Origin of the sequence: Burkholderia sp. SRS-25 (assembly GCF_004343765.1) — a bacterium.
GTDB classification, from domain to species: domain Bacteria; phylum Pseudomonadota; class Gammaproteobacteria; order Burkholderiales; family Burkholderiaceae; genus Burkholderia; species Burkholderia contaminans.
In genome coordinates, this window is sequence record NZ_PTXM01000005.1 from 337247 (window position 1) to 393471 (window position 56225).

Genomic DNA, 56225 nt, shown 5'->3' on the forward strand with positions numbered 1-56225 from the left:
CGTCCGTACGTCGAATACCAAGGCAAACGCGCTGCGCAAATGCCAGGCGGCGCCAACGGGCAGGTTGCCCGCGGCGCCGCGCCGGTGCAGGACACGCGGTCTCAAAGGCGCGCGATCGATACTTCGGTCGATTTCACGAGCGCGACGACTTCCGCGCCCACCTTCAGTTCGAGTTCGTCAACCGAACGGGTCGTGATCACCGACGTGACGATGCCGAACGGCGTCTCGACGTCGACCTCGGAGACCACCGATCCGCGAATGATCTCCTTGACCTTGCCCTTGAACTGGTTACGTACGTTGATTGCTGTGATGCTCATCAGGTTGATCGCTCCGAAGAAAAAGATCTCAGAACGGGCGGCCGCTGCCGCCCGGATTTAAACGGCCCAGCGGATCTGCCCGACCGGTCGAACGTTGTCTGCCTCATGCGGTGCGCCGTGGTCGGCCGCACCGGGCCCGCCGGCGAGTACGCGTTTCAGCACGCGATCCTCGAGCGCCGCAAACGCGGCCGACGCGCGGGCGCGCGGCCGGTCGAGCGGCACCGGCTGATCCAGCGCCACCCGCCCCTGCTCGATGAGCAGGATGCGGTCGCCGAGCGCGACGGCCTCCTGCACGTCGTGCGTGACGAGGAGCGCGGTGAATCGATGCTCGCGCCACAACCGCTCGATCAGCGCGTGCATCTCGATGCGGGTCAGCGCGTCGAGCGCGCCGAGCGGCTCGTCGAGCAACAGCAGTTGGGGCCGGTGCACGAGCGCACGGGCCAGTGCGACACGCTGCCGCTGGCCGCCCGACAGTTGCGCGGGCCAGTCGTTCGCGCGTTCCAGCAGGCCGACTTCATCGAGAACCGCGCGTGCCTGGTCGCGCGCGCCGCGCCCGAGGCCCAGCATCACGTTCTGCAGCACGGTTTTCCACGGCAGCAGGCGCGCATCCTGGTACATGATTCGCGTATCGAGTTCGCCGCCGCCCTCGCCGCGCGTCTCGAGCGTGCCGTTGCTCGGCTGCTCGAGTCCCGCAACGAGACGCAGCAGCGTCGATTTCCCGCAACCGCTGCGGCCGACGATCGCGACGAAACTGCCGCGCGCGATGCCGAGCTCGACGTCGTCGAGCACCGTGCGTGCCCCGAAGCGCTTGCTGACGCCCGACAGTGTCACGGCATCGTCGGGAGCCGGGCTGCCCGGCCGTCGCCGCGCGAGCGGAACGACGGATGCGCTGACGTCACGTTCGAGAACCGCTGCGTCCCGCGCGTCGCCGTCCGCGACACGCGCCTGCGCCAGTTCGGCCTCGAGGTCTGCGCCGGCGAGCGGGCCGTAGGCGGCCGCCGAAGTCGTCGCATTCATGCCTTTGCTCCTGATTGATAAGCGGGGTGCCAGCGCAGCGTCACGCGCTCGAGCCATTTCGCCAGCACGTCGGCCAGCTTGCCGAGCACCGCGTACAGCAGGATGCCGACCACCACCACGTCGGTCTGCAGGAATTCACGCGCGTTCATCGTCATGTAGCCGATACCCGACTGCGCGGAGATCGTTTCCGCGACGATCAGCATCACCCACATCAGCCCGAGCGCAAAGCGCACACCGACGAGAATCGACGGCAACGCACCGGGCAGGATCACGTCGCGGTACAGCGCGAAGCCGCGTACGCCGTAGCTCTTCGCCATCTCGATCAGGTTCGCGTCGACCGAGCGGATCCCGTGATACGTGTTGATGTAGACCGGGAAGAACACCCCGAGCGCAACGAGGAACAACTTCGCCTTCTCGTCGATACCGAACCACAGGATCACGAGCGGAATCGTCGCGAGCGCCGGGATGTTGCGGATCATCTGGATCGTCGAATCGAGCGCGACCTCGGCCGCCTTCGACAAGCCGGTCGCGAGCCCCAGCGCGAGGCCGACGCCGCCACCGATCGCGAAACCGAACAGCGCGCGCCAGGTGCTGACCTTAACGTTCGCCCACATTTCACCCGACGTCACGAGCGACCAGGCCGCGCGCACGACCGCCACGGGCTCGGGCAGCACGCGGGTCGACAGCCAGCCGATCCGCGCGCCGACTTCCCATGCCGCCAGCAGCGCGAGCGGCACGAGCCATGGCGCGACGCCGCGCCATGCGCGGGCGGCCAGGGCAGCGCCCGTCGCGGACGTTTTCGTTGTCATCGCAGGCCTCCTGTCGCTCAGCTCTGGGCCGCTTTCGGCAGATAACTGTTGCCGACGATCTCGCCGAACGGGCCCGACAGCGGGCCGGTGGCCTTCGCCGCTCCGTTGCCCTTGATCAGCGGGAATACGAGTTCCGCGAAACGGTACGACTCCTCCAGGTGCGGATAGCCGGACAGGATGAAGGTCTCGATGCCGAGATCCGCGTATTCGCGCATGCGCTCGGCGACCTGCTCCGGATTGCCGACGAGTGCGGTGCCCGCGCCGCCGCGCACCAGGCCGACGCCGGCCCACAGGTTCGGGTACACCTCGAGCGCCTCGCGGCCCCCACGCTTGCCGCCGTGCAGCGCGGCCATCCGGCGCTGGCCCTCGGAATCCATGTTCGCGAACGCCTTCTGCGCGCGGGCGATGGTTTCGTCGTCGAGGCGGCTGATCAGGCGCTCGGCGTCGCGCCATGCTTCGTCCTCGGTCTCGCGCACGATCACGTGCAGACGAATGCCGAACTTGATCTTGCGGCCACGCGCTTCGGCACGTGCGCGAATATCGGCGATCTTCTTCGCGACGGCCTCGGGCGGCTCGCCCCAGGTCAGGTAGGTGTCGATGTGGTCGGCCGCGATCTCGTGCGCAGCCGGCGACGAGCCGCCGAACCACAGCGGCGGATGCGGACGCTGCACGGGCGGATACAGTGCCTTGCCGCCCTTCGACTGCAGATGCTTGCCGATGTAGTCGAACCCGCCGTTGTCGTGCGACGCGGACAGCAGCCCGCGCCAGATGTTCAGGAAGTCGTCGGTGATTTCGTAACGCGTGTCGTGATCCGCGAACAGGCCGTCGCCTTCGAGCTCGGCGGCATCGCCGCCCGTCACGACGTTGATCAGCAGGCGGCCGCCCGACAGGCGGTCGAACGTCGCGGCCATCCGCGCCGACAGCCCCGGCGATGCGATGCCGGGACGGATCGCGACCAGGAATTTCAGGCGCTGCGTCGCCGGGATGAGGCTCGATGCAACGACCCACGCATCCTCGCAGGAACGACCGGTCGGCAGCAGCACGCCCTCGTAGCCGAGCGTGTCGGCGGCCACAGCGACCTGTTTGAAGTAGTCGTAATCCGCGGCGCGCGCACCTTCGGCCGTACCGAGATAGCGGCTGTCGCCGTGCGTGGGGATAAACCAGAACACATTCATCTGCTGCTCCTGCTTGACTGTCCTTGCCGGAATTTGGAAAAAACATCGCCCTGCTCGCGTCGCGGATGCGCGGCGCATGCATGGTGTGCGTTCGAATCGGGATGGTTCGCCGGTCAGGCCGTGCAGCGGGCGAGGACGCGATTGCACGGCTGTTTCTGGGAAATCAGTCTAGGGATCGGTGCAGGGCTTTGGAACGATTTTTTTTAGCTTAGGTTTTCCGCTTTCGTGATTAGCACGACGCTGGAGCGAATATCGCGGCGGGCGGGCCCTATAATGGCGCACCTATCCGAATAACTCCGCGCGCGCGGCCCCGGCCGTGCGCGCCTGCGGTGCACTCATCGATGCAGAAAGTCATCCTGCCATTCCTGTCCGGCTTCCTGGCCGCCCTGTTCTTCCGCGAAGCCACGCTCGCACTCCTTCATACGGCCGACCTGATCGCCGCAACCGGCTTCTCCACGCAGCCGTTCGCGCCGCTCGGCATTCCTGAATTTGTCGCGAATGCGCTGATCAGCGCGTGCTGCGCGATCCCGATGGCGTGGTTGCTGCGCGTGTCGCCGGAGCGCGAGGCCTCGTGGATCGGCGCGCTGGTATTTGGCGGCATCGTGCTGACGGCCGCCCGCGTGTTCGCGATCGATCCGCTGCGCGGCATCTGGCCGTCGGGCAACATGATGCCCGTGCTCGCGGCCGGCTTCGCGGCAAACGCGGTATGGGGCTTCGGCGCACTCGTGTTCATGCGCGCGTTCATGTCGGACGACGCAGGCGACGAATAACGCGTAGACAAGCGCTACGCCCTTCGACCACCAACCGGTCGACACCCATGAAAAAGGCCGCCTGCACGTGCAGGCGGCCTTTTCGTTTCCAGCGCGCGCTTCGGCCAGTCCGACTGACGTCAGTCCTGCAGCTTCCGCAGCGGATGCGTGTCCGGCGTCCACGGGCTGTCGAACATCGCGAGCACGTCCGCGCGGTCGATATCGGCGGACGACTTGAAGCGCCACGCCGGCTGGTGGTCCTTGTCGACAATCAGCGCGCGCACGCCTTCGATCACGTCGCCGCGCGCGAACGTCGAGCGCGTGAGATCGAGATCGCGCCGCAGGCAATCGGCCATCGTTGCGCCACGCGCACGTTCGACGACTTCCAGCGATACGGCCATCGACAGCGGCGACAGCTGTTCGCGCATCGCATGGGTCGCCTTCTCGACCCATCCGTCGACGGCCGCGCAATCCGGCTCGGCGTCGAGCGACGCGAGGATCGCGCCGATGTCCGGCTGCGCGAAATGCCGGTCGATCCCTGCACGCGCGTCGGCCAGCGCCGACATGCCAGGCGTCGGCACGACCTTGTGTGCGGCCGCCGCATCGGCCACGCACGCGACCGCCTGCTCGCCGCTGTCGATGCGCGCGGTGCGCAGCGTATCGAGCAGCGCCGGCAGTGCGGCATCGGGCAGATAGACGTCCGCGAGCTGCGCATACAACGCACCGGCCGCATCGAGCGTCGCGCCGGTCACGGCGAGATAGCGGCCGATCGCGCCGGGCGTGCGCGCGAGGAACCAGCTCATCCCGACGTCCGGGAACAGGCCGATACGCGTTTCCGGCATCGCCATCTTCGTCGAGTCGGTCACGACACGCAGGCCGCCCGTATGCCGCGCCGCCTGCGAAATCCCCATGCCGCCCCCCATCACGACACCGTGCATCAGCGCGATATAGGGCTTCGGATACGTGAAGATCGTGTGGTTGAGCGTGTATTCCTCGACGAAGAACGTGTCGACCGCAGCGCGGTCGCCGCGCTGCCACGCTTCGTGGAAGAAACGCACATCGCCGCCCGCGCAGAATGCACGCGGATGCGGGCTGTGCACGACGATCGCGACGACTTCGGGATCATCGCGCCACGCGTCGAGCGCCTGCTGCATCAGCCGGATCATGCCGACCGACAGCGCGTTCAGCGCCTTCGGCCGGTTCAGTTCGAGAAAGCCGATGCGGTTCGCGACAGTCGCGCGCACGTCGGGTTGAGTGGATTCGGCGGAAACGGCCGCGGAAGTGGATTCGGTCATGAGGGTCATCCGGCAAATGGCAGTCGCACGCTCAGTGCGCCTGCATCTTCGAGAACAGGTTCAACACCACGACGCCGGCGATGATCAGGCCGAGGCCGATCACGGCCGGCAGGTCCGGCACCTGGCGATAGAGCAGCATCGCAACGAGCGTGATCAGCACGATGCCGGCGCCCGACCAGACTGCATAGATGATGCCGACGGGCATCGTGCGCAACGTGATCGACAGGCAGTAGAACGCGATGCCGTAGCCGGCGACGACCAGCAACGACGGCCAGAGGCGCGTGAAACCGTCCGCCGCGCGCAGCGCCGACGTGCCGATCACTTCCGCGACGATCGCGATCGCGAGCCATGCGTAACCGGGCAGTTGCATCGCTCAGCTCCTGGCGAGGGCCAGCACGGCGTAGTCGTGGCCGAGCTCGGCACACAGCGCCTCGACGACGAATTCGTGGTCCGCGCGTTGCGGCAGCCCCGACGCAGTGATCGAGCCGATCACGCCGGCACCGGCTACGGTCAGCGGAAACGAGCCGCCATGCGGCGAATATTCGGCGATCGGCAGCCCGTGCTTGTCGGCGAGCGTCGCGCCGGCCTGCTGCATGCGCAGGCCGATGGCGTACGAGCTGCGGCGGAAATGCGCGACGACGTTGCGCTTGCGGCGTACCCAGTCGGCATTGTCGGGCGTGGCGCCAGCGAGCGCCGCATAGAACAGCGGCTGGCCGAACGTGACGATGTCGATCGCGATCGCATGGCCGCGCGACGTCGCGAGCGCGTGCATCCGGTTCCCGAGCGCCCACGCGCGGGCCGGGTCGAAATGGGGAAATACAAGCGCCTGTTCCTGCGCGCCGATCGATTGCAGATCGTGAGCGATGTCCATGAATCCGTCGATACAGTAATGAGAGCCGCAACAGCGCCGAAGCGATCCCGCACGGCCCCGCTGCCGAAGATACGAAACAAACCGCTCGATTCTAGCGCACGCACCTGCCGTACCGGCCCCACAAGCAGCGACAAGAAATTGTCAGAAAACGCTTGCACGCATTCGGGTTACTCCTTATAATTCATTTCTTCGACGGACGCGGGGTGGAGCAGTCTGGCAGCTCGTCGGGCTCATAACCCGAAGGTCGTAGGTTCAAATCCTACCCCCGCAACCAACGTCCAGAATGATGCAAAAAGCCCGGCCCAGCGCCGGGCTTTTTGTTTTTCCGCCGCACGCCGTGTCCCGCTTCGCGCGACACGCGGCCTGCACGCGCAGGCGTTCAAGAATGCCGCGCCCCGGTGATACACTCGCATCACCTCGTCCCTTCCACTCGACATGAAATTCTGCTCCGTCTGCGGTCACGAAGTCATCGCGCGCATCCCTCAGGGCGACAACCGCGAGCGCTTCGTCTGCGATCACTGCGGCACGATCCACTACCAGAATCCGCGCAACGTCGTCGGCACGGTCCCGGTCTGGGGCGATCAGATCCTGCTGTGCCGCCGCGCGATCGAACCGCGCTACGGGTTCTGGACGCTGCCCGCCGGCTTCATGGAAATGGGCGAGACGACGGCCGAAGCCGCCGCACGCGAAACGCTCGAGGAAGCCGGCGCGCGCGTCGAAGTGCAGAACCTGTTCACGCTGCTCAACGTGCCGCACGTGCATCAGGTCCACCTGTTCTACCTCGCGCGGCTCACCGATCCGGCGTTCGAGGCCGGCGAGGAAAGCCTCGAAGTGAAGCTGTTCGACGAAGCCGACATCCCGTGGGACGAAATCGCGTTCCCGACCGTCAGCCAGACCCTGCGATTCTTCTTCGCCGATCGCGCCACGGGCGACTACGGCGTGCACACCGGCGACATCTTCCGCTCGCTGCGCAACGGCTGAGCCCCCCCGCCCCATGGTCCCCTGGCTCGGCCCGGACGATCCGTTTCCGCCCATCGAACGAGCGCTCGGTCCCGCGACCGGCGCGCCGGGGCTGCTCGCCGCCAGTGCCGACCTGTTGCCCTCGCGCCTCATCGACGCGTACCTGCGCGGCATCTTCCCGTGGTATTCGGACGGCCAGCCCGTGCTGTGGTGGAGCCCCGACCCGCGCATGATCCTCGTGCCGGCGGAATTCAAGGTATCGCCTTCGCTGCGCAAGACGCTGAAGCGCGTGCTGCGCGAGCCCGAATGGGAAGTGCGCGTCGACCACGACTTTCCGGGTGTGATGCGCGCGTGCGCGCAGGCGCCGCGGCGCGGGCAGCGCGGCACGTGGATCACGGCCGAAATCATCGACGCGTACACGTCGCTCTACCGCTCCGGCAACGCGCATAGCATCGAGACGTGGCACGACGGGCGGCGCGTCGGCGGCCTGTACGGCGTGTCGTTCGGGCGGATGTTTTTCGGCGAATCGATGTATGCGGACGCGACCGATGCGTCGAAAATCGCGCTGGCCACGCTCGTCGCGCACCTTCGCGAGCAGGGGCTGGAAATGATAGACTGCCAGCAGAATACGTCGCATCTAGCGTCGCTCGGCGGCCGCGAGATCGCACGCAAGGCCTTTGTCGCTCACGTGCGCAGCGCGGTAGCCGAACCGCCGATTCCGTGGCAGTTCAACAAGCGCGTGCTCGCCGCGCTGACGGGCCGCGCCGGAACGGCGGCCCCCTCCGGAATCGAGCGCTAGCGCGGCACTCCCTCCCTGCAACGAGAGCTGCCCATGACTCACCCGACTGAGCTGCCGCTTTCACCGCTTTCGGCGCTGCAATTCTATGCAACGGCGCCCTATCCGTGCAGCTATCTGGACGGCCGCGTCGCGCGTTCGCAAGTCGCGACGCCGAGCCACCTGATCAACTCCGATATCTACACCGAGCTCGTGAAGGCCGGCTTCCGGCGCTCGGGCGTCTTCACGTATCGCCCGTACTGCGACGGCTGCCGCGCCTGCGTGCCGGTGCGCGTCCCCGTCGACGCATTCGCGCCGTCGCGCACGCAGCGCCGGATGTGGAAGCGGCACCGCTCGCTCATCGCGACGGTTTCGCCACTGCACTACGACGAAGAGCACTACGCGCTCTACATGCGCTACCAGTCGGCACGCCACGCGGGCGGCGGCATGGATCGCGACAGCCGCGACCAGTACGAGCAATTCCTGCTGCAGAGCCGGATCAACTCGCGCCTCGTCGAATTCCGCGACCTCGACGCCCCGGGCGGCGAGCCCGGGAAGCTGCGCATGGTCAGCATGATCGACATCCTCGGCGACGGGCTGTCGTCCGTCTACACGTTCTTCGAGCCCGACGACCAGCACACGAGCTACGGCACCTACAACATCCTGTGGCAGATCGAGCAGGCGAAAAGTCTCGGCCTGCCCTACGTATACCTCGGCTACTGGATCCGCGAGAGCCCGAAGATGGCCTACAAGGCGAACTTCCACCCGCTCGAAGGGCTGATCGACGGCCGCTGGAAGATACTCGATCCGGAACGGGTCGACCTGCCGCCCGTCGACGCGGCGCTGGCCCGCGCGCCGTTGCCGGGCGGGCATTCCGGGTCGGTCTGACGGCGCGGGCGCGCGGCGACGAAGCGAAGCGCGCCCCTGCCGCGCAACTCCCGGTAAAATAGCGGGTTGTCATTCATTCCGGCTGTCCGCCCTATTCCCGTGTTCAGTTCCCTCTATCCGCTGGCCCGCGCATCCCTGTTCAAGATGGATGCGGAAGACGCTCACCACCTCACGCTGCGCGCGCTCGGCGCGGCCGGCCGCACGGGCCTTGCCTGTGCGCTGTCGGCCCGCGTGCCCGATGCGCCGCGCACCGTGATGGGGCTCACGTTCCGCAATCCGGTCGGCCTCGCGGCCGGCCTCGACAAGGACGGCGCGGCCATCGACGGCCTTGCGGCGCTCGGCTTCGGCTTCATCGAGGTCGGTACGGTCACGCCGCGCCCGCAGCCCGGCAACCCGCGCCCACGGATGTTCCGCCTGCCGCAGGCCGAAGCACTGATCAACCGGATGGGCTTCAACAACCACGGCGTCGACCAGTTCGTGAAGAACGTCCAGGCTGCCCGCTATCGCGGCATCCTTGGCCTGAACATCGGCAAGAACGCCGATACGCCGATCGAGCGCGCCGCCGAGGATTACCTGTACTGCCTCGAACGCGTGTACCCGTTCGCGAGCTACGTGACGATCAACATCTCGTCGCCGAACACGAAGAACCTGCGCCAGCTGCAGGGTGCGGGCGAGCTCGACGCGCTGCTCGCCGCGCTGAAGGACAAGCAGCAGCGCCTCGCCGACCTGCACGGCAAGCTCGTGCCGCTGGCGCTGAAAATCGCACCCGATCTCGACGACGAACAGGTCAAGGAAATCGGCGACACGCTGCTGCGCCACAAGATCGAGGCGGTCATTGCCACCAACACGACGCTGTCGCGCGCGGCCGTCCAGGGCCTGCCGCATGCTGAAGAAGCCGGCGGCCTCTCCGGCCGCCCCGTGTTCGATGCGTCGAACGAAGTGATCCGCAAGCTGCACGCCGAAGTCGGCAGCGAAGTGCCGATCATCGGCGTCGGCGGCATTTTCTCGGGCGAGGATGCCCGAGCGAAGCTCGCGGCCGGCGCGGCGCTGGTGCAGCTCTATACGGGGTTCATCTACCGCGGTCCCGCGCTCGTCGCGGAATGCGTGAAGGCCGTCGCCCGCGACCGCACCGCGTAATATAGGCATAAACAAACGGTATTTAGTGGTCGATTGCGTTTTTGCTATCATCGACCCCGTTATCAGAATCAACGACCCGGACAGGGCAAGGAAACACACGATGAAGATTGCGCTGCTGAAGAAGCTGCTGGTTGCCGGCCTGGTCGGCACGTCGTTCGCCGCCGCCACCGCGCATGCGGCCGACCTCCTCGACCAGGTGAAACAACGCGGCACGCTGCGAGTCGGCCTCGAAGGTACGTTCCCGCCGTTCAACTCGAAGAACCCGCAAGGCGACCTCGTCGGCTTCGACGTCGACATCGCGAAGGCCGTGGCCGCGAAGCTCGGCGTGAAGGCCGAATTCGTGACGACCGAATGGAGCGGCATCATCGCGGGCCTGCAGGCCGGCAAGTTCGACGTGATCGCCAACCAGGTCGGCATCACCGACAAGCGCAAGGAAACGCTCGACTTCTCGCCAGCGTACACGTACTCGTCCGCGCAACTGATCCAGCGCAAGGATGACACGCGTGACTTCAAGTCGCTTGAAGACCTGAAAGGCAAGAAGCTCGGCGTCGCGCTCGGCACGAACTACATGGACATGGCGAAGTCGGTACCGGGCATCGACGTGAAGACGTACCCGGGCGCGCCCGAGTACCTGCGCGATCTCGCGGCCGGCCGTCTCGACGCGGCGCTCAACGACCGCCTGATGCTCGCGTACCTGACGAAGAACTCGCAACTGCCGCTGCGCCCGGGCGCGAACGTCGGTTCGGCGAACCCGTCGGGCATCCCGTTCAAGAAGGGCAACCCGAAGTTCCAGAAGGCGATCGACGACGCGATGGTGCAACTCGAGGCAGACGGCACCTTCACGAAGATCTCGGACAAGTGGTTCGGCATCGACGTGACGAAGCCGATCAAGTAAGCACGCCTGCATTTCCCGCCTGACGGCGGGCCGGAAAGGGCGGCATCCGCAACGATGCCGCCCTTTGTTTTATCGGTCCGGTTTATGATTGCGCTTTCGCGCACGCATTCGCTTCGTATTCCATGTCGACAACGTCCCTGCTCGTCCAATCGCTGCCGGTGCTCGCCCAGGGTGCCGTACTGACCGTCAAGTTCGCCGTGCTGTCGATGGTGTTCGGCCTGCTTGGCGCCGTCGTGCTCGCGATGATGGGCATCCGGCAAAGCGAAGCGCTCGACGGCTTCGAACGCATCTGGGTCAACGCGCTCGCGTGGCTGGCACGTGCGTACGTGAGCCTGATGCGCGGCACGCCGCTGCTCGTGCAGATCTTCGTCATCTACTACGGGCTGCCGAGCCTCGGCATCTCGCTCGACCCGACGCCCGCCGGCGTCATCGCGCTGTCCGCGAACGTCGCGGCTTACATGTCGGAAAGCATGCGCGGCGCGATCAATGGGATCGCGCGTGGCCAATGGCTCGCCGCGTACAGCCTCGGGCTGTCGTGGGGGCAGACGCTGCGCTACGTGATTGGCCCGCAGGCGCTGCGCATCGCGGTGCCCAGCCTGTCGAACAGCCTGATCAGCCTGATCAAGGACACGTCGCTCGTGTCCGTGATCACCGTGACCGAACTGCTGCGCAGCGCGCAGGAAGTGATCGCGGCAACCTATCAGCCGCTGCCGCTCTATCTGGCCGCCGCCGCCGTGTACTGGATCCTGTGCCAGGTCCTCGAATGGGTGCAGCGCTGGTACGAAAAACGCTTGTCGCTGCCGTCGCGGCACTAAGCGCACACCGTCCGCCGGGCACGCTCGCGCGTGCCCGGCTCCCGCCGTCCCGCTTACTCGCCCGAATAACGCACGCCGAGCGTCGCTCGCGCGGCATCGGTCATCGCGATCATCTGCCGCGAATGGTCGTGCGTCATGATCGGGCTTTCGGTCTCGCCCGCGCGCAGCAGCTCGCAGAAATGCGCGGTCTCGTAGTTCAGCCCGCCGCCGTCGACCGGTGCGTCGAGTTCGACGGTGCGCCCATCCGCATAACGGATCGTCGCGCGCGCCGGGTTCCACCACTTCTCGTGAATCGTCACGTGGCCGCCGGGCGCGGCGATCAACGCGTCGCCGCGGCCCATCACGTCGAGCCCGCAAAAAATCTGCGCGATCCCGCCGTTCGCGTGCACGCTGTTCAGGCTCGCGAACAGGTCGACGCCCGTTGCCCCGACGCGGCCGAGCGTCTGCACGTCGAGCGCCGCGCCGAGCCAGTCGACCGCGAGAAACGCCTCGTAGATCCCGATATCGAGCAGTGCGCCGCCCGCGCGATCGAGGCGATAGACGGAATGGTCGTCCGGTACCGACGACGACGCGCACCCTGCCCGCACGAGCCGGATCTCGCCGATCGGATCGTCATGCAGATGCGCGCGCAACTGACGATACAGCGGGAAGAACGGCGGCTTCATCGCCTCCATGAAAAGCCGCCCGGCGTCGCGTGCCGCACGCAGCACGGTGTCGAGCTGCGCCGTGTTCAGCGTCGCAGGCTTTTCGCACAGCACGGCCTTGCCGGCAGCAAGCGCGGCCAGCGTGTACTGCGCGTGACTGTCATGGAGCGTCGCGATGTAGATCGCGTCGATATCGCTCGCGAGGAGTGCGTCGAGGCTTGCGGCAGGCGTACCGCCGTACGCTTCGCAAAAGTCTGTCGCGGCATCGGCGCGGCGAGCCCAGGCACCGGCGAGCGTGGCGCCCGGCACATGCGCGAGGCTTTGCGCGAAACGGCGCGCGATGCTGCCTGCGCCAATGATGCCGAAGCGCACCGTGCGTTGGTCGTTGTCGTTCATCCTGATCGTCCGTGTCGGTCGTATGACGGTAGCCGGCACGCTGCCGGCCGGCCGTCATGATAAACGGCCCGGCGGCACACGGATGAGCGACTCGCGCAGCGTCAGGCGCGCATGGGCACGTCGACGGAGAAATCGCGCGAGATCTCGTCGGCGCTGAAATCGATCAGCGCGAGCGAAGCGGCTTCGGCTTCGCGCGGATCGCGACGCTCGATCGCGTCGACCACACGTGCATGCGCCTTCACGACGATGTCGTGTGCACCTTCCTTCTGCACGACACGCGGATTCACGAGACGCACCGCACCGCGCACGATCGCCGCCATCTGCTGAAAGAACTGGTTGCCGCTCGCCTGCACGATCCGCGTGTGCAGCAACTCGTCCGCCGTGTCGTAGCCGGGGTCGCCCGGCTGCAGCACCTTGAACGCATCGAACGCTTCGCGGATGCCTGCAATGTCGGCGGCCGTCGCACGCACCGCCGCCTGCGCGGTCGCGCGCGGCTCGATCAGCATCCGGAATTCAATGACGTCGCGCATGAACTGCGGATCGGGTTTCGCCCGGAATCGCCAGCTCACCACGTCTTCGTCGATCATCCGCCAGTCGCGCATCGGCCGCACGCGCGTGCCGACTTTCGGACGCACGTCGAGCATGTCGCGTGCAAGCAACATCGATAGCGCTTCCCGCATCACGGTGCGACTCACATCGAACTCTTTCGACAGCACGTCCTGCGGCGGCAAGATGCCGCCGTACTTGTCCTCGACGATACCCGAGACAAGCCCATCCATCACTTTGGCGACCAGTGACCGGTCTTTGCCCTGCTCCATGACACCTCCCCGTGCGTCGATTTGCGAACACCTGCTCCGCAGTTCCGCCGGCCCTGGTTACGACTGTTCTTATGATCTATAAGTTGATGAGTTCGAGGATATTTCGCTATCTGGTAAACACCTGACAGGGTTATCCCTCTTTTTGACGGGGTGATTTATACGGCTAAAAATAAGGCCCGGGAAGCGCATTGCGCCTACCGGGCCCCGATTTCCACAAGATTTAAACATTCAGTCCATTACGACGTGCGGCATTTCATTACGGACTGCTTGTCTTATCTTTCAATTAGCCGAATATACGATCGTTTCAACGCCGTTTTCCGTGCCGAGCAAGCACAGATTCGCACCGCGCTCGGCGAACAGGCCAACCGTCACGACGCCCGGCCATGCGTTCACCTGCGCTTCGAAACCGCGCGGATCGGCGATCTGCAGGCCCTTCACGTCGATGATCTCGTTGCCGTTGTCCGTGATGTACGGTGCGCCTTCCTTCGTTACGCGCAGCACCGGCACGCCGCCGAGCGCGGTCACGCGCCGGCCGATCGCCGTGCGCGCCATCGGCACGACTTCGATCGGCAGCGGGAACGCGCCGAGCACCGGCACGCGCTTGCTGGCGTCCGCGATGCAGACGAACGTATCGGCCACCGACGCGACGATCTTCTCGCGCGTCAGCGCGCCGCCGCCGCCCTTGATCATCGCGCCGCTCGCGTCGATCTCGTCGGCGCCGTCGACGTACACCTGCAGCGAGTCGACCTCGTTCAGGTCGAACACCTTGATGCCGTGCGACTTCAGGCGTTCGGTCGTGGCGACGGAGCTCGACACGGCGCCGCGATAGCGCGCCTTGACGACGGCGAGCGCGTCGATGAAGCAGTTGGCGGTCGAGCCGGTGCCGACGCCGATCACGGCGCCTTCCGGCACGTTCTGGATCACGTAATCAGCGGCGGCCTGGCCGACGAGGCGTTTGAGTTCGTCTTGAGTCATGGAGTGGTAATGCTGCGGGATTGCGGAAAACCGCCAGTTTACCGGACTCGGATGACGGTCCGCTCTTTTCGGCGTGCCGGGGCATGGCGGATTCAGGGCGCGCCCGCTGCGGACGCGTTGTCCGCCGGTTGCGTGCCGGGGAAGTACTTGTCGAGCAATGCCTGCGCAATCGCGTCGGTTTCGGCGTCCGGGTTGCCCGCATAGTCGGACGGCCTGAAATGCATCTGGAACGCCGCGAACACGCGTCGCGTGCGTGCGTCGAGCACGCCATCGGTAGCCACGTCATAGCCGTAGCGCGCGAGCTTGAGCTGCAGTTCGCGCACGTCGACCGGCGCATGCGGATCACGACCGCCGAGCCGCACGGTCACGGTCGCCTCGTCCGGCCACGCACCGACGCCGGCCTCGGCCAGCGCATGCCACGGAAACAGCGGGCCCGGATCGATCTTGCGTTGCGGCGCGATGTCGCTGTGCCCGACCACGCGCGTCGGCGGAATCCCGTAGCGCGCGACGATGTCCTTCGACAGCCGGGTCAGCGCCGCGACCTGTTCGGGCGGATAGGGTTGCCAGGTGCGGTTTTGCGGATCGAGCGGCCCGCGGTTCACGTTCTCGATGCCGATCGACACAGCATTCAGCTCGGTCGTGCCCTGCCACTCGCTGACGCCCGCGTGCCATGCGCGATTCGATTCCGGAACGAGCTGGTAGACGACCGGCATCCCGCGCTCGATGCGCGGCTGCGGCGGGATGACGTAATGCACGCTGACCGAATCGCCCGTCAGCGTGCGCAGCGATTTCGCCTCGTCGCTTTCGGTGTAATGCATCACGAGAAAGCGGATCCGCGCATCGGCGCCGCGCGCGTGCAGGCTCGTGTCGGCGTAGTAGGTACCGCGTTCGACGAGCGACGGCGACGTACAGGCAGCCACCAGGCACAGCGCGGCGCAGGATGCACCAATGCGTAACAGGGTCATCGATCGCGAGCTCCGGAGAGCCGCGTGCCGCATCGGATCGCGGCACGCGTCGTTCGGGTCATTCAAGGCCCGCGCAGGGCGCGCGGGACGGGCTGTGTCAGCCCTTCACGCGCCGCTGGCGCACGGCTTCGTACAAGCACACGCCGCTTGCGACCGACACGTTCAGGCTTTCCACGCTGCCGGCCATCGGAATGCTCATCACTTCGTCGCAGGTGTCGCGCGTCAGCCGGCGCATGCCTTCGCCTTCCGCGCCCATCACGAGTGCGACGGGGCCGTCGAGCTTCGTTTCGTAGAGCGTCGCCGATGCCTCGTCCGACGTGCCGATGATCCACACGCCGGCGTCCTTCAGCTCGCGCAGCGCGCGGGCGAGGTTCGTCACCGTGATGTACGGCACCGTATCCGCCGCGCCGCTCGCCACCTTGGCCGCGGTGGCGTTCAGGCCGACCGCACGGTCGCGCGGCGCGATCACTGCATGCGCGCCGGCCGAATCGGCGACACGCAGGCACGCACCGAGGTTGTGCGGATCGGTGACACCATCGAGCACCAGCAGCAGCGCGGGGCCCTGGATGCCGTCGAGCAGCTCGGACAGGTTCTGCGCGAGCGGGATGTCCTCGACACGCGCCACGACGCCCTGGTGACGCTCGGTATGCGCGAGGCCCCACAGGCGCGTTTCATCGGCCGCGATCAGCCGCACGCCCGCTTCCTTCGCGGTGTGCAGGAAGTCCTGCATGCGGCGGTCGCGGCGCGTCTGGTCGTACAGCACCTCCGCAACCGTCGATGCATCGTGCCGCAAACGTGCGGTCACCGCATGAAAACCGTAAAGAACCTTCAGACGTGACATGACTGGAACAACCTTCGATCAAACGTGCGGTCGCGCGACACGCGCAGCCGCGATCCATGGAAAAGGAAAGCGCCGCGTTGCCGGCGGATGACCGGTCACGCGGCGTCTCTCGATACTGCAGGGCGGGCGCTGGCGCCACCCCGAACGCTCAATACTTCTTGCGGGCGCGTGTCTTCTTCGCGGTCGGCTTCGCCGCCGCACCGCCACCGCTGCCACCCTTCTTGCGCGCGGCACGCACTTCCTTCACCGCGACGCTCGGCGCACTCGCGGCCTTCTTGCGGCGCGGTGCCGGCTCCTCCACCTGCGGCAGCGCGCGTACACGCGGGCCGTTGCCGCGGTCGACACCGCCGCCGGCGGAAGCCGGCGCGGGCGACGGACGCGGCGCCTTCACCGGCGTATCGCGCACGAGGCGGAAGTCGATCTTGCGTGCATCGAGATCGACGCGGCTCACCTGCACGCGCACTCGATCCGACAGGCGATAGCGGATGCCCGTGCGTTCACCGCGCAGCTCGTTCTTGATCTCGTCGTACTGGAAGTAGTCCGAGCCGAGTTCCGTGACGTGCACGAGCCCTTCGATGAAGAGCGTGTCGAGCTGCACGAAGATGCCGAACGACGTGACGCCGTTCACCATCCCGCCGTACTCCTCGCCGAGCTTGTCGCGCATGAAGTAGCACTTGAGCCAGGCCTCGACGTCACGCGATGCTTCATCAGCGCGGCGCTCGTTCGCCGAGCAGTGCAGGCCGAGTTCTTCCCAGATCGCCGTGTTCGAGCGCGAGCGGCCGCGCGATTCGTCGTCGGCCTGCTGCATCGCGCGGGCGCGCGGCGACAGCGCGGTGTTCAGCTCGAAGCCTTCCGGCGCCTTCGGCACGTATTTCTTGCCCGACAGGATCGCGTAGATCGCGCGGTGCGTGAGCAAGTCCGGATAACGGCGGATCGGGCTCGTGAAGTGCGCGTATGCCTCGTAGGCGAGGCCGAAGTGACCAATGTTGTCCGGGCTGTAGACGGCCTGCTGCATCGAGCGCAGCAGCATCGGCTGCAGCATCTGCGCATCGGGCCGGTCGCGGATCTGCGCCATCAGCGCCGCGTAGTCGCTCGCATGCGGCTTGTCGCCGCCGCCGAGCGACAGGCCCATGCCGCGCAGGAACGCACGCAGGTTCTCGAGCTTCTCCGGCGTCGGCCCCGCGTGCACGCGGTACAGGCCCGGATGCTTGTTGCGCTTCAGGAAGTCGGCCGCGCAGACGTTCGCGGCCAGCATGCATTCCTCGATCAGCTTGTGCGCATCGTTGCGCTGGCGCGGCACGATCTGCTCGATCTTGCCCTGCGAGTTGCAGACGATGTAGGTCTCGGTCGTGTCGAAGTCGATCGCGCCACGCTTCTGCCGTGCGGCGAACAGCGACTTGTAGACGCCGTACAGATCCTGCAGGTGCGGCAGCAGGTCCGCGCGGCGCGCAGCCTCCGGCCCCTTCGTGTTCGACAATACGGCGGCGACTTCGGTGTACGTCAGGCGCGCTGCCGAATGGATGACCGCCGGATAGAACTGGTACGCCTTGATCTCGCCGCGCGCGGTAATCACCATGTCGCACGCGAGCACACAGCGGTCGACCTGCGGATTCAACGAGCAGAGGCCGTTCGACAGTTTCTCCGGCAGCATCGGAATCACGCGGCGCGGGAAGTAGACCGACGTGCTGCGCTCGAGCGCGTCGGCATCGAGCCCGCTGCCCGGCTGTACGTAGTGCGACACGTCGGCGATCGCGACGATCAGGCGGTAGCCGTCGCCGCGGCCGACCTTGACCGGCTCGCAGTAGACGGCGTCGTCGAAGTCGCGGGCGTCCTCGCCGTCGATCGTCACGAGCGGCACGTCGCGCAGGTCGACGCGGAAACGCAGGTCGGTCGGCCGCACCTTGTCTGGCAGCGCGGCGGCTTCGTCGAGCGCCGGCTGGCTGAACTCGTGCGGCACGCCGTACTTGCGCACCGCGATTTCGATTTCCATGCCCGGATCGTCGATGTCGCCGAGCACCTCGACGACACGGCCGAGCGGCTGCGAATGGCGACTCGGGAAATCGGTCAGCTCGACGACGACGACCTGCCCGACCTTCGCCTTCTTCACGTTCTGCGTGATCAGGATGTCGTGGCCGATGCGCTTGTCTTCCGGTGCGACGATCAGCGCGCCGTTCTCGTTGAGCAGGCGGCCGATCACGCGCTTGTTCGCGCGCTCGGTGACTTCGACGACATGCCCTTCCGGACGGCCGCGACGATCGTAGCCGACGATCCGCGCGAGCACGCGATCGTTGTGCATCACCTTCTGCATTTCGCCGTTCGGCAAAAACAGGTCGTCCTGCCCGTCGTCGCGGATCACGAACCCGTAGCCGTCGCGATGCCCCTGCACGCGCCCGGCGACGAAGTTCGACGGATGGGTCAACTGGTAATGGCCGCGCTTGTCGAGGCGGATCTGGCCGTCGCGTTCCATCGCGGCGACACGCCGGAAGAACCCCTCGCGCTCCTGACGCTTGATCGACAGTGCTTCTGCGATGTCGTTGGCGGCCAGCGGCGCGTCGCTCGTACGCAGCACGCCGAGAATTTCTTCACGGCTCGGAATGGGGTACGGATATTTGCTCAAGGGTTTGTCGATGGTTGTTCTCGTTGCGTTGATTGATGGTGCACGGCATCAACATAGAGGTGTCCTTCAGACAGTTCTATATTGACGGCGGCGGGTCATTCTATCACCCGCCTGTGTCACCAAAAGACCGGAATGCCGCCAGCAGGCGCGGCGGAGCCCGGTTTGCGATGCATCGCAAAAAAGTGTTGACACGAATAATTGGGGCGCTATAATTTCGCTTCTTTGCAGCAAGCAGCTACTGCAAAACGTGCCCAGGTGGCGGAATTGGTAGACGCACTAGGTTCAGGTCCTAGCGGTGGCAACATCGTGGAGGTTCGAGTCCTCTCCTGGGCACCATCTGTTTTATAAAAAGGTCGGCTTCTAGCCGGCCTTTTTTCATTTCCGGCGCCAGCAAACGGCGCCCGGCTTGCTTGCCGATGAACTTGCGCAGCAGTCGGGACAGCTCATCAAACTCGGCCTTCGAGAATTTCCGCAAGCGGGCGTTGAGCACAATCTCCGGAATCTGCGTGGCAACCGCCTGCCCCGCTTCGGTCAGCGTGAGGTTCACTACCCGCCGATCGCTCACGCTGCGCGACCGCTCGACGAGCCCCTTGTCCTCCATGCGCACATCAAATGCAAGCGGAAGACATCGATCGGCCGCCCTCGCCCTCTCTTATGCCCGCCAGCCGAATCGATAGCAGAATTTATCGGTTATCGCCTGCCCGCCCCGTTGGTACGTTAGCCGGCTCGCTTCAATGCAACGAACCCAACACGAGGAGCACAGTCCATGACGTCGACGAACCGCCGCGCATTTGCGCGGGTGATCCTGGCCGCCGGCCTTGCTGCCGCCGGCGTCCGAACGCACGCCGAGAACGCACCTGATGTGCTGCGCATCGGCTACCAGAAGTCATCGACGCTCATCACACTCCTCAAGACGCGCGGCGCGCTCGAACAGGCACTGGCGCCGCTCGGCCTGCGCGTGTCGTGGCATGAATTCGCAAGCGGATTGCCGCTGACCGAAGCGCTCAATGTCGGCGCTGTCGATTTCAGTGCTGATGTGGCCGATACGGTTCCGGTCTTCGCACAGGCCGCGCGTGCGCGTTTCGTGTACGTCGCGCAGGAGGCGCCATCACCGAAGGCACAGGCGATCGTCGTCAAGCAGGACAGCGCGCTGCGCACGCTCGCCGATCTCAAGGACAAGCGCATTGCGGTCACGAAGGCAGCCGGCAGTCATTACCTGCTGCTTGCCGCGCTCGCACGCGCGAAGCTCGGGCCAGCCGATGTAGCAGTCCATTACCTGACACCCGCGGACGGCCGCGCGGCGTTCGAGCGTGACAGCGTGGATGCCTGGATCACGTGGGATCCCTATGTCGCGTCGGTCGACCGGAATCCGGATGTGCGGATTCTGGCCGACGGCAACGGACTCGCGTCGTACCAGCGCTACTACCTCGCCTCCAGCAGTTTCGCCGCCGCGCGGCCCGATGTCCTCGACCCTGTTCGACCAGTTGTCGCAAGCGGGCACGTGGCTGCGCAACCACCCGCAGGAGGCCGCGAATACCCTCGCGCCGATCTGGGGGCTCGACGCCGCGACGATCGCGCGCGCGAACGCGCGGCGCAGCTATGTCGTTCGTGCTGTGCTCGAGCAAAACTTCGGCGAACAGCAGAAGATCGCCGACACGTTTCTCGCAGCCGGGCTACTGCCTGCCCGCGTCGACACGAGCCAGGCGCAGCGCTGGAATTTCGTGGCGAAACGCGCCGAACCGGTCGGCGTGTGAGAATCCGTCGCGCAAGGGGCAATATTTTTAGCACCTTGAGTGAAATTATGTTGACAGACTCCGCCGACACGCTAGAATAGCGGTCTTCGCACTGCAGTAACAAGCGAAACGTGCCCAGGTGGCGGAATTGGTAGACGCACTAGGTTCAGGTCCTAGCGGTGGCAACATCGTGGAGGTTCGAGTCCTCTCCTGGGCACCATCTGTTTTTGAAAAGGTCGGCTTCTAGCCGGCCTTTTTTCATTTCCGGCGCCGAAAATACGCGCCAATCGCCAGATGATGGCGTCGCGGATGCAAGCGGCGCGCATGCCCACCTCCCCTCCTTCGCTCGACCGCCCAGCGTGCTCAAGTATTTTCGTTCGCGACCTGAAATTGTGTTGACAGCCTCTTCGGACACGCTATAATTGCGTTCTTTCGCGATGCAGCAACGAGCGAAACGTGCCCAGGTGGCGGAATTGGTAGACGCACTAGGTTCAGGTCCTAGCGGTGGCAACATCGTGGAGGTTCGAGTCCTCTCCTGGGCACCATCTGTTTTTGAAAAGGTCGGCTTCTAGCCGGCCTTTTTTCATTTCCGGTGCCGCAAACACACCCCCTCCCCCGGTCCTCGAGAGCAAATCAATCGCTTTGGTTTGCGCACCCGCCAGCGAGCCCGCACGGCATGCGGTAAATCGGGCAACGCCCCGGTGCCACGCGCTCAGACCACTTCTCCGCACGCCATCCCCGATTCCGGACATCCCGCAGCACCATCCCCGCCTCCGCCCCGAAACCGGGATTTCCCTAGGCTGACATGCGGCCGTACACGCGGTTAAATAAATCAACGTGATTTATTTAATGCGCCACCGAACGGCGCACCATGGAAGGAGACGCCATGCGAAGCCCGCACTTCGGCCAGGGAAGCAACTCGGCCAACGTGCGCCGTTACAACGAGCGCCTGCTGCTGAAGACGCTGCGCCGCGCAGGCAGCGCGTCGAAGGCCGACCTCGCCCGCCTCGCTAGCATGACGGGAACGGCAGTCGGCAGCATCATCGCGTCGCTCGCCGATGCGAAGCTGATCGAATTCGCTGGCCGCACCGAAGGCCAGCGCGGCCAGCCGGCCTCACTGATCCGCCTCGACCCGAGCGGCGCGTTCGGCATCGGCGTTCATCTGGACCGCATGCGCATCGAAACGGCACTCGTCAACTTCGCCGGCGACGTGCTCGGCCGCCGCTCGCACGACACATTGCTGCCGCCGCCCGCCGACGTACTCGAGATCGTCCGCCACGACATCGACGCGATGCAGGCGCTGCTCCCCGACCACGAGCGCGCCCGCCTGGCCGGCGTCGGCGTCGCGCAGCCCTACAACCTCGGCGCGTGGATGCGCGAGCTCGGCCTCGCACCCGACACGTTCCGCGCATGGGAGGACGTCGATTTCGCGGCCGACCTCGGCCGCACGCTGTCGCTGCCGGTATTCGGCGAAAACGACGGCAACGCGGCCGCGATCGCCGAACTGTTCTACGGATACGGCCGGCAGTGCGACGACTTCGTCTACCTGTTCATCGGGCCGGCCATCGGCGGTGGCATCGCGATCGACGGCGATTGCCTGCGCGGCGTGACCGGCAATGCAGGCGACATTGCGGTCATCCCCGTGCCGCCGAGCCGGCTGGCTTCGGCGCCGCCGCCGCGCGGCCCGTGGGACATCCTGCTCGCGCGCGCATCGCTGCATGCGCTCGTACGCCATCTGCGCCATCACGGCGAGACGGTCGACAACCGGGCCGATCTCGAAGCGTGCATCGCTCGCGGCCTGCCCGCCGTCGACGAATGGATCGACGATTGCGTCGACGCGCTGGCGCCGGCATTGCGCGCGGTGCTGTGCGTGGTCGATGCGCCGGTGGTCGTGCTCGACGCCGATACCGACGCGGGCCTGCTCGACGCGGTCACGACGCGCCTGCGCGCGGCGCTTGTGGCCACCGCGCCCGAAGCGCGCGGCACGCCGGTGCTCGTACGCGGCACGTTCGGCGCCGATGCCGGTGCGATCGGTGCGGCCACGCTGCCGATGTTCTTCAACTTCTCCCCGCGGGCCGGCATCCTCAAGGGCGCCCGCACCGACTCGCAGGAGGTCAACCATGTCGCGATCTGAGTCACACCGCCCGTTGCTCGAGATGCGCGGAATCAGCAAGACGTTCCCGGCCGTGCGCGCGCTCGACAACGTCAGCCTGACCGTCTATCCCGGCGAGATCCATTCGCTGATGGGCGAAAACGGCGCCGGCAAATCGACACTGATGAAAATCCTGTCGGGCGCATACCGCGCCGACGCCGGCGGCGAGATCCTGATCGACGGCGCCCGCATCGACATCGACGGCCCGCTTGCCGCGCGCGATGCAGGCGTCGCGGTGATCTACCAGGAACTGTGCCTGTCGCCGAACCTGAGCGTTGCGGAAAACATCTACATCGGCCGCGAACTGCGGCGCGGCAACCGGCGCTGGGGCACGATCGACCGCGCGGCGATGGCGCGCGGCTGCGAGGACGTGCTCGCGCGCCTCGGCGCATCGTTCGGCCCCGACACGCTCGTCGATACGCTGTCGATCGCGGAGCAGCAACTCGTCGAGATCGCGCGTGCCGTGCACACCCGCGCACGCATCCTCGTAATGGACGAGCCGACCACGCCGCTGTCGTCGCGCGAAACCGAGCACCTGTTCCGCCTGATCCGCCAGTTGCGCGAGGAAGGTCTCGCGATCATCTACATCAGCCACCGGATGGCGGAGATCTACGAGCTGTCCGACCGGGTATCGGTGCTGCGCGACGGCACGTACGTCGGCACGCTCGAACGCGCATCGCTGTCGGCCGAGCGCCTCGTCGCGATGATGGTCGGGCGCGACATCTCCGGCTTCTACAAGAAGGAACATGCGCCGTACGACCCCGGCCACCTGCTGCTGTCGGTGCGCGACATCGCCGACGGCGCGCGCGTGCGCGGCTGCAGCCTCGACCTGCACGCCGGCGAAGTGCTCGGCATCGCGGGGCTCGTCGGTGCAGGCCGCACCGAACTCGCGCGGCTGATCTTCGGCGCCGAACCACGTGTGCGCGGCGACGTGAAAGTGGGCGAACGCACGTTCGGCGCGCACTCGCCGCGCGACGCAATCGACGCGGGCCTCGTCTACCTGACCGAAGACCGCAAGCGCCAGGGCCTGTTCCTCGACATGAGCGTGCGCGACAACATCAACATCTCGGTCTGCAACCGCGATGCGCGGCTCGGTGCACTCGATCTCGCGCGCGGTGCCGAACGCGCGCAGGACGCCATTGCGTCGCTGTCGATCCGCGTGCCGAACGCGAACGTCAACGTCGGCGCGCTGTCGGGCGGCAACCAGCAGAAAGTGCTGCTGTCGCGCCTGCTCGAGACGAAGCCGCGCGTGCTGATCCTCGATGAACCGACGCGCGGCGTCGACATCGGCGCGAAATCCGAGATCTACCGGATCATCAACGAACTGGCCCGGGCCGGCGTGGGTGTCATCGTGATCTCGAGCGAACTGCCGGAGATCATCGGTGTCGCAGACCGCGTGCTCGTGATGCGCGAAGGGGAAATCGCCGGAGAGCTCGGCGGCTACACGCCCACGCCCATCACGCAGGAAGCCATCATCGCGCTCGCCACCGGCTCGCAAGCCGAGCTCGCCGACGCGCACTGAGCCGCGCCCTTTTTTCATTTCTTTCTTACACTCAGGTTACCGAAATGATCAACCCGACCAAGCAGCGGAACCTCGCTTCCGCGACGGCCCAGCCGGTGGCCACCCGTACGCCGCTATTGCGCGGCGCCGATCAACGCGCCCGCATGCAGTCGCTGATCCGCACCGCCGGCATGCTGCCGGTGCTGCTGGTTCTGTGCATCGGCTTCGGTTTTCTGACCGACGGCTTCTTCACGCTGCAGAACCTGTCGATCGTCACGCAGCAGGCGTCGATCAACATCGTGCTCGCCGCCGGCATGACCTTCGTGATCCTGACGGGCGGCATCGACCTGTCGGTCGGCTCGGTGCTCGCCGCCGCGGCCGTCGCGGCGCTGCTCGCGTCGACCATCCCCGGCTGGGGCTGGCTCGGCGTACCGTTCGCGCTCCTCGTCGGCCTCGTGTTCGGCGCGATCAACGGCGGCCTGATCTCGTTCCTGCGCCTGCCGCCGTTCATCGTCACGCTCGGCGCGATGACGGCCGTGCGCGGCGTCGCGCGCCTGATCGGGAACGACACGACCGTGTTCAATCCGCAACTGCCGTTCGCGTTCATCGGCAACGGCACGATCCTCGGCGTGCCGTGGCTCGTCGTGATCGCGTGCGCGGTGATCGCGATCTCGTGGTTCATCCTGCGCCGCACGGTGCTCGGGATGCGCATCTATTCGGTCGGCGGCAATCCGGAAGCCGCCCGCCTGTCGGGCATCAACGTGCGGGCCATCCAGCTGTTCGTGTACGCGGCGTCGGGGCTGCTCGCCGGCCTCGGCGCGGTGATGTCGGCCGCGCGGCTCTATGCGGCCAACGGCCTGCAACTCGGCCAGTCGTACGAACTCGACGCGATCGCCGCGGTGATCCTCGGCGGCACGAGCTTCGTCGGCGGCGTCGGCTCGATCGTCGGCACGCTGATCGGTGCGCTGATCATCGCGGTACTGACCAACGGGCTCGTGCTGCTCGGCGTGTCCGACATCTGGCAGTACATCATCAAGGGGCTCGTGATCATCGGCGCCGTCGCGCTCGACCGCTACCGCCAGCGCGATTCGGCCCGTACCTGAGCCCCTGCCCGTCCATTCAACCTGGCGGCGCAGGCCGATCCCTGCGCCCGCCTGCCAAGCAACTTCACGGAGACACAACGACATGTTCAAGCACAAAGCCGCCCTGACCGCCGTCGCCTGCGCACTCGCCTTCGGCACTTCCGCCGCGCACGCGGCCGACAAGCCGCTCAAATCGATCGGCGTCACGGTCGGGTCGCTCGGCAATCCGTACTTCGTCACGATCGTCAAGGGCGCCGAAGCGCGCGCCAAGCAGATCAACCCGAACGCGAAAGTCACGGCCGTATCGGCCGACTACGACCTGAACAAGCAGTTCACGCAGATCGACAACTTCATCTCCGCGCACGTCGACATGATCCTGCTCAACGCAACCGATCCGAAGGCGATCGAGCCGGCGGTGAAGAAGGCGCAGGCGGCCGGCATCACGGTCGTCGCCGTCGACGTCGCGGCGGCCGGCGCGAACGCGACCGTGCAGACCAACAACGTGAAGGCCGGCGAGCTGGCATGCGACTACATCGCGAAGAAACTCAACGGCAAGGGCAACGTGATCATCGAGAACGGCCCTCAGGTATCGGCCGTGATCGATCGCGTCAACGGCTGCAAGACCGTGCTCGCGAAAAGCGCCGGCATCAAGGTGCTGTCGAGCGACCAGGACGGCAAGGGCTCGCGTGAAGGCGGGATGAACGCGATGCAGGGCTACCTGACGCGCTTTCCGAAGCTCGACGCGGTGTTCACGATCAACGACCCTCAGGCGATCGGCAGCGATCTCGCCGCGAAACAGCTGAACCGCCCGAACATCGTGATCACGTCGGTCGACGGCGCGCCCGATATCGAGGTCGCGCTCAAGTCGAATACGCTCGTGCAGGCGTCGTCGAGCCAGGATCCGTGGGCGATGGCGCAGCAGGCCGTCAACGTCGGCTACGGCATCATGAACGGCCAGAAGCCGGCCAACCCGATGATCCTGATCGAGCCGACGCTCATCACGCGCGACAACGTGAAGAGCTACAAGGGCTGGAGCACCCCGCGCTGATCGCGCCGCCCGTCCTCGCAACCGGGCGGTGTCGGGCCGCGTCGCAGCATGCGACGGCCCGCACTGCCCGCCTTTTCAGATCAATCGCTGCATCGCCGCGCACACCGCCGCGGCACAAGGTTTCGACATGACGACGACGTTTCCCCGCCTGATCGTATTCGGCGAAGCATTGACCGATTTCATCCGCGACGACGCGCAGCACTGGCACAGCGTCGCCGGCGGCTCATGCTGGAACGTCGCGCGCGTCGGTGCGCGACTCGGCGTGCCGACGGCCTTCGCCGGCACGGTCAGCCGCGACACCTTCGGTGACGAGCTGATGCGCAAGAGCGCCGACGCGGGGCTCGACCCGCGCTTCATCCGGCAGGTCGATCGCGCGCCGCTGCTCGCGATGGTCGTGTCGAAGCAGCCGCCCCACTACTTCTTCATCGGCGAAAACAGCGCCGATCTCGCGTTCGATCCTGCGGATCTGCCCGCCGGCGCACTCGACGCGGCCGAGATCGTGCACGTCGGCTCGCTCGGTGTCGTGCGCGAGCCGCTCGCGTCGCGCCTGATCGACGTGGCGCAAGCGGCGCGGGCGGCCGGCAAGCGGATCTCGTTCGACCCGAACTTCCGCGCACCGATGGCCGCGCCGTCGTATCGCGACACACTGCGCCGACTGGCCGGGCTCGCCGACTGGATCAAGGTATCCGACGAGGATCTGCGCGGGCTGTTTCCCGAGCTCGATGAAGCCGCCGCGCTCGCGCAATTGCGCACGTGGGCGCCGGACGCCGCGATGCTCGTCACGCGCGGGGCATCCGGCATGCAGTTCCTGCATCGCGACATCGCGCTGTTCCAGCCCGCGTTCCCGACCGAAGTAGCCGACACCGTCGGCTGCGGCGATGCAAGCATCGGCGGCTGGCTCGCGAGCCAGCTCACGCGTCCCGATGCATCAGCCGCCGAGCATCTGCGCTACGCAGCCGCATGCGCGGCGGTCGCCTGTGCGCATGCAGGCGCCTATGCGCCGACGGCGGCCGAAGTGACCGCCATGATCGATCGCTCCGCCGACGCCGTGGTTTCGCCATAGCGCGCGCCGGCGCACCGCCTCGTCACGCGGCGGTCGTGCCGCCGCTGCCGTCCGGCGGCATCCCGGCCTGCAGCAGTTGCAGGCTCTCGTCGACGCTCAGTTCGGACATCGCATCGTCGTGCAGCGTATCGTCGGCCGCACGGCGCAGCGCGTGCAGCGCGTGCACCTTGAGCCGCACGATCGCGAGCCGCAAGCCGCGCGCCGTGCATTCGGCCGCGAACGTGCGTAGCGACTCGATCGTCGTACTGTCGATGTCCGGCGTTTCCTCGAGGCTCAGCATCACGGTATGCGCGTCCGGCGCGGCCTTCATCAGCGCACGCACGCGGTTCAGCATCCGGTCCGCATTCGCGAAGAACAATTGCGCCTCGGGCCGCACGATCAGCACGCCCGGCACCGGCTTCGCGTCGGCATGGCTCGCCACGTCGACGAAATCGTGACTGTCGCGCAGCCTGCCGAGCACGCTGACGTTCGGCTCGGACAGCTTGCGCAGCGTCAGCAGCAGGCTCACGCCGATGGCCGCGAGCAGCCCGTGCAGCACGCCGAGCACCAGCACCGCGAGCAGCGCGGCGATCACGACGAGCCGGTCGCGGTGCCAGGCCCAGTACGGCCGGAATACCGACGGATGCAGCGAGTGGCTGACCGCGAAGATCACGATCGCCGCGAGCACGGGCTCCGGCGTGCGCGCGAGCTGCGGCAGCAGCAGCCAGACGATCAGCGCGACCACGCCCGCCGCCCACAGGCCGGCAAAGCGCGACTGCGCACCGGCCGCTTCGTTCGCCGAGGTCGCCGAATAGCCGGCGCCGACCGGCATCCCGTGCAGCAGGCCCGACACGAGGTTCGCGCAGCCGAGCGCGACGAGGTCGCGGTTCGGCGACACGCTGTCGCCATGCTTCAACGCGAAGTTGCGGATCGACCCGTACGATTCCGCGTACAGGATCAGCATCAGCGCGAACGCAAGCTCGATGGTCTGCATCCACGCGTTGCGGTCGAGGGCCGGCAGGCCGAACTCGATATGCTTGAAATCGATGTGGCCGACGATCGCGATCCCGTATCGCTGCCAGTCGATCGCATAACCGGCTGCGATCGACAGCACGATCACGACGAGTGTCGCGGGCACGCGTGAGCTCCGCCCGAGCGCGAACAGCAACGCCAGTGCGATTGCGCCGACTACGACGCTCGCGAGATTCGCATGCGGCGCGCCGGTGATCAGGTCGAGCGCGACATGCGGCGCATCGCTGTGCTGCACGGAGATCGCGAGGATCTTCGGCAACTGCTTGATGACGATCGTCAGCGCGAGGCCGAACGTGAAGCCGCGCAACACCGGCCGTGCGACGAAGTCCGACATGCCGCCGAGCCGCGCGGCGCCCGCCAGGATGAACAGCACGCCCGTCATTGCGACGAGCGCCGCCGCGAGCGCGAGCTGCGCCGCAAGCGCCATCCCCGACTCCGCTAGCACCGTCGCCGCGAGCACGGCGGCCGACGACGACGTCGACGACACGATCGCGAAGCGGCTGCTGCCGGTGAGCGCATAGACGACGAGCCCCGACAGCAACGCGATGAGACCGGCCTGCGGCGGCAGGTTCGCGAGCCCCGCGTACGCGACCGCCTCGGGGATCAGCAGCCCCGCGATCGACAGGCCGGCCAGCGCATCGAGACCGATGCGTCGCGTGGCCGGCGGCGAGGCCGCGTCGAGCGCGGCGAAATGGTCGGCATGTTGCGGGCCGGCATCGGGGCGGATCGGGGCGGTCGTCATGAGGCGGTCAGGGCTTGACGGCGATGACGCCCGACCAGCCGGGCAGATAGCGTGCATCCTGCTCATGCGCGCGATGCAGTGCGATGTCGAGCGCCTTCGCGAAGTTCTTGCGGATCTGGTCGAGCGACACGTGCTGGCGCAGGTAGTCGGCCCACAGGAATTCGCTGAACGGCGTCGCATCCTTCGCATAGCCGCCCGCCGTGCGCAGTTCACCGGCGAGGCTCCGGTACGGATCGTCCACGAGCCCCGTCAGCGCCTTCGGCAGATTCGCATAGTCGCGACGCGTGCCGTCCGCGCCGAACGGATGCACCCACTGGTTGTGTTCCATCATCCGCCAGAAGATCGTGTCGTCGAGCCACGACAGGTCCTTCAGCAGCATCGCGTTCACGCGTGCCTCGCCTTCCTCGATCAGCGCGAGGCCGAGGTGGTGGTGGTCGGTGATGTAGTGCAGCCCGCCCGGGCCAAGCACGGCCGGGAACCAGTGCGATTCGATCGCAGCCTTGCGCGCGCGCTTGTTGAGCGCCTTCCAGTGCTTGCGCTTCGCCTTCACTTCGCGATAGCCGACCGTCATCTGCGTGGGACGCAGTTCTTCAAGCTTGACGGGAATCAGGTGAACGTCGTTGCCGAGAGCCATGGTCGTACCCCATGTTGCGAAATTCCGGCAACGATACTCCTGATCGCACGAGCCGTTAATACGTCGTGACCTCGATACGCCTCCGGTTGACGATCTCTGACGACCGCCCGACGGCCCGGCCGCGCACGGCGCCGTGCTATGCGCGCAGATCGTTGCGTTCGAGACGATGTCGAATGTAAGGAATGCCGTCGTGCACGACGCTCACGCGACGCATCCCGAGCTTGCGTGCGACATTCAGCGAGCCGCTGTTGGCTTCCGCGATATCGGCGATCACGCGCGGCAGGCGCACGGTGTCGAATGCGTGACGCACGACGGCCGCCGCGGCTTCGCTCGCGATGCCGCGCCCCCATGTCGCACGCACCAGCCGCCAGCCGATCTCGACGTCGTGCGCGCCGTCCGCATAGTCGGGAATCAGCAGAATCCAGCCGACGAACGCATCGGGCGCAGTCTTCTCGAAGATCGACCAGTAGCCGAGGCCCGGCGGATAGTCGCACGTGATCCGGTGCGTGACGAAGCGCCGATGCTCGACGGGATCGTGCCACGGCCCCGCGATGTGCCGCGTGACCTCGGGATCGCGATCCATCGCGAGGCACGCATCGAGATCGGCCAGCACGCGCGGACGCAACCACAGCCGGGCAGTCTCGAGCACGGGCAGCGTGGCGGCGGAACGTTCGGTCATCGGGACTCCTGATTCGGTGACGATGCGCATCGGGCGCATTACAAAACAGATACAAACAGCCTTCCGGAATGATACAGATGCCTGCCGCCGGTCTCGTGCGACGGCATTGCCATTTCCGAAACAGTTCATTTCCTAGGGATTATTCCCGATTCGACGTTATCGCGCCCCACATCGTCCGGTACCGCGGCCTACACTCGATCAATGCCCCCCGCACCGCGCGCAAGCCGGGCCGGCATCCGCATGCACAACGTGAGCGCGCAAGCCAACGAGGAGACCTCGGACATGAGCTGGACCCGCGAACAACGCAACGTCACGATCGCCGCCTACCTGGGCTGGACGCTCGATGCGTTCGATTTCTTCCTGATGGTCTTCGTGCTGAAGGACATCGCCTCCGAATTCGGGTCGACGATTCCCGCCGTCGCGTTCGCGCTCACCCTGACGCTCGCGATGCGCCCTCTTGGCGCCCTGATCTTCGGCCGGCTCGCCGATCGCTTCGGCCGTCGCCCGACGCTGATGGTCAACATCGCCTGCTACTCGCTGCTCGAACTCGCGTCGGGTTTCGCGCCAAGCCTGACCGCGCTGCTCGTGCTGCGTGCGTTGTTCGGCGTCGCGATGGGCGGCGAATGGGGTGTCGGCTCGGCACTGACGATGGAAACCGTGCCGACCCATGCGCGCGGCTTCGTGTCGGGGCTGCTGCAGGCCGGCTATCCGAGCGGCTACCTGCTCGCGTCCGTCGTGTTCGGCCTGTTCTACCAGTACATCGGCTGGCGCGGGATGTTCATGGTCGGCGTGCTGCCCGCGCTGCTCGTGCTGTACGTGCGCTCGCACGTGCCCGAATCGCCGGCATGGAAGCAGATGGAAAAGCGCCCGCGCCCGAGCCTCGGCAGCACACTGAAGCAGAACTGGAAGCTCACGATCTACGCGATCGTGCTGATGACCGCGTTCAACTTCTTCTCGCACGGCACGCAGGATCTCTATCCGACGTTCCTGCGCGAACAGCATCACTTCGATCCGCATACCGTGTCGTGGATCACGATCGTGCTGAACATCGGCGCCATCGTCGGCGGCCTGTCGTTCGGCGCGATCTCGGAACGGATCGGACGCCGCCGCGCCATCTTCATCGCCGCGTTGATCGCCCTGCCCGTGCTGCCGCTGTGGGCGTTCTCGAGCGGCCCGGTTGCCCTCGCCGCGGGGGCGTTCCTGATGCAGATCTCGGTGCAGGGTGCGTGGGGCGTGATCCCGGTTCACCTGAACGAGATCTCGCCCGACGAGATCCGCGCGACCTTCCCCGGCGTCGTCTACCAGCTCGGCAACCTGCTCGCGTCGGGCAACGCGACGATGCAGGCCTCGCTCGCCGTTTCGAACAACAACAATTACGGCTTCGCGCTCGCGCTCGTGGCCGGCATCGTCGCCGTCGTGATCGCCGTGCTGATCCTGTTCAGCCGCGAGCGGCGCGGCATCGACATGACGCAATCGGTCAATACGCGTAGCACGGTCGCCTGAACCGGCGCATTGCCGCACCGCATCATCGCGCGTGCCCCGTCCTGTCGAGGGCACGCGCGATACTTTCCGCATTCGCACATCGAACTAGAGGAATTTGTCCAGATTCCCCGCTTGCCCGGTCGGTCCGCGATTTTTTATCTTAATAAAAACGACTGTTTGAATCAGACAAACAAATCACCAGTTCGCGGCCGGGCGACCGGCATGGGAGGCGGGACATGGCAGTAAGTCAGGAGGGACGGCCATCCGCGGGACGGCCGTCCGGGGCACGGTCATCCGGCACGCGGCAGACCGGCGGGACGAAGGCGCGCATTCTCGATGCGGCCGAGGATCTCTTCATCGAACATGGCTTCGAGGCGATGTCGATGCGCCAGATCACCTCGCGCGCGGCGGTCAACCTCGCCGCGGTCAACTACCACTTCGGCAGCAAGGAAGCGCTGATCCACGCGATGCTGTCGCGCCGGCTCGACCAGCTCAACCAGGAGCGCCTCGGCATCCTCGACCGCTTCGATGCGCAACTCGGCACCCACATCACCTGCGAGCACGTGCTCGGCGCGATGTTCATTCCCGCGCTGAAGGCGTCGCGGGATCCCGAACGCGGCGGCCCCGGCTTCCTGCGCCTGATCGGCCGTGCGTACACCGATCCGTCGCCGTTCGTGCGCAACTTCCTGACCGCCCACTACGCGAGCGTCGCGGGTCGCTTCTTCGACGCGTTCCAGCGCGCGTTGCCGCACCTGCCGCGCACGGAGCTCGGCTGGCGCCTGCACTTCGCGATCGGCGCGCTGTCCGGTGCGCTTGCGGGCGCCGAAACGGAAAGCCTGATCGACGAGTTCTCGCAAGGCCGCACGATGAACGACGTGCAGATGATCGCGCGACTGTCGTCGCTGATCGTCGCCGCACTGAAAGCGCCGATGCCCGACAGCGCGCAACTGTCGATCTTCGCGGCCGTGCTCGACGATGCGGGGGCCAGCGAAGCGTTCGGGCTGCCGCAGTCGGCTCCAACCTCCGTCGACGCGGCGACGCTGCATTCCACGAACTGAGCGCGCGAGGCCACGCGCGGCTTCCTGTTCACGAATTGATTGAAACGCGCAGTCAGGCGGGGCGTCGAGGCGCCCCGCCGATCGACCGTGCGGCATGGGGCACGGGCCGGCGCCGAAGCGTCCGCCCTCGCCGAGAGCAAAGACCGGAGACACGTCATGTCATCTTCCGCAGCAACCGCAGCGGCCCAGGTTCCGCCGAACACCGACGGCATCTGGTACGCGTCATATCCGCCAGGCGTCCCGCACGACATCGACGTCACGCAATACGCGTCGCTCGTGCAGTTCTTCGACGAATGCACGAGCCGCTTCGCCGAGCGCGTCGCCTACGTGAGTGCAGGCGCCTCGATGACCTATCGCACGCTCGCGCAGAAAGTCGACGCGTTCGCGTCGTACCTGCAAAGCATCGGCATCAAGCCCGGCGACCGCGTCGCGATCATGCTGCCGAACACGTTCCAGTACCCGGTCGCGCTGTTCGGCACGCTGAAGGCCGGCGCGATCGTCGTCAACGTCAATCCGCTCTACACCGTGCGCGAACTCGCGCACCAGCTGAAGGACAGCGGCGCGCAGACGATCGTCGTGTTCGAGAACTTCGCGCGCACGCTGCAGGACGCGCTGCCGGAAACGCAGGTGAAGAACATCGTCGTCACCGCGCTCGGCGACCTGCTCGCCGACGGCTTCAATGCGAAAGGACGCCTGATCAATTTCGTGCTGAAACACGTGAAGAAGCTCGTGCCGGCCTACCACCTGCCGCAGGCCGTCCGGTTGCGCTCCGCCCTCGCGCTCGGGGCGCGCGGCAAGCCGCAGCCGGTGCAGATCACGCGCGACGACCTCGCGTTCCTGCAATACACGGGCGGCACGACCGGCGTCGCGAAAGGCGCGATGCTCACGCACGGCAACCTGATCGCGAACTTGCTGCAGGCGAAGGCCTGGATCGCCGACCAGGTCTCGGGCGACGTCGAAACCGTGCTCACGCCGCTGCCGCTGTACCACATCTATTCGCTGACGGTGAACGCATTCATCTTCATGGGCCTCGGCGGGCGCAACATCCTGATCGCGAACCCGCGCGACATGACGATGGTGATGAAGATCATCCGCAACGAGACGTTCACCGGAATCACCGGCATCAACACGCTGTACAACGCGTTCCTCGACAACGAGGAATTCCGCAAGCGCGATTTCTCGAAGCTGAAGCTCGCGATGGCCGGCGGGATGGCGATGCAGCGCGCGGTCGCGGAGCGCTTCCAGCAGGTGACGGGCCGGCCGGTCGTCGAAGGCTACGGCCTGACCGAGTGTTCGCCGATCGTGACGATGAACCCCGTGGATCTGAACGACATGGCCGCGTTCAGCGGTTCGATCGGCCTGCCCGCGCCGTCCACCGTCGTGCGCTTTCGCCGCGAGGACGGCACCTGGGCGCCCGTCGGCGAACCGGGCGAGCTGTGCGTGCACGGTCCGCAGGTGATGCGCGGCTACTGGCAGCGCCCCGACGAGACGGCGAAGGTGATCGACGCCGACGGCTGGCTCGCCACCGGCGACATCGGCGTGATGGACGAGCGCGGCTTCATCCGCCTGATCGACCGCAAGAAGGACATGATCCTCGTGTCGGGCTTCAACGTGTATCCGAACGAGATCGAGGAAGTGCTGGTGATGCATCCGGGCATCAGCGAAGCCGCGGCGATCGGTATTCCTGACGAGGTACAGGGCGAACGGATCAAGGTGTTCGTCGTGCGCCGCGACCCGTCGCTGACGGTCGACGACGTGCTCGCGCACTGCCGCAAGAACCTGACCGGCTACAAGATGCCGAAATTCGTCGAGTTCCGCGACGCGCTGCCGCAGACGAACGTCGGCAAGATCCTGCGCCGTGCGTTGCGCGACGAGGAACTCGCCAAAATCAAGGCCGCGAAGCAAGGCTGAACGATCCATCGCACCGGGAGACGCCGTCGATGAACGAAGGAAAGAAGCGCCGCGTGCGGCATGCCGCCGCCGTGGCAGTCGCGTGCATGCTGTCGCTCGCGCAGACTGGCCTGCACGCACAGGAAGCGGCCAGCGCCGTGGGTGCGGCACAGGAGGTCGCCCTGCCGGCCGATCTCGCGAAAGTCGTACGCGAGCCGGTCGCGCAGCAGGCGCGCTGGCTGCGCACGGCCGCGCAGCGCGGCACGCTCGCACAACTCGATGACGCCACGCTCGCTGCGCTCTTCAAGGCACTCGATCCGCTCGCCGTGCCGCTCTATATCCGTAACGGTCCGAACGGCTATCCGTCCTACCAGTTCACGATGGTGCGCCAGGAACGCATCAGCGGAAAATGGTCGGATACGCCCGACCGCATGCTCGTGAAGACCACCCGCGAGCCGCTGCGCGTCTACGCGAAATGGCTGCCGGGCGGCGCGCATGCCGGACAGGAGACCATCTACGACACGACGCAGCGCAAGGACGAGATGTACGGCCACCTCGGCGGTCTGCTCGGCAAGATTCCGCTGTGGACGGCCATCGACGGCGCACTCGCGCGCGCCCAGTCGAATCATCAGGTGAAGGATCTCGGCACCGAATTCATCACGAACCTGTACCTGACCGAAGGGAAGAAATATCTGGAAGCCGGCGTGCAGCGGCCGACCGATGTGGAAGCCAGAACGATCAACGGCGTGCGCGTCGTTACGCTCACCTACGAAACACCGACCGGCCGGCCGCAGTTCTACGCGAAGAAGGAAGTCCTCGGGCTCGACCTGCATGCGCCCTATTTCCGGACCGTCGAGTCGTATGACAACGACGGCAAGGTCTTCGAGCGGATCGTCATCGAGAAAATCGCGCCGGTGGCGCTCGACGACACCGCATTCGACCCGAAAAACCCCGACTATGCGTTCTGATGCGTGCCGCCGGGGCTGACCTTGGGCTCAATCGTCATCGTCGTCGCCGTGGTGGCGGTGCCAATGCTTGTAATAGTGCTTGCGCCACTTGCGATAGCGATCGTCGTCGTATTCGCCGTCGTAGCCGTATCCGTAGCCGGGATAGGCGACGACGGCCGGCTGCGGCGCTACATAGACCGGCGCCGGCTCGACATAGACCGGCGCAACCGGTACACCGATGCCGACCGACAGGTCGACATGCCCCGCCATCGCACTGCCGGAAGCCAGCAACGCCACGCTCCCGACCCACCCTGCCCATCGCCTCTTGTTCATGTTCTGAATCCCTGATATGCCGGCCCGCCCGGCTCGCGCGGCCAATGTAAGCGTCGCGCGCGAGCCAAGGTGATACGGCATTGCGAGAGTCGTAACGCGGCGTAACGAAATGCCATTAGCCGTTTGGCCGAATCGCGAAAATGCGCTGGAACGTCTATAGTGGGTTACGGTTCGACACAATCACGACTACGCGCTCCCCGATTGAACAGGGTAGAATCCCGCCAAACACCTTGTGGACGAACACGCCACACACGCACAACATATTCTCTGACGCAGGCTCCTGCCGCACCTCAATGGCCAATCCCGCAGAATCCCATCCGCAAAACGACTTCATCAATTCGGCGCGCAAGGAACGTAAGCGCGTTGAAATCTATCTCGTCAACGGCATTCGTCTGACGGGGTGCATCGAGTCGTTCGACCAGTACCTGGTGATGCTGCGCACCCCCGTGGGTCTGCAAGGCATCTACAAGCGCGCGATTTCCACGATCCAGCTCGACACGGGCGGCTCGCGCCCGGGCGGCAGCGGCCCCCGCGGGCCGCGCACCGGCGGGCGCCCCGGCGGCCGTGAAGGCGGCGGTCACAGCCCGTACGGCTCGCACGGCGGCCCGCGTGAATCGCGCGGCGACGGCGGCTACGGCTCCCGCGAACCGCGTGAAGGTTACGGCTCGCGCGAGCCGCGCGAAGGCTACGGTGCCCCGCGCGAACCGCGTGAACCGCGCGAGAGCTACGGCGCACCGCGCGACACCGGCGATGCATCCGGCAACGCGTCACCGTCGGATTCCCGCGGCGGCAACGGGCCGGTCATCGTGACGCGCCGCCGGCGAATCGTGCCGGACGGCCAGTAAAGCAAAAGGGCAAGCCAACCGGCTTGCCCTTTTTACTTGTGCGGCCGGCGCGGCATGTCGCCGCACCGCCGCCGGGTTCAGCGTGCCGTCGTCGGCAGGCCCGCATCGGCCTCACGCTGCAACGAACGCACCTGCTGCTGCAACGCACGCAGTTGCGACTGAAGCTCGGCCTGCTGCGCCTGCAATGCGGCCGTCTCGTTGCGTACGCTCTTCTGGCGATCCGCTACCGCCGCCTGCTGCTGGCGTGCGATCGAGATATCGGCCTGCAGACGCCGCGCGCGATCCTGCGTGACCTCGATCTGCTTGTCCATTTGCGCCTTCTGCGATTCCAGCTTCGCTGCCCGCAGTTCGTTCACGGCCAGCCGTTCCGCCTGGCGCGAGAAATCGCGATAGATCGCTTCCGCACGCGTTTCGTCGTAAGTTTTGATGACGCGCCAGAACGCCTTCTGCTGAAACAGCGCGACGAAGTACGCACCGTCCTTCACGTTGAACAGCAGGCTCGCACCGTAGCTGCCGTTGTAGCTCGTGCGCATTTCCGTCAGCGTGTGCGCCTGGATCTGGCGCTGCAAGTCGTCGACCGTGCTCGGCCCCGTCGACTCGCCCGCCTGCGGCTGCAGCGACGTCTGCGAATCGATCACCGGCATCGCCGCCACCGGCGCCGATGCCTGCTGTACGGCCGGCGAACCGCTGTCCGCCAGACTTTGCGCGTATGCGCCCTGCATGCCTCCCGCCAGGGCGAACAATACGCACGCCCTTCCCAACCCCGTCTTATGGCTCATGAAGTTCTATTCCCGCCCGAGTCGTTATAATTCAGCGCGATTTTATCTCATTAATTACTCACTTTCGCGGGTCTCGGGCTCCTCGTCGAAGATCTGGTATTTGCGCATTTTTTCCCACAGTACCTTGCGGCTGATGCCGAGTTGCTGCGCCGTATCCTGACGCCGCCAGCCGTTTGCGTCGAGCGCCGCGATGACGCGGTTGCGCTCGTTCATGTCCCACTTGCTGCGGTCGACGAACACCTCGGCCGCACTCTCCGCCGGGACCGGCTGGGCCGAACTGCGCGCGTGCGCGATCAACCGCTGCAGCCGCGCGGCATCCCACCCGCCCGTCTGCCGCACCGTCACGCCGACACGCTCGGCGAGGTTGCGCAGTTCACGCACGTTGCCGGGGAAATAGCTGTCCGCGACGGAATCCGTCAGCCAGTACGGCAGGTCGGACAACTGGGCGAGCCGTTCCTCGCCGACGACCTGCGCGACGAACGACTTGAACAGCGCGATCTTGTCGACGGCGCCGCGCTCTTCCAGCGACGGAATGCTCAGCTCGATCACCGCGAGCCGGTAGTAGAGATCGGCACGGAACAGGCCATCCTTCACGAGCTGCGGCAGCTTCTTGTTGCTCGCCGCGACCAGCCGGAAATCGACCTTGACCGGCGTCGTCGCGCCGACGCGCAGCACCGCGCCATCCTCGAGCACGCGCAGCAGCTTGACCTGCTGGTACAGCGGCAGATCGCCGACTTCGTCGAGAAACAGCGTGCCGCCGCCCGCCTGCTCGAAATAGCCTTTATGCGCAACAACCGCGCCCGTGAACGATCCTTTCGCATGACCGAAGAACAGCGATTCGAACAGGCCGTCGGGAATCGCGCCGCAGTTCACGGGCACGAATTCGCCATGCCGGTAGCGCGAATGCTTCTCGTGCAGCAGCTGCGCGATGCGCTCCTTGCCGACGCCGGTTTCGCCGTGCAGCAACACGTTGGTGTCGCAATCGGCGAACGTATCGACTTCGTGCAGCAGGGCCTGCATCGATTCCGAGTGCGCGACGAGTTCGGTCGGATGCGACGTTTCGGCCGTATGCGCCCGCAGCTGCGTGGCGAGCTTGCCGATCATGCCGCGCAGTTCGGCACACGTGAAGTCGAGCGGCAGGATGTGCGAATACTCGGGCGGATACTGCGACGCGTCGTGATCGCGCGCCGCGCCGACCCAGACGACCGGCATGCCGATGTTGGCTTGCCAGTCGCGCAGGAACGCGGCGCCGATTTCGATCATCGTCACGCTGATGATCGCCAGCGATGGCCGCAAGGCGGCGCGCTCGGGCGAGATCTCCGCGTTGTCGGCACGGATCACTTCGACGTCGAAGCTCGCCATGCATCGGGCGACGCGGTCGACAATGTCCGCCTTGCCTTCCCAGACGTACAGGTCGAGCTCTTCGATTGCGGGCGTGGTTCTCATCGGGTGGTCTTGCTTCTCTAATTGCTGACTGTTTGCGCGACGCCGCAGGTCAGCGACATCTGATGCACCGTGGCGGCACCGAGCTGGACGCCGAGCAAGTCCAGCAACGGGTCGATGATACCGTCGAGCGCGGTCAAAAGCGGGCTCAGGACGGTGGTCAGTACCGACAGCAGCGATGAAAGGAAATCCGGTGTGATCGTGACCGAGACGAGCCCGAATAGGACACTCACGGTGGGCGTGATCTGCGCATGGCTCAGGCCTGCCAGCGCGTTACCTACCGCCGAACCCAGTGCGTTCGTATTGGTCGTCCAGTAATTCGATGGATCGCTTCCTCCGCGCCCGTAGAACGTATTGGTCGCCGGACTGGCAGCCAGATTCACGGACACGTTGGAGACGGTGGCGGACACCTCGACGGCACCCAACAGAACCAGCACGTCAAGCACCTTGGCCGGCGACGTGCAACTGTAGTTCGCCGGAAGGTTCAGCAGATTGCCGGCCGTGAGCGGCGGCTGGCCGATGCAGAGATTGGCGACACTCGGCTGCGCGGTGATCGTCGCGGAATTCGGCGACGTCAGGCAGTTGGTCGACAGCAGTGTCGCGCTGCCGGCGCCCAGCTGCACGTAAAGCGGCAGATACACGTTCGCGGACACCACGACCGGCAGCGGATTCACGCCCAGGTTGACGACGAGATACAGGCCGACCTGTGCGTTCGTCGCCACCGTCCGCCACGCGCCGTTCTTGTCCTTCCCGCCTTCGCCGACCGCAATGGTCGGCGGGCTGATGACCTGCGCCTGCAACTGGACGATCGAAACCGAGTTGCCGTTCGGCAGCGTCAGCGGCACGTTGGCGCCGATCACCACGCCCGGCTTGCCGGCCTGCGAGATCTGCGCCATCGCCATCACGAGATCGAGCACGTTCACGGTCGCGTCCGCCGCCGCCTGCGTGTTCGCAAGGCCCAGCGTCAGCAGCGACGTGGCGCCCTGTCCGGTCAGGCTGGCGACCTTGAGTGCCGTGTTGCTGAGCAGGCTCAGGTTGGCGAGGGTGGTCAGTGCGCCGGTTGCGCTTGTCTGCACCGTCGTCCCCAGCGTGGTCGTCTTGTTGACGGCCGCCACCATCGCGTTGAGCAAGGTGCCGACCGACGCGTTGGCATTGACCAGTCCGCCGATCGTACCGTTGCCGACCGACAGCGACTGCAGCGAGACGGCGATGTCGCCGAGCTTGACGTTCGCACAGGCGAGCCCCTGATAGGACACGAGATTGAGGTTCAGCGGCGTGCCGCCCTGCCCCTGCAATAGCGAGCCCAGCAGCGCGTTCACCAGGCCGGGGTTCCCGCTCGGCACGCCCGAGCAGCCGACGCCGCCCACCGCGGCCAGCGTCGCGCCGATCGAGAAGGTATCGATGTTGGTTGCCTTCGCGGTCGACGTGGCGGTCACGGTGCGGGTCGGCCCGAAGAAGAAATACGGCAGCGTCTTGGAGACCGTCACCCGCACGGCATTCAACTGCGTCGCGAGCGGCACCGTCGATTTCGCCGAATAGAAGGAACTCGCCGTCCCGGTCGCCGACGGTGCCCAATAACCGCATTCGGCCGACAGCGACGTGGTGCCGCTGCCGTCCAGCGTGAAGCCGTTCGTCGTGGCGTTGCTCGTGGCCACGGAGGTCACGCTCGCACACGTGTCGTCCAGCTTCTGAACCGCGGCGAGCGCAGCCAGATCGGCCACGCGCTGCATGTCGCGGCGCGTGAAAAAGACGTTCCCGATATCGACCGAACCGAGAATCACCATCGACAGCAGGATCCACACGGCCGCCGTGACGACGACCGAACCCCGCTGCCGCCGCGGCGACGCGCGACCGGGTCCGGCCATCCGGTTCGATGCATGTCGAGCAATGCTCATCGCGGCTCCGCTCAATACGATTGCGATGAACTCTGCCCGCCGGACGATCCATTGCCGTTCGCGTTGACCGGCGACCCCATCGATTCCGGAATCTTGTGCTTGAACGATTCGAGATAACGTTGATAGGACAGCGACGCGGTATCGCCCAGTACCGGCAAGGCCGGCCCGGCCGCACGTCCGTCACGCTGGAATGCCAGCAGTGCGTTCGTTGCATGACCGATTTCCGACGCGTCGGGCGCCGGCTGATCGCTATACGCCGCGGTAGCGCCCCCCATGAGCACGAGAAGCGCGACACCCTGGCACACACGTGCCACGCGACCAGGATTCTTGTTGTTCGTCATGTCAGTTCCCCCCAATGCCTTTTTCATTGTGCAAACCGCTGCAGCAACGGCGCAGTCGGATCGAATCCCTGGATGTTCGCCACCGGGGACGGACGCTTCGCGACATCCGAGCCCGACACGTCGACCACGCTCCCCGAACCGATCGGCGTGGAAACCGGAGCCGGCACCTGGGACGCGCGACGCCACGTGCGTGCCGCCGCGGTAATCCTCGTCGCGTCGTTGCGGATGTCGTTGCGAACGTCCGTCGACAGCTTCTGCTGCGCCATCAGCTTCTGCGCATCGTGGGTCCGGCCGGATGCGAGCAGGTACAGCACCAGGTTGCTGATGATCTTCGGGTTGCTCTGGTCGAGCTCAGCGGCCTTCATCAATGGAATGCGCGCCCCCTCGACATCGCCGCAGCGCAGCTTCGCGTAGGCGAGATCCGAAAGCGTCGACGCATCGGTCGGCGCCAGCACGGTGGCCTGCGACAGCGCCTGCGCGGCGCGCGGAAAATCGCCCGCGCCACCGGCAATCAGCCCGAGACCGCGATAGCCGCGCGCGGCGAGCGTCGTGTTGAGCAACTGCGTATATACCGCGGTGCTCGCGGCGGGCTGGTCCGTCATGCGCAAGGCATCGGCGCGCAGCAGGATCGTCTGCGGCGATGCGCCGTACTGTTTTTCGTATGCGTCGATATGCGCCAGCGACGCGTAATACAGCCCTTGCGACTGCATCCGCTCGATCAGGCCGAGATACATGCCCGGCGTATCCGGCGCCGCCTGCTTTTGCGCCGCTGCGTCCATCAGCGCCGCGCGCTCGGCCTGCGGACCGACGCCGTATCCGCTTTCCTTGAACGCCGAGCACGCGCCGAGCAAGCCCACCATCGCCAGCACGCCGGCCACTTTCACGAATTCATCGATGCGTCTCATCTTGCTTCCTTGGCTTCCCGGCATCAGGGCTGCGCCTGGCTCAGCGCGCGCAACACCGAGATCATTCCCGGCCCGGCCGTCACGATCAGCAGCGCCGGCAGCAACGTCAGGATCATCACGCCCGTCATCTTCACCGTCAGCTTGCCGATCCGTTCGCGCAGCATCGCGCGGCGTGCCTCGCGCAACCGGTCACCGAACTGCTTGAGCGGCTCCTGTACCGCGCCGCCGTGTTTGTCGACCTGGATCAGCAGCCGCACGATCGCACGCAGATCCTCGTTCTCGAAACCGGACGACAGCCGCTGAAGCGATTGCTCACGCGTCCGGCCGGCAGCGAATTGCCGCTGGGCGATTTCCATTTCCAGCGACAGCACGGGCATCATCCCCTTGAAGTCGTTCGTCAGGACCTGGATGCTCTGGTCGAGCGATAATCCGACCCCCTGCAGCAAGCGAAGCATGTCGACCAGCAGCGGCAGTTCGTCGATCACCGACTGCCGGCGCTGTGCAGCACGACGTCGCAGGTAGAGCTTCGGCAACATGAAACCGGTGACGAGCGCGATGCCACCGCCGGCCCGCCATTGCGCACCGGTCAGTTGCGGGCCCATCAGCACGAGGAAAAGCAACGGCACGACGATCGCGCAGGCGAGCCGCGCGCTCAGGAACAGCCCGCGGGTGCGCGTGTCGGCATAGCCGCACTGCTCCAGCAACAGCCGATCTTCGTCGGCGACGAGATACCGGCCCAGACGGGTATCGAGCAGGCGCGTCCCGACCATCGACAGGCGGTCCAGCCATTGCACGACGAACGACGGCCTGGCCCCCGCATCCCGCCCGACCGGATTCGGCCGGGATTCATCGGACTGCTGTGCGGCCCGCGCACCCGTTGCTTCCAGCGTCGCGGTGCGCCGCTCGAGCGCACTGGACAGCGTGCGGTCGCTGCGCGTCTGCGCACCCGCGCGGCGCACCGCAAGCAGTGCCAGCAGCATGACGCCGAGTGCGCCGAGAACCAGTGCGAGCGAACCGAGTTGATTGGCTGTCATGCCGTCACCTGAGTTTGGCCATGTGGTACAACCAGATACCGCCCGCGAACTGCAGCATGAAGGCGATGAACAACAGCTGACGGCCGGTGTAGTCGTTCCACATCGACTGGAGATAGAGCGGATTCGTCGCGATCACGAAACTGCCGATCGCAATCGGCAACATGACCAGCACCCACGCGGACAACCGGGTCTCCGACGACATCGCCGCCAGTTCCCGCTCGGCCTGCTCGAGGTCGCGCATGAACGTCGACATCCGGTCGAGCATGACGTCGGCGCGGCCGCCGTACCGGACCGAGAGCCGCAGCACCGACCCGACCAGTTCGAACTCCTTGGTCTGATAGACGCTCGCGATATGCCCCATCGCACGGTCGATCTCGACTCCCGTGCGCAACATCCGCGACACGTGGTCCAGACACCCGCGCAACGGCGCTTCCGTCGTCAGCAGCGCAGCCTGGAACGCCGCCGGCACGCTGTTGCCGAGCGTGACGAGGCGTACGATGCCGTCGAGGAACGAGGGCAACTGGCGCACAATCGTCAGGCGCCGCCGCTGAATGCGGGACACGAGCCAGAACGCGAGCAGCGACGCGCCGCACACGAGCGCGGCGATGCATGCGAGCCAGCCGCCCCGGTTACCGGCGACGAGCCCGACTACGGCCAATCCCAGTAGCGCGAGAAGCGCCTTGCCGCGTGCATCCTCGATCCCTGCACGACTCGCCAGATTGGCGAGGTATTCCGTCGCGATGTCGCGCCAGTGTGCCCAGCGCGAAGCCGGTGTGGCGGATTGCGCGCGCGCCGCGCCGGGCGCGGACGCGACGTTCGGCGCCGGCCGCGCGTCGCGCTGAATCGCACCCGCCGCCCGCGCGGCCGGTTCGATGCGGCTATCGATGAAGCGCTGCACGTCGGCGCGGCCGCGTTTTGCCTCGCCATGCCGCCAAAGCACCAACGCGGCAGCAACGCAAAGCAGTGCCATTGCAAGCGCGCCGGCCATCAGGCTATACATTGAAACCCCCGCCCCCGCGGCCGAATCCGCCGCCGAAACCACCGCCGCCACCGCTACCGCCAAAGCCGGCGGCCTGCAGCGACTGACGGAAGCGTGCGAGCTTCGGCGAATGCGGATGAATGCCGAGCGACTCCCAGTTGTCGACCTCTTCGCCCTCGGGCGTCACGCGCGCCTCATAGCGATACAGCTCCTGGGTCGCGATGATGTTGTCCGACAGCCCGGTCACTTCGGTGATCGAAAGAATCCGGCGCCGGCCGTTGGACAGCCGGCCGATCTGCACGATGAAGTCGATGGCATTCGCGATCTGCCGGCGCAGGCTCGATTCCGTCCCCTGGAACCCCGCGAAACCGGCCAGCATCTCGAGGCGATACAGACACTCGCGCGGCGAACTCGCGTGGACGGTACCCATTGATCCGTCGTGCCCCGTATTCATCGCCTGCAGCATCTCGAGCACCTCGCCGCCACGCACTTCGCCGACGATGATGCGATCCGGCCGCATCCGCAGCGTATTGCGCAGCAGGTCACGGATCGTCACGATGCCGTTGCCGTCGAAACCGCCCGGGCGGCTTTCGAGACGCACGACATGGGGGTGATTCAGCGAAAGCTCGGCCGTGTCCTCGATCGTCACGACACGCTCGTGCTCGGGAATGTGAAACGCGAGCGCGTTGAGCAGCGACGTCTTGCCGGAGCTCGTGCCGCCCGACACGAGGACGTTGCAGCGCGCCTCGACGGCCGCTTCCAGCAACGTACCGATTTCCGCATTGAACGTGCCGTTGGCGAGCAGGTCGGCCGGTTTCAGCGGGTCCTTGCGGAATTTCCGGATCGATACGACCGGCCCGTCGATCGACAGCGGCTCGATCACGACGTTGACGCGCCCGCCGTCCGGCAGCCGCGCGTCGACCATCGGGTTCGATTCATCGAGACGTCGGCCGATCGGCGCGAGGATGCGGCGCACGATCCGCAGCAGGTGCGCGTTGTCGGTGAAACGAATCGGCAGCTTCGCCAGGATGCCGTGGCGCGACACGTAGATGTCGTTGTAGCCGTTGATCAGGATGTCCTCGACGTGCGGATCGGCGAGCAGGTCCTCGATCGGGCCGAACCCGGCGAGCTCTTTCGTCAGCGCCTCCGCAATCGCCCTGACCTCGGTCTCGTTCAGGGGAATGCGCCGCAGACGCACGAAACTGTCGATTTCCAGATCGACGAACTGGTTGATCGCCTGGCGCGACCAACGGCCGAATTCGGCGCCGAGTTCCTCGATGCGCGTCAGCAGATGCTCGTGCGCGGCATTCTTGATGTCGTGAAACTGCTGCGACTGGGAGAACGGCGCTGCGCCGTCGGCAAATTGGATGTCGTGTGCCATCGCTTACGATCGCCTGGACGAAGGTTGAATGAAACGCTTCAGGGCGGACAAGCCCAATGCGCTGCGCTGGCCTGCGGAGACCGGCCCTGCCAGTCGATCTGCGAGCGGCTCGAGGGCACGCACATACGGATCGCGTTCGGCCGTATCGACGATCAGCCTCCCCTGGTTGGCCGCCTGGCCGATTGCCACGCGACGCGCCGGCAGCGTCGCCAGGTGCGAAATGCCGAGCCGCTCTGCGATCTGGGCCGGCGTCAGGCTCAGCGTCGCGTCGTACTGGTTGACGACGAGACGAATCTTGCCGATGTCGACGCCCGCATCGCGCAGCCCTTCCAGCAGGTCGACCGCCGAGACGATCGATGCGACACCCTGGTCGCACACGAGCCACGCTTCGTCGGCCACCGCGGTGATCTGTGCAACGAATTCATGGTTCGTGAATCCGCCGAGATCGATGATCTGCTGATCGAAGAACGCGCGCAGCCGGTTCAACAGCCCGACGCACGCGGCGTACGACACATCACGCAGGTCGGCGAGATTGGGCGGCAACGTGGTCAGCGCGACGCCGCTGGCGTGGCGCGTCAGCGCGGTATTGACGAACGTCCGGTCGATGCGCCGCAGGTTGCGCACGGCTTCGACGAAATGGAATTCGCAGCGTGTGTTGAGGAACAGCGCACTGTCGCCCGCGGGAAGCCCGAGATCGACCAGCGCCGTCTGCCGCGCGTGAGGCGCGGCGACGCCGAATGCAGGTGTGCCGCCTTCCGGGTCGGCCGAACCCGTGCGCTTGTGCAGCCACACGGACAGATTCGCGGCGAGCGTGCTGACGCCCATCCCCGCGCGTGCGCCGAGCAACGCAACGACCTTGCCGTGCCGGTTGGCCGGCTCGGTGCCGGTATGCTCCAGCAACCCGCGGGTGATCCGCAATGCATCCTCTGCACTACCGGACACGTCGATGAAATCGCGGACACCGGCCCGCAGTGCGGCAAGCGCGCTTTCCGGTTCCGAGAGCATGCCGAGCGCGACGACCGGCAGGCCCGGATGGGCCAGCCGTACGGCAGCCGCGGCAGCGCTCGCCGCGCTGTGCGCACCGGAAAAATCGATGAAGACGATCGCAGGATTGAGCCCCGTGATGCGCTGGCTCAGCGCGCCCGGTTCGAGCGACAAGGCTTCCACCGTGCCGGCCGACACGAGTGTCTCGCTCAGCCAGCGGGCATGCTCGTCCTGCTGCGATGCGCACACGAAATAATCGGTCACGGCAGGCTCAGCCAACGACAGGGTTCTCGCGTTCATGTTGAACACCCTCGGTTACATATCGCGCGACATCTCGTCCCGCAATCATTTCGAAAATCCGGGCGCCGCATCGGGTGACGCGATACCGCCAAGATACGACCGCCACACCGGACCATCGCGCTGTTCGGACAGTTCGCCCGGCGTGGTCGGCAACGGCGCGCCCTTCGCGATCGGCGCAACGAGATGCGGCGTCACGATGATTACCAGTTCCTTGTCGTTCTGCTGATAGTTCAGCGACTTGAAGAAGGCGCCGATGATCGGCAGGTCGCCCAGGACCGGCACCTTGTTGATGTTCGACATCGTTTCGCGGTCAATCAGGCCGCCGATCACGAAGCTTTCCCCGTCGCCGAGCTCGACCGTGGTGTCGGCGCGGCGAGTCGTGATCGCCGGCACCGAGACACTGTTGATCGTGACGCCATGCTGGAAGTCGAGCTGGCTCGATTCGGGCGCCACCTTGAGTGCGATGCGGCGCTGGCTCAGCACGGTCGGCGTCAGGGTCAGCCCGACGCCGTACTGCTTCCAGTCGATCGCCGTCGAGCCGAGCGCCTGCGGCACCGGCACGGGAATTTCGCCGCCGGCGAGAAAGCTGGCGCTTTGCCCGGACAACGCCACGAGGGTCGGCTGCGCGAGCACGCGGGCCAGATTGTTCGCCTCGAGAATCGAAATATTGCCGAAGATGCCGCGACCCGCCGAATTCACCACCAGGTTGAACGCGGACGCGATCGGAATGCCGCCCGTCGCCTGGAATGCCCCCGTCCCCCCGCCGGTCACCGACTGGAGACTGCCCGGTGAAAATGCGCCGAAAGCGAATCCGTTGCTCTGCTTGAAGAAATTCAGCCCCGCTTCCTTCAGCACCGAACGGCTGAATTCGACGACCCTGACGTCGACTTGCACGACGTTCCGGTTGCCGACCGTCGAGGCATCGATAACCGCCGCATCCTTGCCGCCCATCCGCTTGCCGACGGCAACTGCCCGCTCGTGCGCGTCGAGCGAGGCTGCAGCGCCCGACACGACTGCCGCACCGCCATACGCCTTCACGGACGGCCCCGCGCCGTCCAGCACGGCCTGTGCGGCCGCATCGACGACATTGACGTTCCACACGGTCGGCTCGTCGCGACCGCGCTCCCACAGCATCACATTCGTCGAACCCGGTGCCTTCGCAACCAGCAGCACATTGCCGGCGCGACCGCCCTTCATGACCAGCACGTCGACGACCGACGGATCGCCCACCGCGATCCGCTGCAGCGTGCGGCCGGCAGCGACCTGTCGCTGCGAGCCGACCGCCAGATCGATCGACCCGTTTGTGCCGGCGGCCCCGGCCAACACGGCGAAGGTCATGGCCCAGATGGCAATCGCGTATGCAATCAGTTTTTTTGTCATTGTGTCGGAGACCGTCATACGGCCTTCTCCCTTCCGTTACTGCTGTCGATGACCGTGTTTAGGTTGTCAATAAGCGACCGTTTCGGTTCGCCCACCCCGAATCACTTCAATGCTGCTCCCGCCTTCGCGCGCGACGATCGGTGCGCGCGGCGCCCGCGCCGGCGCCTGCACGCGGGGCGTATTGCGGGCCCGCCCGCCGGAAAGCTCATCGAGCCACACGCCGGCGGCCGCCTGCCCGGAAGGTGTCAGGTCAGCGGCCGTGCGGATCGCGACCGTCTGCGTCGCGACTTCGTCATCACGCGGATTGCGCAGTGCAAGCGTCAGCCGGCCGCTTGCTTCCGCGAGCGTCAGCGCATCGACCTGTGCCGTCGGCACGGCAAGCACGGCGGTCCGTACCGCGCCGCCCGGGCCGCCGCTGCCGTCACGATCGGGCGTCGCGTCGCCGAACGACAGGATCCGCAGCTTCGACATCAGCAATCGCGCCTGTGAATTGGGAATTTCCGAGCCGGTTTGCGCCATCCCCGAATTGTCGCGCCGCAAATTCAGGAACACGTCGACAAAGTTGCCGGGGCGCAACCGGTTTCCGACCGCATTCGTCTCGTCGACCTTGATGGCCACCGCGCGTTCGCCGGGCGCCACCTGGTTCGCCAGCCCCGACGTCAAGCCGCCCTCGACGACCGGCGCGGCGGCAAGAATGTCGTTCGCAGGAATACGACCGACGGGCAGCGACGGATCGCTGAAGCCGCCGGTCGGCATCATGGGTGCCGAAGCCAGCTTCAGGGCATCGGCCGGAATCGGTTGACCGGCCGGCAACAGGCGCGTCGCAACGACCACCGGCACCGTCTGAACCATCGCCACGGCGGGCACCGCGGCCGGCGGATGGGCCGGCGCCCGGCCGAGCATCCACGCATAGATCCCGAGCAGCACGGCGAGCGCAATCAGCAGCCCGGCGATGATCTTCGTCAAGTTGTTGCCCATGGTGAATATCGAGTGCCGTAAATGTTGTTATATCGATATGCGAACGCCGCTTGAGCCTGTTACCGCGCGCTGCCCGGCGTCCGTTTCATAAAATGGTGGCCGGGTTGATCTGCACGGTTGCCGTGCCGGTCAACTGCGTCGGCGTAACGAGTCCGAGCAGGGGCAGCGACGGAACCAGCGGGTTGGTCTTGTACGGGTACGTCACCGTGACCGTCACGCAATACATGGTTGCGTCGTAACTGCATGCCCCCGACACCGGCGTCGGAATCTGAACGTTGGCCAACCACGTCGTGAGCCCGATCGCCGTCGACTGTGCCGCCTTCGCCCGGTCCGTCAGTGCCTGCGTCCCCGATCCGTTGGACTCGTAGACATAATTCAGCGCCGTGCGCGCACCTTCGGTCGCAGCGAGCGTCAAGCCCTGCTGAACGGCGAAGATCAGCCCGTACGTCACGATCGCGTACATGATCAGGAAGAACAGCGGAAACACCAGCGCGAACTCGACCGCCGTCGCCCCCTGCTGGCGCCGCCACGACCGCGGCTGGCACTGTCGCTTCATTGCACACCCCCGGTAACGACGAGATAGACCAGCCATATCGCTGCAGGAGCGACGAGACAAGCCGCATACGGCGTCGCCCGCCGCGCACCGAGCGCGAACGTCGGCGAACCGCGCGACCACAGCGCGCCCAGCGGCGTATGGGACAGCGTCATCAGCGCGAGGACATGGATACCGGCCACAAGGCTGGCGACGACCCACAGCCACGGCAGTATCGACAAACCGCACCACGCGCCGAGAACCGCGAACACCTTCACGTCCGCCGCGCCCATGACGCGAAATGCAAATAGCGGGAAAAAGCTCACGAATCCGACGAGCATGCCGATCAATGCCTGCTCGACTGAAATACCAAACGGATTTGCATTGACCAATGCACTGGCAAGCGCCGCCAAGAGTCCGACGACGACAAGCGCATTTCGAACAAGCCGAAATCGAATATCACCGGCGGCAACGAGCGTCGCCCAGGCAAAAAAAATGCTGGTGCTGAGAAGATGTGCCATATCGCGATCGACCGACCATGTCGACGTAAGGGCGAGCGGGCCGCGAAAACGGACCGCTCGCCACCCATCGAGCTACCGAGGATCAGCCGGTCGGCAACGTACTGGCAATCGTGGAGAACAGCGCCGAGATCTTGGTACCGATAGTGGTGACGCTACCGATGATCAAGGCCGCAATCAGACCCGCAATCAGACCATACTCGATCGCGGTAACCCCGTCTTCTTCCCGGAGGAAGCGAATCATCATTGCTTTCATTTTATTCCTCGTGCCTGTATTTACGTTCTTTGGCCTTTTATACGTATACGTCCCCGCATATCTGGCCGGTTGCCCCGCTCAGTTCGCCACATCTGCTGTAACGACAATCGGGTGCACTTTCTTTATAGATTGCCCTGAGGGGCATGGCTCAACATTTGATGCAAGTTAACATTCGCGATAGTGATCCTCCTCGAACGTTGTGTACCGAACCGTACATTTGCTTACATCTGCTCCGGATTCTATATCCGATCCCATTTAAATTCCAACCTCTTTCAACGACACGGATCGAAAAAATGACCAGGAGCACCACGTATTTGTACGGCGTTTCGGTACGACTTACACATAGGATTTACGATAGGTTAGATGTACACACCTAATCCACCAGTAAAACAATTGCCTCGTCCACCAAGCCTGCGCGGCCCCCACGTTACGGCACACGCGTAACGCCAATGTTGTGACGTTACGTTACGAAACGCTCGAAATCGTTCTCATTCGTCTGTCCTTAAACAGATTCAACAATCTTTCAATTTCCATAACTTCCTTTTCCGACAAGGAATTGCCCCGTTTAAATCCTGTTGTCGAACCGTCGAGCATCGAAATGGCACGACAGTTGCAGAGTAGTGCTCGCACCACTCAACACAACGAAGTTCACAACACATTTCTAATGCGAGGACAAAATGGACATTAAGGTTATCCCCCATGGCGTGTTCCGGACGACTCTGATCGCGGCCACCGTTGCAGCCATGCTTTCCCTCTCCGCGTGCGGCGGCTCCGGTTCCATCAGCCAGGGCCTCGGCGGCGGCTCGAGCTCGGGCGGCGGCGATACGATCTCCACGTCCGGCACGAGCGGTACGTCGGGCACGAGCGGCACCAGCGGTACCTCGGGCACCAGCGGTACGTCTGGTACGTCCGGTACGAGCGGTACGTCCGGCACCAGCGGCACCTCGGGCACGAGCGGCACCTCCGGCACCAGCGGTACGTCGGGCACGAGCGGCACCTCGGGTGTGTCGTCGAACGCAGTGGGAACTGTCCTCGCAAGCAGCAGCAACATCGTCACGGGCGTCGGTGGAACCGTCTCGGGCCTCGGCTCCGTCATCGCCAACCAGTCGCTGCCGGGTGTCAACCCGGGCACCACGCAAGCCGCAGGCGGCATCGTGCAGAGCGTTGGCGGCGCCGTGACCGCACTCGGCAACGGCCTTGGCAACGGTCTCGGCCAGCTTGGCGCGACGAAGGATCCGCTCGGCACCACCCTCGCCAGCACGGGCGGCGTGGTCAACCAGCTCGGCGGCGCGGTCACGCAGACGGGCAACCTGGTCTCGAGCCTCGGCAGCGGCCCGCTGACGCCGCTGGCACCGGTCACGGGCACCGTCGGCGGCCTCGTGTCGACACTCGGCGGCGCCGTATCGAACGGCGGCACCACCCTCACCAACGCACTGTCGACCGGCCCGATCCAGCAGGTCACGCAGACGGTCAGCTCGGCCATCACGCCGATCACGACGATGGTCGGCCAGACGACCCAGACGATCGGCACCGCGACCGGCCTCGGCGCGCCCGTCAACACGCTGCTCGGCACGGTCGGCAATGGCCTGAACCAGGCTGGCGCCCTGCTCGCGTCGGCGGGCGGCAACCCTGTCACGACCGGCCTTGGCAACACGGTCTCGTCGACGGGCAACACCGTGAAGGCCGTCGGCGGCCTGCTCACGGGCGGCACCGGCGGCGCGACCAACCCGCTCGCACCGCTCACGGGTCTCCTCACGACGGTCACGGGTACGCTCGGCGGCGCAACGGGCGGCGCCAGCAGCCCGCTCGCCCCGGTTACCGGCCTCGTTTCCACGGTCACGGGCGCACTCGGCGGCGTAGCGGGTGGCGGCAGCGGCCCGCTCGCTCCGGTCACCGGTCTCGTCTCCACGGTCACGGGCGCGCTTGGCGGCGCAGCAGGTGGCGGCAGCGGCCCGCTCGCTCCGGTCACCGGTCTCGTCTCCACAGTCACGGGCGCACTCGGCGGCGCAGCAGGCGGCAGCGGCGGCCCGCTCGCCCCGGTCACCGGCCTCGTCTCGACGGTCACGGGTGCGCTTGGCGGCGCAACGGGCGGCACCAGCGGTGGCCCGCTCGCCCCGGTCACGGGTCTCCTCGGTGCGGTAACGGGCGCACTCGGCGGCGCAACGGGCGGTGCAGGCGGCAGCAGCCCGCTCGCCCCGGTGACGGGCGTCGTGTCCACGGTAACCAGCGCGGTCGGCGCACCGGCATTGACCGGCGGTACGGGCGCCGTCACGAACTCGGGTTCGTCGTCGAATCCGCTTGCGCCCGTCACGTCGCTGATCGGCGGCCTGCTTGGCGGCACGCACGGCAAGTAAACCAACATCCATCAATCGACAAGACAGCGAGGAGTCCATCATGTCCCAGCAACGTTCTCTCACGACAGCCGCCCTGCGCCAGTGGCGCGCGCCCCTCACGGCCTTCGCCGCCGCCTGCCTGCTGGCCGCCTGCGGCGGTGGTGGCGTCAGCTCGCCGCCGACCAGCAGCAACAACAATAACAACCCGAGCACGAGCGGTACGCCAAGCACGAGCGGCACCAGCGGCACGTCCACCGGCACCAAAGGCGTAGTCAGCACGGTCGGCCAGACGGCCACCGACCTCGGCAGCACGGTGGGCAACATCAGCGTGCCGGGCCTCGGCGACGGCGTGACGAAGGGTGTGGGCAGCACGCTCTCTAGCACCGGCACGATCGTCGGTGCAGCCGCCGATGCGGTGAGCAACGGGCTGGGACAGATCGGTACGACCAAGGATCCGGTCGGCACGACCGTCGCGGGCCTGGGCAACGTGGTCGGCGCGACGAGCAACACGGTGTCCGGCCTGAGCTCGACGGTCAAGGCGCTCGGCACCGGCCAGCTCGCGCCGCTCGCGCCCGTCACGACGCCGGTCGGCACCGTGCTCGACACCGTGGCCAACGGCTTGACGGCCGCCGGCACGACGATCGGCTCGACGCTGTCGTCGGGCGCCGTGCAGCAGGTGACACAACCGCTCAGCTCGGCAATCACGCCGCTCGTGATCACCGCAGGCCAGGTCACGCAACAGGTCGGCACGACGACCGGGCTCGGCCAACCCGTCTCGGGCCTGCTCGGCCAGGTCGGCGGCGCGATCAGCTCGGCCGGCAAGCAGGTTGGCGGCACGTCGAACCAACCGCTCGTCGGCGACGTCGGTCAGCTCGTCACTGCGGTGGGCAACACCGTGACCAACGCGGGTGGCCTCGTCAATCCGAACGGCCCGAACGGCGCGGCACCGATCCCCGGCCTGATCACGAGCCTCGTCGGCGGCTCGACGGCGACCGTACAGAACGGCACGTCGTCGGGCTCCGGCTCGACGAATCCGCTCGGCGGCCTGCTGTCGGGTCTCGGCTCGACGCCGCTCGGCTCGCTCACGGGTGCACTCGGCGGCGCGACCGGCGGTTCGGGCAGCAGCCCGCTCGCCCCCGTCACGAATCTCGTGTCGACGGTCACGGGCACGCTCGGCGGCGCAACAGGTGGCAGTGCAAACCCTCTCGCGCCTGTCACCGGTTTGCTGAATACTGTCACCGGAGCAGTGGGCGGCGCAGCAGGATCCGGGGGATCGAGCCCGCTCGCACCGGTCACGTCGCTGGTTGGCGGCGTCACGGGTACGGCAACGTCGGGCGGCGGCTCGACGGGGCTGCTGGCACCGGTGACGGGATTGCTGGGTACGCTGGGTAGCGTTGGCAAGTAAGGAGGACGGTCGCACCTTCGCAGCCGGAGCGGATGGCGCGGCCGTACAAGCACAACCGGCATTGCAGCACGCGGCGCGCGGCACCTTGGTGTCGCGCGCCGGCATTACAAAGAATACGAAGAGCAAGGCCAACGAGGAAAAACAATGAAATCCAGACTCGACAGATGGATGATGCTGCTCGCCATCGCGGCAGCAGGCACGGCACATGCACAAACGCGCGTCGGCGGTAACCCGCTCGACTCCCTGCCCCAGATCAACGCGCCGAAAACCGGCCCGAACGTGACCGTGCAGGTCGCACCGCAGGCGCCGCAGTTGCAGGAGCTGCTGTCGCGTCATCTGACGCCGACCACATTCCAGGTCGAAGGCGTGAAGTCCGTGCCGTTCGAGGAAATCTCGCGTCGCTTCACCCCTCTTGTCGGCAAGGACATCACGATCGGCGAACTGATCGAAACTGCCAACGGCGTGACGAAGCTGTACCAGGATCGCGGCTTCGCTCTGTCGTTCGCGTTTGTTCCTGCGCAGACGTTCGAGAACGGCGTCGTGCGCATCACGGTGGTCGAAGGTTACGTGTCCGACGTCAAGGTCACCGGCAAACCCGGCGCGATGGAACCGAAGATTCGCGCAATTGCCGCGCACATCACGGCCGACCGCCCCCTGCGCCGCGCGACGTTCGAGCGCTACGTGAATACGTTCGGGCTGCTGCCCGGCCTCACGGTGAAGGCGAACGTCCCGCCGCCGCAAACCACCGACGGCGCGACGACGCTCGAGCTCGCGGTGGATCGCAAGCCGTTCAACGTCAGCACGGGGATCGACTTCAACCACCCGGGCGTCCAGGGCCTCATCACCGCGACCGAAAACGGCCTCACGTCGTTCGGCGAGCAGTTGAGCATCTCGGCGCTCGCGCCGCCGGGACGCGACAAGCAGACCTACTTCGCGTTCAGCGGCGCGCTGCCGGTCGGCAGCAGCGGCCTGATCACGCGCCTCGATGCCAGCACGTATCGCGGCAAGCCGACCGACAACCCGGGGTTGCCGTCGACCGTCGAGCGCACCGTCAAGAACGAGAAACTAGGTCTTTCGGCATCCTATCCGATCTTGCTGAACAACCAGCGCAGCCTGCTCGGCACCGTGTCGGGTTATGCGTCGCACAACGAGGACCGCTACCAGAACAAAATCACTGGTGCGAGTCTCGACACGCGTTCACAAGTCCGCGTGCTGCAGATGCAGCTCGACTACACGAGCGTCCAGCCGAAACAGGTACAGAAGCTGAGCGTCAATGTCGCGAAGGGCTTCAACATCCTCGGCGCGTCGAAAGCGCAGGACATCACCGTCGGTACGACGACGACGTCGGTGGACAGCCCGATCTCGCTGACCTTCGTTCGCACCGGTGCGACCTTCACGCAGACGAACGAATGGCCGTTCCGGATCGGCACGTCGGTGTCGCTGACCGGGCAATACAGTCCCGATTCACTGCCGACGTCCGAACAGATCTCGTTCGGCTCGACCCGTTACGCGCTCGGCTACCAACCGGGCGAAACTTCGGGCGACTCGGGCTGGGGGATGTCGCTCGAAGTGAACCGCGGCTTCACGCCGGGCTGGACGTATCTGAAATCGATCACACCGTAC

Annotated in this window: 51 protein-coding genes, 4 tRNA genes and 2 pseudogenes (1 of these 57 cut by a window edge); 25 read left to right on the plus strand and 32 right to left on the minus strand. The window is 66.1% G+C overall.

Annotated elements, in window-relative coordinates:
• Positions 1-101 precede the first annotated feature (101 nt).
• From C5O79_RS08100 to ssuD, 4 genes are read right to left on the minus strand one after another with little or no spacing between them, the layout of a single operon-like run.
• Complete coding sequence (locus C5O79_RS08100) at positions 102-317, minus strand: TOBE domain-containing protein (RefSeq protein ID WP_006476104.1); 216 nt, start codon at positions 315-317, stop codon at positions 102-104.
• A 57-nt stretch (positions 318-374) separates the two neighbouring features.
• Positions 375-1334 (minus strand): ATP-binding cassette domain-containing protein, encoded by a 960-nt coding sequence (locus C5O79_RS08105; RefSeq protein WP_122473864.1) that lies wholly within the window; start codon positions 1332-1334, stop codon positions 375-377.
• Positions 1331-2143, minus strand: coding sequence for an aliphatic sulfonate ABC transporter permease SsuC (gene ssuC, locus C5O79_RS08110; RefSeq protein WP_122473863.1), 813 nt, complete (start codon positions 2141-2143; stop codon positions 1331-1333). The genes C5O79_RS08105 and ssuC overlap by 4 nt, the downstream gene beginning before the upstream one ends.
• 17 nt (positions 2144-2160) lie before the next feature.
• Positions 2161-3318: an FMNH2-dependent alkanesulfonate monooxygenase gene (gene ssuD, locus C5O79_RS08115; protein WP_089425272.1), complete on the minus strand. Its 1158-nt coding sequence runs from the start codon at positions 3316-3318 to the stop codon at positions 2161-2163.
• A gap of 341 nt (positions 3319-3659) precedes the next feature.
• On the opposite strand from ssuD, the gene C5O79_RS08120 reads away from it, so the two are divergent.
• The gene (locus tag C5O79_RS08120; RefSeq protein ID WP_006484223.1) at positions 3660-4088 is read left to right on the plus strand and encodes a hypothetical protein; all 429 of its coding nucleotides are present in this window, start codon (positions 3660-3662) and stop codon (positions 4086-4088) included.
• Positions 4089-4207: 119 nt separating this feature from the next.
• Here the strand turns inward: C5O79_RS08120 and C5O79_RS08125 are convergent, their stop codons facing one another.
• The 3 genes from C5O79_RS08125 to C5O79_RS08135 are packed head-to-tail and all read right to left on the minus strand — an operon-like array spanning position 4208 to position 6233.
• Positions 4208-5362 carry an enoyl-CoA hydratase/isomerase family protein gene (locus C5O79_RS08125; protein WP_047850968.1) on the minus strand — a complete coding sequence of 385 codons (1155 nt, stop codon included), beginning with the start codon at positions 5360-5362 and terminating at the stop codon, positions 4208-4210.
• A gap of 31 nt (positions 5363-5393) precedes the next feature.
• Positions 5394-5732: a multidrug efflux SMR transporter gene (locus C5O79_RS08130; protein ID WP_039358831.1), complete on the minus strand. Its 339-nt coding sequence runs from the start codon at positions 5730-5732 to the stop codon at positions 5394-5396.
• Positions 5733-5735: 3 nt separating this feature from the next.
• Positions 5736-6233 (minus strand): heme-degrading domain-containing protein, encoded by a 498-nt coding sequence (locus C5O79_RS08135; RefSeq protein WP_011351856.1) that lies wholly within the window; start codon positions 6231-6233, stop codon positions 5736-5738.
• Positions 6234-6430: 197 nt separating this feature from the next.
• Here C5O79_RS08135 and C5O79_RS08140 point away from each other — a divergent pair.
• From C5O79_RS08140 to C5O79_RS08170, 7 genes are all read left to right on the plus strand, one after another.
• Positions 6431-6507 (plus strand) — tRNA-Met (locus C5O79_RS08140).
• Positions 6508-6668: 161 nt separating this feature from the next.
• Complete coding sequence (locus tag C5O79_RS08145; RefSeq protein ID WP_039358836.1) at positions 6669-7214, plus strand: NUDIX hydrolase; 546 nt, start codon at positions 6669-6671, stop codon at positions 7212-7214.
• Between the two features lie 13 nt (positions 7215-7227).
• Positions 7228-7992: a leucyl/phenylalanyl-tRNA--protein transferase gene (gene aat / locus C5O79_RS08150; protein ID WP_122473862.1), complete on the plus strand. Its 765-nt coding sequence runs from the start codon at positions 7228-7230 to the stop codon at positions 7990-7992.
• 33 nt (positions 7993-8025) lie between these two features.
• The gene (locus tag C5O79_RS08155; RefSeq protein WP_122473861.1) at positions 8026-8856 is read left to right on the plus strand and encodes an arginyltransferase; all 831 of its coding nucleotides are present in this window, start codon (positions 8026-8028) and stop codon (positions 8854-8856) included.
• Positions 8857-8955: 99 nt separating this feature from the next.
• The gene (locus C5O79_RS08160; protein WP_122473860.1) at positions 8956-9993 is read left to right on the plus strand and encodes a quinone-dependent dihydroorotate dehydrogenase; all 1038 of its coding nucleotides are present in this window, start codon (positions 8956-8958) and stop codon (positions 9991-9993) included.
• A 100-nt stretch (positions 9994-10093) separates the two neighbouring features.
• A complete protein-coding gene (locus C5O79_RS08165) occupies positions 10094-10888 on the plus strand; it encodes a cystine ABC transporter substrate-binding protein (RefSeq protein ID WP_046545540.1) in 795 nt (264 codons plus the stop codon).
• 122 nt (positions 10889-11010) lie between these two features.
• Positions 11011-11703, plus strand: a complete 693-nt coding sequence (locus tag C5O79_RS08170) for an amino acid ABC transporter permease (protein WP_046545539.1) — start codon at positions 11011-11013, stop codon at positions 11701-11703.
• 53 nt (positions 11704-11756) lie between these two features.
• On the opposite strand, the gene C5O79_RS08175 is transcribed toward C5O79_RS08170, so the two are convergent.
• The 6 genes from C5O79_RS08175 to rnr all read right to left on the minus strand — a co-directional run bounded on the left by C5O79_RS08175 (position 11757) and on the right by rnr (position 18959).
• Entirely contained in the window at positions 11757-12743 is a 987-nt protein-coding gene (locus C5O79_RS08175; protein ID WP_122473859.1) for a Gfo/Idh/MocA family oxidoreductase, read from the minus strand.
• A gap of 101 nt (positions 12744-12844) precedes the next feature.
• Complete coding sequence (locus tag C5O79_RS08180) at positions 12845-13561, minus strand: FCD domain-containing protein (protein ID WP_046545537.1); 717 nt, start codon at positions 13559-13561, stop codon at positions 12845-12847.
• A 279-nt stretch (positions 13562-13840) separates the two neighbouring features.
• On the minus strand, positions 13841-14536 hold the full coding sequence (gene rpiA, locus C5O79_RS08185) for a ribose-5-phosphate isomerase RpiA (protein WP_046545536.1): 696 nt from the start codon (positions 14534-14536) through the stop codon (positions 13841-13843).
• A gap of 92 nt (positions 14537-14628) precedes the next feature.
• On the minus strand, positions 14629-15501 hold the full coding sequence (locus C5O79_RS08190; RefSeq protein WP_046545535.1) for an N-acetylmuramoyl-L-alanine amidase: 873 nt from the start codon (positions 15499-15501) through the stop codon (positions 14629-14631).
• A gap of 97 nt (positions 15502-15598) precedes the next feature.
• A complete protein-coding gene (rlmB, locus tag C5O79_RS08195; RefSeq protein ID WP_039358863.1) occupies positions 15599-16342 on the minus strand; it encodes a 23S rRNA (guanosine(2251)-2'-O)-methyltransferase RlmB in 744 nt (247 codons plus the stop codon).
• A 148-nt stretch (positions 16343-16490) separates the two neighbouring features.
• Positions 16491-18959, minus strand: a complete 2469-nt coding sequence (rnr, locus tag C5O79_RS08200) for a ribonuclease R (RefSeq protein WP_046545534.1) — start codon at positions 18957-18959, stop codon at positions 16491-16493.
• 249 nt (positions 18960-19208) lie between these two features.
• On the opposite strand from rnr, the gene C5O79_RS08205 reads away from it, so the two are divergent.
• Positions 19209-19295 (plus strand) — tRNA-Leu (locus C5O79_RS08205).
• Here C5O79_RS08205 and C5O79_RS38520 read toward each other — a convergent pair.
• A pseudogene (locus tag C5O79_RS38520) lies at positions 19249-19563 on the minus strand (hypothetical protein); the annotation flags it as partial. The gene C5O79_RS08205 and the pseudogene C5O79_RS38520 sit on opposite strands and share 47 nt — an antisense overlap.
• 162 nt (positions 19564-19725) lie before the next feature.
• Between C5O79_RS38520 and C5O79_RS08215 the strand changes: the two are divergent.
• From C5O79_RS08215 to C5O79_RS08250, 8 genes and pseudogenes are all read left to right on the plus strand, one after another.
• Positions 19726-20713 (plus strand): annotated as a pseudogene (locus C5O79_RS08215) (aliphatic sulfonate ABC transporter substrate-binding protein).
• Positions 20714-20825: 112 nt separating this feature from the next.
• Positions 20826-20912, plus strand: a tRNA-Leu gene (locus C5O79_RS08220).
• Positions 20913-21150: 238 nt separating this feature from the next.
• Positions 21151-21237, plus strand: a tRNA-Leu gene (locus tag C5O79_RS08225).
• Between the two features lie 341 nt (positions 21238-21578).
• Positions 21579-22826: an ROK family protein gene (locus C5O79_RS08230; protein WP_122474532.1), complete on the plus strand. Its 1248-nt coding sequence runs from the start codon at positions 21579-21581 to the stop codon at positions 22824-22826.
• The gene (locus tag C5O79_RS08235; protein ID WP_046545531.1) at positions 22813-24366 is read left to right on the plus strand and encodes a sugar ABC transporter ATP-binding protein; all 1554 of its coding nucleotides are present in this window, start codon (positions 22813-22815) and stop codon (positions 24364-24366) included. The genes C5O79_RS08230 and C5O79_RS08235 overlap by 14 nt, the downstream gene beginning before the upstream one ends.
• 44 nt (positions 24367-24410) lie before the next feature.
• A complete protein-coding gene (locus tag C5O79_RS08240; protein ID WP_039358899.1) occupies positions 24411-25448 on the plus strand; it encodes a ribose ABC transporter permease in 1038 nt (345 codons plus the stop codon).
• Between the two features lie 82 nt (positions 25449-25530).
• Positions 25531-26475, plus strand: a complete 945-nt coding sequence (locus tag C5O79_RS08245; RefSeq protein ID WP_046545530.1) for an ABC transporter substrate-binding protein — start codon at positions 25531-25533, stop codon at positions 26473-26475.
• 127 nt (positions 26476-26602) lie between these two features.
• The gene (locus C5O79_RS08250; RefSeq protein WP_122474531.1) at positions 26603-27538 is read left to right on the plus strand and encodes a carbohydrate kinase; all 936 of its coding nucleotides are present in this window, start codon (positions 26603-26605) and stop codon (positions 27536-27538) included.
• A 22-nt stretch (positions 27539-27560) separates the two neighbouring features.
• Here C5O79_RS08250 and C5O79_RS08255 read toward each other — a convergent pair whose 3' ends face one another.
• The 3 genes from C5O79_RS08255 to C5O79_RS08265 all read right to left on the minus strand — a co-directional run bounded on the left by C5O79_RS08255 (position 27561) and on the right by C5O79_RS08265 (position 30604).
• Positions 27561-29291 (minus strand): SulP family inorganic anion transporter, encoded by a 1731-nt coding sequence (locus C5O79_RS08255; protein WP_122473858.1) that lies wholly within the window; start codon positions 29289-29291, stop codon positions 27561-27563.
• 7 nt (positions 29292-29298) lie between these two features.
• Positions 29299-29925, minus strand: a complete 627-nt coding sequence (locus C5O79_RS08260) for a ParB-like protein (protein WP_047850977.1) — start codon at positions 29923-29925, stop codon at positions 29299-29301.
• A 136-nt stretch (positions 29926-30061) separates the two neighbouring features.
• On the minus strand, positions 30062-30604 hold the full coding sequence (locus C5O79_RS08265) for a GNAT family N-acetyltransferase (RefSeq protein ID WP_046545527.1): 543 nt from the start codon (positions 30602-30604) through the stop codon (positions 30062-30064).
• A 282-nt stretch (positions 30605-30886) separates the two neighbouring features.
• Here C5O79_RS08265 and C5O79_RS08270 point away from each other — a divergent pair, with 282 nt between their 5' ends.
• The 4 genes from C5O79_RS08270 to C5O79_RS08285 all read left to right on the plus strand — a co-directional run bounded on the left by C5O79_RS08270 (position 30887) and on the right by C5O79_RS08285 (position 36002).
• The gene (locus C5O79_RS08270) at positions 30887-32107 is read left to right on the plus strand and encodes an MFS transporter (protein ID WP_046546323.1); all 1221 of its coding nucleotides are present in this window, start codon (positions 30887-30889) and stop codon (positions 32105-32107) included.
• Between the two features lie 215 nt (positions 32108-32322).
• The gene (locus C5O79_RS08275) at positions 32323-33144 is read left to right on the plus strand and encodes a TetR/AcrR family transcriptional regulator (protein WP_046545526.1); all 822 of its coding nucleotides are present in this window, start codon (positions 32323-32325) and stop codon (positions 33142-33144) included.
• Between the two features lie 156 nt (positions 33145-33300).
• Positions 33301-35055, plus strand: coding sequence for an AMP-binding protein (locus C5O79_RS08280; protein WP_039358913.1), 1755 nt, complete (start codon positions 33301-33303; stop codon positions 35053-35055).
• A 29-nt stretch (positions 35056-35084) separates the two neighbouring features.
• Positions 35085-36002, plus strand: coding sequence for a DUF1571 domain-containing protein (locus tag C5O79_RS08285; protein WP_122473857.1), 918 nt, complete (start codon positions 35085-35087; stop codon positions 36000-36002).
• Between the two features lie 27 nt (positions 36003-36029).
• On the opposite strand, the gene C5O79_RS08290 is transcribed toward C5O79_RS08285, so the two are convergent.
• The gene (locus C5O79_RS08290; protein WP_122473856.1) at positions 36030-36314 is read right to left on the minus strand and encodes a PXPV repeat protein; all 285 of its coding nucleotides are present in this window, start codon (positions 36312-36314) and stop codon (positions 36030-36032) included.
• A 293-nt stretch (positions 36315-36607) separates the two neighbouring features.
• Between C5O79_RS08290 and hfq the strand changes: the two genes are divergently transcribed.
• On the plus strand, positions 36608-37159 hold the full coding sequence (gene hfq, locus C5O79_RS08295) for an RNA chaperone Hfq (RefSeq protein WP_046545522.1): 552 nt from the start codon (positions 36608-36610) through the stop codon (positions 37157-37159).
• Between the two features lie 77 nt (positions 37160-37236).
• Here hfq and C5O79_RS08300 read toward each other — a convergent pair whose 3' ends face one another.
• The 14 genes from C5O79_RS08300 to C5O79_RS08365 form a co-directional block, all read right to left on the minus strand.
• On the minus strand, positions 37237-37938 hold the full coding sequence (locus tag C5O79_RS08300) for a DUF2968 domain-containing protein (protein ID WP_046545521.1): 702 nt from the start codon (positions 37936-37938) through the stop codon (positions 37237-37239).
• Between the two features lie 54 nt (positions 37939-37992).
• On the minus strand, positions 37993-39384 hold the full coding sequence (locus C5O79_RS08305) for a sigma-54 dependent transcriptional regulator (RefSeq protein ID WP_046545520.1): 1392 nt from the start codon (positions 39382-39384) through the stop codon (positions 37993-37995).
• Between the two features lie 17 nt (positions 39385-39401).
• Positions 39402-41276, minus strand: coding sequence for a TadG family pilus assembly protein (locus C5O79_RS08310; protein ID WP_122473855.1), 1875 nt, complete (start codon positions 41274-41276; stop codon positions 39402-39404).
• An 11-nt stretch (positions 41277-41287) separates the two neighbouring features.
• On the minus strand, positions 41288-41644 hold the full coding sequence (locus C5O79_RS08315) for a DUF3613 domain-containing protein (RefSeq protein ID WP_236862316.1): 357 nt from the start codon (positions 41642-41644) through the stop codon (positions 41288-41290).
• Complete coding sequence (locus C5O79_RS08320; RefSeq protein WP_122474530.1) at positions 41641-42522, minus strand: pilus assembly protein; 882 nt, start codon at positions 42520-42522, stop codon at positions 41641-41643. The genes C5O79_RS08315 and C5O79_RS08320 overlap by 4 nt, the downstream gene beginning before the upstream one ends.
• Before the next feature lie 23 nt (positions 42523-42545).
• Positions 42546-43556 carry a type II secretion system F family protein gene (locus C5O79_RS08325; RefSeq protein WP_047850985.1) on the minus strand — a complete coding sequence of 337 codons (1011 nt, stop codon included), beginning with the start codon at positions 43554-43556 and terminating at the stop codon, positions 42546-42548.
• Between the two features lie 4 nt (positions 43557-43560).
• Positions 43561-44556, minus strand: coding sequence for a type II secretion system F family protein (locus tag C5O79_RS08330; protein ID WP_163008970.1), 996 nt, complete (start codon positions 44554-44556; stop codon positions 43561-43563).
• Positions 44549-45916 (minus strand): CpaF family protein, encoded by a 1368-nt coding sequence (locus tag C5O79_RS08335; RefSeq protein WP_122473853.1) that lies wholly within the window; start codon positions 45914-45916, stop codon positions 44549-44551. Before C5O79_RS08335 ends, C5O79_RS08330 begins: the two co-directional genes overlap by 8 nt.
• Before the next feature lie 3 nt (positions 45917-45919).
• Positions 45920-47200, minus strand: a complete 1281-nt coding sequence (locus tag C5O79_RS08340) for a fimbrial protein (RefSeq protein ID WP_047850987.1) — start codon at positions 47198-47200, stop codon at positions 45920-45922.
• Positions 47201-47245: 45 nt separating this feature from the next.
• Complete coding sequence (locus C5O79_RS08345; protein WP_240687905.1) at positions 47246-48538, minus strand: type II and III secretion system protein family protein; 1293 nt, start codon at positions 48536-48538, stop codon at positions 47246-47248.
• A gap of 108 nt (positions 48539-48646) precedes the next feature.
• The gene (cpaB, locus tag C5O79_RS08350) at positions 48647-49558 is read right to left on the minus strand and encodes a Flp pilus assembly protein CpaB (RefSeq protein WP_122473852.1); all 912 of its coding nucleotides are present in this window, start codon (positions 49556-49558) and stop codon (positions 48647-48649) included.
• A gap of 85 nt (positions 49559-49643) precedes the next feature.
• Positions 49644-50114 (minus strand): TadE/TadG family type IV pilus assembly protein, encoded by a 471-nt coding sequence (locus C5O79_RS08355; protein ID WP_046545510.1) that lies wholly within the window; start codon positions 50112-50114, stop codon positions 49644-49646.
• A complete protein-coding gene (locus C5O79_RS08360; RefSeq protein WP_046545509.1) occupies positions 50111-50611 on the minus strand; it encodes a prepilin peptidase in 501 nt (166 codons plus the stop codon). The genes C5O79_RS08355 and C5O79_RS08360 overlap by 4 nt, the downstream gene beginning before the upstream one ends.
• Positions 50612-50693: 82 nt before the next feature.
• A complete protein-coding gene (locus tag C5O79_RS08365; protein WP_046545508.1) occupies positions 50694-50864 on the minus strand; it encodes a Flp family type IVb pilin in 171 nt (56 codons plus the stop codon).
• A 677-nt stretch (positions 50865-51541) separates the two neighbouring features.
• Here C5O79_RS08365 and C5O79_RS08375 point away from each other — a divergent pair.
• The 3 genes from C5O79_RS08375 to C5O79_RS08385 all read left to right on the plus strand — a co-directional run.
• Positions 51542-53218, plus strand: coding sequence for a collagen-like triple helix repeat-containing protein (locus tag C5O79_RS08375; protein WP_131931330.1), 1677 nt, complete (start codon positions 51542-51544; stop codon positions 53216-53218).
• 40 nt (positions 53219-53258) lie between these two features.
• Complete coding sequence (locus C5O79_RS08380) at positions 53259-54602, plus strand: collagen-like triple helix repeat-containing protein (protein ID WP_046545506.1); 1344 nt, start codon at positions 53259-53261, stop codon at positions 54600-54602.
• A gap of 144 nt (positions 54603-54746) precedes the next feature.
• Positions 54747-56225, plus strand: the 5' portion of a protein-coding gene (locus C5O79_RS08385; protein WP_046545505.1) for a ShlB/FhaC/HecB family hemolysin secretion/activation protein. 207 nt of this gene lie beyond the right edge of the window; the window shows 1479 of its 1686 coding nt (coding positions 1-1479); the start codon lies at positions 54747-54749; its stop codon lies off the right edge, out of view.

What these genes read in the sequence shown, in the direction of transcription:
- C5O79_RS08100 (WP_006476104.1), bottom strand. Translation starts at nt 317, where the DNA reads ATGAGCATCACAGCAATCAACGTACGTAACCAGTTCAAGGGCAAGGTC.
- C5O79_RS08105 (WP_122473864.1), bottom strand. Translation starts at nt 1,334, where the DNA reads ATGAATGCGACGACTTCGGCGGCCGCCTACGGCCCGCTCGCCGGCGCA.
- ssuC (WP_122473863.1), bottom strand. Translation starts at nt 2,143, where the DNA reads ATGACAACGAAAACGTCCGCGACGGGCGCTGCCCTGGCCGCCCGCGCA.
- ssuD (WP_089425272.1), bottom strand. Translation starts at nt 3,318, where the DNA reads ATGAATGTGTTCTGGTTTATCCCCACGCACGGCGACAGCCGCTATCTC.
- C5O79_RS08120 (WP_006484223.1), top strand. Translation starts at nt 3,660, where the DNA reads ATGCAGAAAGTCATCCTGCCATTCCTGTCCGGCTTCCTGGCCGCCCTG.
- C5O79_RS08125 (WP_047850968.1), bottom strand. Translation starts at nt 5,362, where the DNA reads ATGACCGAATCCACTTCCGCGGCCGTTTCCGCCGAATCCACTCAACCC.
- C5O79_RS08130 (WP_039358831.1), bottom strand. Translation starts at nt 5,732, where the DNA reads ATGCAACTGCCCGGTTACGCATGGCTCGCGATCGCGATCGTCGCGGAA.
- C5O79_RS08135 (WP_011351856.1), bottom strand. Translation starts at nt 6,233, where the DNA reads ATGGACATCGCTCACGATCTGCAATCGATCGGCGCGCAGGAACAGGCG.
- C5O79_RS08145 (WP_039358836.1), top strand. Translation starts at nt 6,669, where the DNA reads ATGAAATTCTGCTCCGTCTGCGGTCACGAAGTCATCGCGCGCATCCCT.
- aat (WP_122473862.1), top strand. Translation starts at nt 7,228, where the DNA reads ATGGTCCCCTGGCTCGGCCCGGACGATCCGTTTCCGCCCATCGAACGA.
- C5O79_RS08155 (WP_122473861.1), top strand. Translation starts at nt 8,026, where the DNA reads ATGACTCACCCGACTGAGCTGCCGCTTTCACCGCTTTCGGCGCTGCAA.
- C5O79_RS08165 (WP_046545540.1), top strand. Translation starts at nt 10,094, where the DNA reads ATGAAGATTGCGCTGCTGAAGAAGCTGCTGGTTGCCGGCCTGGTCGGC.
- C5O79_RS08170 (WP_046545539.1), top strand. Translation starts at nt 11,011, where the DNA reads ATGTCGACAACGTCCCTGCTCGTCCAATCGCTGCCGGTGCTCGCCCAG.
- C5O79_RS08175 (WP_122473859.1), bottom strand. Translation starts at nt 12,743, where the DNA reads ATGAACGACAACGACCAACGCACGGTGCGCTTCGGCATCATTGGCGCA.
- C5O79_RS08180 (WP_046545537.1), bottom strand. Translation starts at nt 13,561, where the DNA reads ATGGAGCAGGGCAAAGACCGGTCACTGGTCGCCAAAGTGATGGATGGG.
- rpiA (WP_046545536.1), bottom strand. Translation starts at nt 14,536, where the DNA reads ATGACTCAAGACGAACTCAAACGCCTCGTCGGCCAGGCCGCCGCTGAT.
- C5O79_RS08190 (WP_046545535.1), bottom strand. Translation starts at nt 15,501, where the DNA reads ATGACCCTGTTACGCATTGGTGCATCCTGCGCCGCGCTGTGCCTGGTG.
- rlmB (WP_039358863.1), bottom strand. Translation starts at nt 16,342, where the DNA reads ATGTCACGTCTGAAGGTTCTTTACGGTTTTCATGCGGTGACCGCACGT.
- C5O79_RS08230 (WP_122474532.1), top strand. Translation starts at nt 21,579, where the DNA reads ATGCGAAGCCCGCACTTCGGCCAGGGAAGCAACTCGGCCAACGTGCGC.
- C5O79_RS08235 (WP_046545531.1), top strand. Translation starts at nt 22,813, where the DNA reads ATGTCGCGATCTGAGTCACACCGCCCGTTGCTCGAGATGCGCGGAATC.
- C5O79_RS08240 (WP_039358899.1), top strand. Translation starts at nt 24,411, where the DNA reads ATGATCAACCCGACCAAGCAGCGGAACCTCGCTTCCGCGACGGCCCAG.
- C5O79_RS08245 (WP_046545530.1), top strand. Translation starts at nt 25,531, where the DNA reads ATGTTCAAGCACAAAGCCGCCCTGACCGCCGTCGCCTGCGCACTCGCC.
- C5O79_RS08250 (WP_122474531.1), top strand. Translation starts at nt 26,603, where the DNA reads ATGACGACGACGTTTCCCCGCCTGATCGTATTCGGCGAAGCATTGACC.
- C5O79_RS08255 (WP_122473858.1), bottom strand. Translation starts at nt 29,291, where the DNA reads ATGACGACCGCCCCGATCCGCCCCGATGCCGGCCCGCAACATGCCGAC.
- C5O79_RS08260 (WP_047850977.1), bottom strand. Translation starts at nt 29,925, where the DNA reads ATGGCTCTCGGCAACGACGTTCACCTGATTCCCGTCAAGCTTGAAGAA.
- C5O79_RS08265 (WP_046545527.1), bottom strand. Translation starts at nt 30,604, where the DNA reads ATGACCGAACGTTCCGCCGCCACGCTGCCCGTGCTCGAGACTGCCCGG.
- C5O79_RS08270 (WP_046546323.1), top strand. Translation starts at nt 30,887, where the DNA reads ATGAGCTGGACCCGCGAACAACGCAACGTCACGATCGCCGCCTACCTG.
- C5O79_RS08275 (WP_046545526.1), top strand. Translation starts at nt 32,323, where the DNA reads ATGGCAGTAAGTCAGGAGGGACGGCCATCCGCGGGACGGCCGTCCGGG.
- C5O79_RS08280 (WP_039358913.1), top strand. Translation starts at nt 33,301, where the DNA reads ATGTCATCTTCCGCAGCAACCGCAGCGGCCCAGGTTCCGCCGAACACC.
- C5O79_RS08285 (WP_122473857.1), top strand. Translation starts at nt 35,085, where the DNA reads ATGAACGAAGGAAAGAAGCGCCGCGTGCGGCATGCCGCCGCCGTGGCA.
- C5O79_RS08290 (WP_122473856.1), bottom strand. Translation starts at nt 36,314, where the DNA reads ATGAACAAGAGGCGATGGGCAGGGTGGGTCGGGAGCGTGGCGTTGCTG.
- hfq (WP_046545522.1), top strand. Translation starts at nt 36,608, where the DNA reads ATGGCCAATCCCGCAGAATCCCATCCGCAAAACGACTTCATCAATTCG.
- C5O79_RS08300 (WP_046545521.1), bottom strand. Translation starts at nt 37,938, where the DNA reads ATGAGCCATAAGACGGGGTTGGGAAGGGCGTGCGTATTGTTCGCCCTG.
- C5O79_RS08305 (WP_046545520.1), bottom strand. Translation starts at nt 39,384, where the DNA reads ATGAGAACCACGCCCGCAATCGAAGAGCTCGACCTGTACGTCTGGGAA.
- C5O79_RS08310 (WP_122473855.1), bottom strand. Translation starts at nt 41,276, where the DNA reads ATGAGCATTGCTCGACATGCATCGAACCGGATGGCCGGACCCGGTCGC.
- C5O79_RS08315 (WP_236862316.1), bottom strand. Translation starts at nt 41,644, where the DNA reads ATGAAAAAGGCATTGGGGGGAACTGACATGACGAACAACAAGAATCCT.
- C5O79_RS08320 (WP_122474530.1), bottom strand. Translation starts at nt 42,522, where the DNA reads ATGAGACGCATCGATGAATTCGTGAAAGTGGCCGGCGTGCTGGCGATG.
- C5O79_RS08325 (WP_047850985.1), bottom strand. Translation starts at nt 43,556, where the DNA reads ATGACAGCCAATCAACTCGGTTCGCTCGCACTGGTTCTCGGCGCACTC.
- C5O79_RS08330 (WP_163008970.1), bottom strand. Translation starts at nt 44,556, where the DNA reads ATGTATAGCCTGATGGCCGGCGCGCTTGCAATGGCACTGCTTTGCGTT.
- C5O79_RS08335 (WP_122473853.1), bottom strand. Translation starts at nt 45,916, where the DNA reads ATGGCACACGACATCCAATTTGCCGACGGCGCAGCGCCGTTCTCCCAG.
- C5O79_RS08340 (WP_047850987.1), bottom strand. Translation starts at nt 47,200, where the DNA reads ATGAACGCGAGAACCCTGTCGTTGGCTGAGCCTGCCGTGACCGATTAT.
- C5O79_RS08345 (WP_240687905.1), bottom strand. Translation starts at nt 48,538, where the DNA reads ATGACCTTCGCCGTGTTGGCCGGGGCCGCCGGCACAAACGGGTCGATC.
- cpaB (WP_122473852.1), bottom strand. Translation starts at nt 49,558, where the DNA reads ATGGGCAACAACTTGACGAAGATCATCGCCGGGCTGCTGATTGCGCTC.
- C5O79_RS08355 (WP_046545510.1), bottom strand. Translation starts at nt 50,114, where the DNA reads ATGAAGCGACAGTGCCAGCCGCGGTCGTGGCGGCGCCAGCAGGGGGCG.
- C5O79_RS08360 (WP_046545509.1), bottom strand. Translation starts at nt 50,611, where the DNA reads ATGGCACATCTTCTCAGCACCAGCATTTTTTTTGCCTGGGCGACGCTC.
- C5O79_RS08365 (WP_046545508.1), bottom strand. Translation starts at nt 50,864, where the DNA reads ATGAAAGCAATGATGATTCGCTTCCTCCGGGAAGAAGACGGGGTTACC.
- C5O79_RS08375 (WP_131931330.1), top strand. Translation starts at nt 51,542, where the DNA reads ATGGACATTAAGGTTATCCCCCATGGCGTGTTCCGGACGACTCTGATC.
- C5O79_RS08380 (WP_046545506.1), top strand. Translation starts at nt 53,259, where the DNA reads ATGTCCCAGCAACGTTCTCTCACGACAGCCGCCCTGCGCCAGTGGCGC.